Here is a 56299-nt window from a genome sequence, read left to right as displayed (position 1 = left end):
CGCTGGTTGATCTGGATCTTGTTTTCATCGATTCCAACGGGTCCGTCGTCAAGATCATCGCCTTTGCCCAATCGGAGTCGCTGCGTTCGTTGGGATCTGACGCGACGGTTGCCGGTGTGCTCGAGCTGGGCGCCGGTCAGGCCATCGCATTGGGACTGCGTCCCGGCGATACGGTCCGGCACGCGATTTTCGGTAATGAAACAACGCCGGCTACGGTTGCTGACGATGAAGCTGCTGCAGAGGAAGCGCCGGCGGACGCTCAGTAGGCTTGCCTTAAGGCAAGACCACTTACATAAGGACACACAGTCGGGGCGTGGCGCAGTCTGGTAGCGCATTCGCTTTGGGAGCGAAGGGTCGCAAGTTCGAATCTTGCCGCCCCGACCAGTTGTCCGCGTGCTCGAGCGGATAGCGAGATCAGGCCGGTGACGGCCTGCCGGGATCGGACAGGTCCGGGAATTTGACTGGGAGAGGCGAATGTTCGCAAAGATTTACCGTCCCGCTCGCAATGCGATGCAATCCGGCCGTGGCAAGACCAAGCGCTGGGTGCTCGAATTCTCGCCGGAAATGGCCAAGCGGGCCGATCCCCTGATGGGGTGGACCTCCTCCTCGGACATGCGCGGTCAGATCAAGCTTGATTTCGACAGCCAGGACGATGCCGTGGCTTATGCCAAGCGTCAGGGCATCCCCTTCCAGGTCGTCGAACCGCAAGAGCCCAAGCGATACTCCAAATCCTATTCCGCCAATTTTTCGGCCGACAGAAAACAGCCCTGGTCGCACTAGCGCCATCGTCCGGATTTCCGCTTCCGTAGCTCAACCGGATAGAGCGCCCGCCTTCTAAGCGGATGGTTGCAGGTTCGAGTCCTGCCGGAAGCGCCACTCTTTCCCATGTTCCCACTGCGCTCGCCCCGCGCTTGCGGCCCTTTGGGGCGCGTACTGCTTGCTCAGGATCGATCCGCCACAGCCATGAACCCCCGCTCCAGGTCGGCGATCAGGTCTTCTGGTGCTTCCAGGCCAATCGACAGGCGGATCAGGGCGCCGTCATGCTTGTGGGCGGTCTTGGTGCGTTTCAGTTGCGGGTCGCAATGGATGGCGAGGCTTTCATAGCCGCCCCAGGAAAAGCCCATGCCAAAGACCTCCAGCGCGTCGAGGAAATGCTCCGAGGTCGCGATATCCCAGCCGGGCACCTCAAAGGCGAACAGGCCGCAGGCACCGCTGAAGTCACGTTTGAACAGGGCGTGGTCGGGATGATCGGACCGGGCCGGATGGCGGATGGCGCCGACTTCGGCGCGGGCCGCTAGCCATTCGGCGATGGTGAGGCTGCTCTCGGCGCTGCGTTGCATGCGCACGCCCATCGAACGCAGGCCGCGCAGGGCGAGATAGGCGTCATCCGGGCCGGTGTGGAAACCAAACGCCCGCTCGGTGGTCTGAAGACGCTGGAACAGGGCGTCGTCCCGGGCAACAACCGCGCCCATCAGCAGGTCGGAATGACCACCGACATATTTGGTCAGCGCCTGGACAGCGTAATCGACGCCCAGTTGCAGCGGTTTCATCGTCAGCCCGGCACTCCAGGTATCGTCGATGATAGTGATGACGCCTTTGTCCCGCGCCACTTTGGCGATGGCCGGCACGTCCTGCATTTCCATGGTCAGTGAGCCCGGGCTTTCCAGCAGGATGGCCTGGGTCTCATCGGTGATGAGATCGCCGATCTCCGCGCCCATTTGCGGAGCGAAGAAGCGGGTCCTGACGCCATAGCGCGACATCTGTGTGGTCAGGAAATTGCGCACCGGACCATAGATGCAATCGGCTGCGAGGACTTCCCCGCCCGCCTCGGTGGCGGCGAGGATGGACAGGGTGTTGGCCATCAGGCCGGACGAGGTGAGGGCACAGCCCGCCCCGCCCTGCAGCTCTGTCAGCGCGCCACGCAGCGCATCATGGGTTTCCAGTCCTACCCGGCCATAATGCTTTCGGCCCGGCGGGAAATCATAGAGCGCGGAGGCTGACGGGGCGAGCATGGTCGAACCTCGCGCCACGGACGGATTGACCTGACCGCGATCATCATGCGGCCGCCCGAGGCGTGTGAGTTTGGTGTCGTCCTTCATGATGGCGCACGTCCTGTTTCAATTTCGGTGTCGGGACGGCTGCCCCATTCGCTCCACGAGCCATCATAGACGGCTGATTGCCGGCCAAGGCAATCCAGCGCCAGTGACAGGATGCAGGCCGTGACCCCGGAGCCGCAGGTGGTGATCACCGGTCGATGGGGATCGAGGCCCGCGCTTTCAAACAGTGCCGGGTCCGGAGCAAGCCGCCCGCCGGCGCCGATCAGGCGGGTGAAAGGCAGATTGCGCGCGCCGGGCATATGGCCGCTGCGCATGCCTTGGCGCGGTTCCGGCACCCGAGCGGTGAAACGGGCCTTGCCGCGCGAATCGAGAATCTGGGCCGACCCATCGCGGATCGCCGCCTCCACGCCGACGCGATCAATGACGCGTTCGGGTTTGAAGCAGGCGACAAAATCTCCGACCTGTTGAGAGGTATCATGGCTGTCGGCGATGGTGCCGCCGGCCGCGACCCAGGCCGGCAGCCCGCCGTCCAGAACCTGTGTCTGGTCATGCCCCATGGCCTTGAACATCCACCAAACCCGGGCGGCGCTGAACAGGCCGAAACGGTCATAGATGACCAGGCGACTGTCGGCATTGATCCCCATCGCCCGAACATGGCGTGTGAATGTCTCGGCGTCGGGCAGCATGTGCGGCAACGGATTGGCGGTGTCGCGGACCTGGTCGATGTCGAAGGGCCGACTGCCGGGAATGCATCCCTCGGCACCGTCCTGGGGCCCGCCGGGAAAGGTCCAGCTGCCGTCGAGAAAGACCGTGTCGGCATCGCCCAGCCGGGACATGGCGTCAGCAGCGGAGATCAGGGTCTGCGCCATCAGTTCAACCAGGCCGGAACGGGCAGGCCCTTTTCCCGGAGGAAGTCCGGATTGTAGAGCTTGGACTGGTAGCGCGCGCCGTGGTCGCAAAGAATGGTGACTATGGTGTGGCCCGGCCCGAGATCCCGCGCCAGACGCATGGCGCCCGCGATATTGACGCCGGACGAGCCGCCGAGACAAAGCCCTTCCTGCTGCACCAGATCGAAAATGAGGGGCAGGGCCTCGTCATCACTGATCCGGTAAGCGCGATCAACCGCAATGCCGTCGAGATTGGCGGTGATCCGGCTCTGCCCGATACCTTCGGTGATCGAATTGCCTTCGGCTTTCAGGACGCCGTCATTGTAAAACCCGTACAGGGCTGCACCCCCCGGATCGGCCAGGCCGATCTGGACCGATGCGCGCTTCGCTTTCAGACCGTTCGACACACCGCCCAGTGTTCCGCCCGAACCGACTGAACAGATGAAGCCGGCCAGCCTGCCATCGGTCTGCTCCCAGATTTCCTGCGCTGTCGTGGCCGCGTGGAAATCGCGATTGGCGACATTGTCGAACTGGTTGGCCCAGATCGCACCATAGGGTTCGCTTTGGTTGAGCTCGGCCGCCAGCGTGCCCGAATAGCGCGCATAGTGATTGGGATTGGCGTAGGGCACCGCATCGACCTCGATCAATTCGGCCCCCAGCAGGCGGATCGCGTCCTTTTTCTCGCGCGACTGGGTGCGCGGAAAGACGATCACGACCCGATAGCCCAGGGCCGCACCGACCAAGGCGAGGCCGATGCCGGTATTGCCGGCAGTGCCCTCCACGATCGTGCCGCCTGGCCGCAGCGCGCCGCTGGCTTCCGCCGCCCGTATGATACCCAGCGCCGCGCGATCCTTGATTGATCCGCCCGGGTTGAGGAATTCGGCCTTGCCCAGGATTTCGCACCCGGTCGCCTTGGAGGCTGCCTGGAGGCGGAGGAGGGGCGTATTGCCGATCAGATCAATGACGCTGGCAGCGTGGGACACGAGGCAGATCTCCCGAATTGCAAAGGACGGCGGTTAGTTGGGTGTCGCGGATGGCGAAGAAAATGGCAAGACCTGCAATCCGGACGACTGGTCGCAGCGTAGACCCATCATGATCATGACCCGAACCTGTTTGCGCCTGTTGGCCACAGCCTGCCTGACCGTGCTGAGCCTCGTCCAGCCTGCCCGGGCTGAGACGCCCCGCGACCTCGCCTTCGATGTCTATCGCAATGGCTCAGCCTTTGGTGAGCATGTGGTGCGATTTGATGATCGGGCCGACGGGGCGCTCCAGGTCATGGTCGACATTGCGTTGCGGGTCGGCTTCGGTCCGTTGACCGTTTTCCGGTATGAGCATGAGGCCGAGGAGATCTGGGTCGATGAAGACCTGGTCAGCCTGTCGGCCTCGACCTTGAAGGATGGCGAACGGGTTCGCGTCAGTCTCACGCGCGGCGATACGCGCAATGAAGCGCTGGCCGACCTGATCCCGTCCAGCCACTGGTCTGGCTACCCGCCCGGCCTGCCGGCGGTCCTCAATACCGAGACCGGCGAGCCGATGCCGGTCGAGATCGAGGAATTGGGCATTGAGACGATCCGCACGCAAGCTGGGCAGATCGAGGCCCGCCGGATCCGGATGACCGGATCGGTTGTCGTCGACCTCTGGTATGACCTGGACGGCCGCTGGGTGGGCTGTGCCTTTTCCGTCCGTGGTCAGGTTATCGAATACCGTCTGCGCGACAGCTAGTTGCCCAACGCCGTTTCCAAACTTGCCGCTTCCGGTGTCTCCGCGGCCCGTGCCTTCATCGTCTGATAGGCGTCCAGGGCCTGTTCACGGCCTGTTTTCAGGTCGGTCACGGGGGCGGGGTAGGTCTGGCCCAAGGAGATGCCGGCCGCGATCAATTCATTGGCCGGACGGGTCCAGGGCGCGTGCACCGCTTTGCCGGACAGGCCGGTCAATTCCGGGACCCATCGGTGGACATAGAGGCCTTGCGGGTCGAAGCGCTCACCTTGTGTCACCGGATTGAATATCCGGAAATAGGGCGCGGCATCGGCGCCGGAGCCGGCAACCCACTGCCAGCTGGCGGCGTTTACATTCAGGTCGGCATCGACAAGCGTGTCCTCGAACCAGGCCATGCCGTCGCGCCAGTGCACGCCGAGATGCTTGATCAGGAATGAGGCGGTGATCATCCGGACCCGGTTGTGCATCCACCCGGTCGTCCACAATTGGCGCATGCCGGCATCGACAATGGGAATGCCGGTCTGGCCGCGCTTCCAGGCATCCAGCCCGGCCGGATTGCTGCGCCAGGGGAAGTGATCGAACTGGCGGTTGAAATTTTCGTCCCGCAGGCTGCCGAAATGATGGGCGAGATAAATGGCAAAGTCGCGCCAACCCAGCTCGGACAGGAATTTCTCGCCCCCCTGGAAACTGCCGCCGCGTTCGGCGTGGTCCCGGACCGTATGCCAGATCGTGCGCGGCGAGATTTCGCCCCAGGCCAGATGCGGTGACAGACGGGATGTCCCGTCCTCATCCGGTCGGTCACGCGATTGCGGGTAGTCGGCAAGCTCATTGGCCAGGAAAGCCTCGAGCCTGTTGAGGGCGCCATCTTCCCCCGGTTCCCAGTCCTGGCTGAAGCCGCTGGCCCAGTCGGGTGCCTGGGGTCGCAGGCTCCAGTCTTCGAGATTGTCGCTGGCAGTGACGGCGGCGCCCGGCAGTCTGTCCGGGGCTGGCAGCGCGGCTGACGGCTCAGGCGCCCGCAGGCAGGCTTTCCAGAACGGGGTGAAGACACGATAGGGCTTGCCGCTGCCATTGAGATGGGTGGCCGGGTTGAACAGTGTGCCGGACGCAAAGCCCCGCGCTTTCACGCCGCGGTCGGCGAGCCGGGCGGCCAGTGCCGTGTCGCCGCTGTCGCGGGTCGGATTGTCGCCCCGGTTCCAAAAGACTTCACTGCTGCCCGTTTCCCCGCACAGCCGGACCAGCTCGCTGGTCGTGTCACCCCGCCGCAGGACAAGCTGGCCGCCGCGCTGGCGGATCGACCGCGACAGGGCCGCGAGTGAATGGTGCAGCCACCATCGCGATGCGCGTCCGGGTGCCAGCTGTGCGACCGCATCCGGGTCATCGATGAAAGCACAGACCAGCGGTCGGCCACTGCGGACTGCCGCCCACAATGCCGGGTTATCGTGCAAACGCAGGTCCCGCCGAAACCAGACCAGCGCTGCTGCGGTGGCGCTTGAACTTGCCATTCCTGTCCTGTCGCTCAATAAGGGCCTTGTCGGTTTACGTTGCGGACCCGATATCGGATCAGTCCAGAAGTCGCGGCCGGTCGCAGCGCGCTGCCCATTGCCGACAAGATTGTGCGTATCCACGAAGGAGACACCGCGTGAGCCAGGTCAATTCCGTCATTTCCATTCCGCGCCCCGGCCAGAGCCCGATCGAGATCGGCAATGACCGCAAGCTCTCCATCATCGCGGGCCCTTGCCAGCTTGAGAGCCGTCAGCATGGTCTGGACGTGTCCGCCCGGCTGCGCGAGATCGCCGATCGGCTGGATGTCGGCCTGATCTACAAGACCTCTTTCGACAAGGCCAACCGCACCAGTGCCAGCGCCCAGCGCGGACTGGGTCTCGAGGCCTCGCTGCCGGTGTTCGAGGAAATCCGGGAGACCAGCGGACTGCCGGTATTGACCGATGTGCACAGCGAAGAACAGGCGCGGATTGCCGCGACAGCTGTTGATGTTTTGCAGATCCCGGCCTTCCTGTGCCGTCAGACCGACCTCCTCATCGCCGCCGCCAAGACTGGCAAGCCGATCAATGTGAAGAAGGGGCAATTCCTGGCCCCCTGGGACATGAAGAATGTGATCGAGAAGATCGCGGCAGCGGGCAATCCCGACATCATGGCCTGCGAGCGCGGTGCCAGCTTTGGCTACAACACGCTGGTCTCGGACATGCGCTCACTGCCGATCATGGCGCAGTTCGGCGCGCCGGTGGTGTTCGACGCCACCCACTCGGTCCAGCAACCGGGCGGGCAGGGTACATCTTCGGGCGGTCAGCGTGAATTTGTGCCGACCCTGGCCCGGGCCGCCGTCGCGGTCGGCGTGGCGGCGGTCTTCATCGAGACCCATCCGGACCCGGACAACGCGCCGTCGGACGGCCCCAACATGGTGCCGCTGGGCGAGTTTGAAGCCTTGGTAAAGCGTCTGCTGGAGTTTGACGCCCTCGCCAAGGGCTACTGAGCGGTCAAAAGTCCCGCCGGTCCGGTATCGGCACGACCGGGGCTTCCTCGATCTCTTCGACGGGGCCGAGCGGCGGCGCCCAGCGACGCTCCTCCTGCAATATGCTGGTCAGCGCGAAAGTGCGCTGGGCCACATCCAGGCGCAGGTCCTCGTAAAACAGGTTGAAAGGCGGCTCGCGGAAATCCTCGGCGAGACGGTGCGGGCGTTGCAGGTCGCGATGGCGTGGCTCTTCAATAAACAACACCCCGTCAGCGCATTGGGCGCCGGTCTGGCCGGGAATGGGGGCCGGGGTGGTGTCCAGGGGCAGGCCTTCCGCCGCCACGCCGCCGCGATGCTGGCGGGCCGAGGCGTATTCGCTGGTTCGCGCGCCCAGCACCGGATTGACGCAAAGCAGCCCCCGACCTTCGACAAAGGACAGATCGCCATTCGGGCGCCAACTCATTGTGCGTTCAGTGAGAATGCGGATCCGGTCGGCCTCGTCGGGTCGGGCATGGGAATAGGCATGCACACAGCGGACATCTTCCGCGGTCTCACAAGGAGGAATCGGGGCCAGAGGGCCGGCGAACAGATCGAGCGGGACCGGCGAGTCGATGACATAGGCGGCAACCAGCCGGTTATGAAGATCCGGGGCCTCGGCGATCTGGTTGAGCAACAGGCCGAGCGCGTGAAAGCCGCCCTGGCCCACGCCGGCGAGGATGATGGGGCGGGCATCGCCGGTCTCGATCAGGAATTGGGCAAAGGCCCGTTCGATATCCTGATAGGCGAAGAGGCGGGCCTGAACACTGTCTTCGCGATTATTCATGAAGGCATAGAGCGCGGCCTGGCGATAGCGCGGCGCAAACAGCGCGCCGGAACGGGCGAAAGGCGCGGCGTAATTGGGCAGCGCGACTTCGGTCACGGCCCGGTTGGCGCTTTCCTTGCCCAGGTCCGCATTCCAGTTCGACCCACCCGAATAGGTTGTTGGGTGGATAAAAAAGACGGCCGGTTCATCCGGGTCAGCGAATTCGTGGGCGGCGTACCAAGCATCCGCCTGCGCGTAATCAACGCCGTCGGGTGGCGCATAAGTCTGGAAAGGTTCGCCCGGATCCTGGAAGGTCTGGTAAATCTGGTCTCGCAGGAACCAGCTGGCCAGAGCGGCGATGACCAGCAATCCGGCAATCCCGGTGACGATCATCCAGCGCGCGATCGTGATCGGATTTGCGAGCATCTGACTTTTCAACCCTTGTTTGCTCATACGCCTGCAAGTTGTCCGGCGAGGCGATTGGCGACCCATTTGCCTTACCCTATGCTGACATCGCTGCCGGGGGGTAGTGCTTACGCCTGTCCGGCGTCAATTGAATGGGAACATCATGTTTCGTTGGCTTCGCAACAGTTTCCTGACCGGCATCGTCATCGCCACACCTCTCGGCGTGACGCTGTATCTGATCGTCACATTCGTCGGCTTCGTCGACAATGTGGTCAAGCCCCTGATCCCGGCCCGTTACAACCCCGAGACCTATTTGCCCGCCGATTTCACCATTCCCGGCCTGGGTGTGTTGATCGCTGTTCTTCTGCTCACGGCGCTGGGTGCCCTGGCCGCCAATATTTTCGGCCGGACCCTGATCGGGCTGGGTGACCGCATCCTCCAGGGCGTTCCCCTGGTCCGCAATGTCTATGGTGCCCTGAAGCAGATCATGGAAACGGTGTTTTCCGGAAAGGCCAATTCGTTCAAGGAAGTGGTCCTGATCGAATACCCGATGAAGGGGCTTTATGTGGTCGCTTTTGTCTCTGCGGAGGGGCAGGGCGATCTCAAACACAAGATCAGCGAGGACGTCATCGCGCTCTTCGTGCCGACGACCCCCAACCCGACATCCGGCTTCCTCCTGTACACGCCACGCTCGAACACCATCCATGTGGACATGTCGGTCGAGGAAGCGGCCAAGCTGATCATTTCCTTCGGCATGGTGACGCCGGACAAGCTGCCGGACGAGGTCAAGGCGAGCTTGCCACGCGCGATTGTCGACCCGCCGAAGACGGACTAGCCCGAACGCAGGAAACGCACGCCCTGATCGTGATCGAACAGGTAGAGCAAGGTCCGCAGCGCGTCTCCGCTGTCACCTTTCAGATCCGGATCCTGATGGACAATCAGTCGGGCATGGTCATTGGCCAGCTCAATCAGCTCTGAATGCTGCTCCAGATCGGCCAGTCGAAATTGCGGCAGACCGCTCTGGCGCAGGCCAAGCGGATCGCCTGCACCGCGCAATCGCCAGTCTTCCTCGGCGATCAGGAAGCCGTCATCGGTTTCGCGCATCATTTCCAGACGCGCGCGGGCCGTCTCGCCCAATGGCGCCTTGTAGAGCAACAGGCAGGAAGATGGCTTGTCGCCGCGTCCGACCCGGCCGCGCAACTGGTGCAATTGCGCCAGGCCGAACCGTTCGGCGTGTTCGATGATCATCACCGTGGCGTCGGGTGCATCGACGCCGACCTCGATCACCGTGGTGGCGACGAGAACATCCATCTCGCCGGCCCGGAAGCGGGTGGCGATGTCCTCCTTCTCGGCCGGTTTCATGCGCCCGTGCAGCAGGCCGACCCGGTCATCGCCCAGGACAGCGCGCAGATGACGCCAGCGGTCCTCGGCGGCGGACAGTTCGGACATCTCGCTCTCTTCGACCAGCGGGCAGACCCAATAGACCCGGTCTCCGCGTCCGATCGCCCGGCGAACGCCCTCGACCACCTCGTCCAGCCGCTCCATCGACACCAGTCGCGTGTCCGGCGGGATCCGTCCGGCGGGTTTCTCGTCGAGGCGCGATACATCCAGATCGCCATAGACGGCCAGGGAGAGCGTGCGCGGGATCGGTGTCGCCGTCATCACCAGCGTGTCCGGGCGCTGCCCTTTCGATGTCAGCCGCATGCGGTCGGAGACGCCGAAGCGGTGCTGTTCGTCGATCACGACAAGCCCGAGATCGGCAAACTCGATCCCGTCCTGGAACAGGGCGTGGGTGCCGCAGACAATATCGACCTTGCCGTTGGCCATGCGCTCGAGGAGGGCCGCGCGTGCCTTGCCCTTGTCGCGACCGGTCAGGGCGATCACTGAAAGGCCGGCCGGTTCAAGCATTTGGGAGAGGGTCTTTTCGTGCTGCCTGGCCAGGATTTCGGTCGGAGCCATGATCGCGGTCTGGACGCCGGCACCGGCCGCATGGGCCGCGGCGAGGGCGGCCACAAAGGTCTTGCCGGCACCGACATCACCGTGCAGCAGGCGGGTCATCCGGGCATCCGACTGCATGTCGGTGCGGATCTCTTCGAAGGCCCGGATCTGGGCACCCGTGGGTTTGAAGGGCGCCGCATCGAGAACAACCCTGACCGCCTCATCCGACCCGGCGAGGGGGCGTCCCGACTGGGCCCGTCTGTGTGCCCGGACGATTTGCAAGGCCAGCTGACGGGCAAATATCTCGTCAAAGGCCAGCCGCTGGCGTTCCGGGGCTCCTGCGTCCAGTCCGCTGGCGTTCTGGGGGGCATGGATGGCTTTCAGGGCCGGTTTGAAGGACGGCCAGCCATGACTGCCGCGCAGGTCGCCCGGGATCCATTCGGGCAATTCCGGCACGAAGGTCAGCGAGCCGGCGACGGCCTTGCGCATGACCTTGGCTGTCAGGCCCGCAGTAAGCGGGTAGACCGGCTCGACCAATGCCATTTCGGACGCTTCGTCCTCGGTGATCACCAGGTCGGGGTGCACGATCTGGATTTCGGAGCCAAAGCGTTCTGCCTTGCCCGAGATCACGCGGGTCTCGCCTTCGGGCAGCAATTTGGTCAGATAGTCCCGCCGGGCATGAAAGAAGATCAGGTGCAGGAAACCGGTCTCGTCACGCAGGCGGACCTTGTAGGGCTGGCCCTGGCGCTGGGCGGGAATATGGGTCTCGACCGTCGCGGTGAGGGTGACGATCTCGCCCGTTGGCGCGTCTGTGATGGTGACCCGGCGCGTCCGGTCGACCAGCCCGACCGGCGGTGTGAACAGCACATCCCGTATCCGGCCGCCACACACTTTCTCGACCAGCGTTGCCAATCGTGGGCCGATGCCGGGCAGTTTGGTGACGTCCTGGAACAGGGGAAAGAGAATCTCGGGGCGCATGGCAGCCACCTTATCGGCAAGTTGCGCCGCTGCCACCGGTCGACGTCGGCGATCCGGCGGACTATATGCGCGGGCATGACCGATGACACTGAAATCCAGCGCAAGAAGCTGCGAATCCGGGCCTGGCGGCGCGGATTCAAGGAAGCCGACCTGATTCTGGGCCGTTTCGCCGATGCCCGGCTGGATGGGCTGTCGCCTGCCGAAGTCGACGACTTTGAACGTCTGCTCGATGAAAATGACGCTGACATCTACGCCTGGATCATTGGCAAGGAGCCGACCCCGGACCAGTTTGACGGGCCGGTTATGGATGCCCTCAAAGGGTTTCGCGTCGATGCGGACGCCGCCTTTGGCGACGGGCCCAAGGAATAGACCCGGTGGCGACTGAGACAACAAGCGGAGTTTCTGAGCTCGAAATGATCGCCGCCGTTCACGGGACGGCGACCGTCTGCGGTGCGCCGGAAGGTCTGGACGCTCTGGTCTTTGCCGATACGGCGCGCCTGCGTGGCGGCGTCAATGTGTTCATTGCACGCGATGATTCGCGGGCAGCGGCCTTTGTCGCGGCGCTGCAGTTTTTCGCCCCCGATATTGAATTGCTGCGCCTGCCGGCCTGGGACTGCCAGCCCTATGACCGGATCTCGCCAAGCCCGCGCGTTGCCGCACGTCGGGCTGCGACACTTGCCAAGCTTGCCTCCGGTGAGTTGGGCCCGGCCACGCTGGTCGTCACTACCGTCAATGCCATGGCGCAACGCTGCCCGCCGAGATCGGTGCTGCAGGACTCCGGCCTGTCGATCCGGCCGGGCGCCAGCGTCGATGTGGACGTGCTGGTCCGCCACTTCACCGCCAACGGGTATTCGCGCGCCGCAACCGTCATGGAACCGGGTGATTTCGCGGTCAGGGGCGGGGTTGTCGATGTCTATCCGCCCGGGGCGACCGAGCCGGTACGCCTTGATTTCTTCGGTGATACGCTTGAATCGATCCGGGCCTTCGATCCGGAGACACAACGATCCCTGCGCCAGATCAAGTCGATCGAGTTCACGCCGGTCAGCGAAGTCCTGCTCGACGAGGACAGCGTGTCCCGCTTCCGGTCCGGCTTCGTGAAGACTTTTGGAGCGTCGCGCGGCACTGACCCGGTTTATGAATCGGTCAGTGCGGGTGCGCGGCCGGCGGGTGTCGAGCACTGGATGCCGCTCTTTTATGAGCGTCTCGACACGCCGTTCGACTATCTGCCGGACCAGAGCCTGATCGCCGTTGATCACCTTGCCCATGAAGCCCTCGACGAGCGTCTGAGCCAGATTGCCGACTATTACGATTCGCGGATTGCAGCGGGCGAGACCCGTCATGAATCGGCCCTGTCGGCGCCGACCTATCGTGCCTTGCCGGCGGACGCTCTTTATTTTGCCGACGGCGAATGGGACACGGCTTTGGCGGACCGGCCAGTACGACGCTATACCGCTTTCCGCGAACCGGGCCCGCAAACCATTGATGTCGCCGGCAAGCAGGGACGCGGTTTTGCCGCCGAGCGTGCCGCCGAGAACACCAATGTCTTTGACGCAGTGGCGGCTCATATCAAGTCGCTTTCGGCATCGGGCAAGACCGTCATGCTGGCTTCCTGGACCGGCGGCGCGTCGGAACGCCTGGCCAGCGTGCTGGGCGATCACGGCATCTCTCGTATCCCCTTGCTCGACAAATGGTCGGATGTGCCCGCCGGCGGCAAGGGCGGCGTGTGCCGCGCCGTGCTGCCGCTCGAGCGGGGCTTCGAAACCGATACCCTGGCCGTGCTGTCGGAACAGGACATTCTCGGTGACCGCCTGGCCCGTCCGCGCAAGAAGCGCAAATCGGCCGATATCATCGTCGAGGCCGGCTCCCTGTCGCCCGGCGATCTGGTCATCCATGCCGATCACGGGCTCGGCCGCTTCATCGGTCTGAAGACCCTGCCGGTGCAGGACGCGCCGCATGATTGTATCGAGCTGGAATATTCCGGCCAGGCCAAGCTCTACCTGCCGGTCGAGAATATCGAGCTTTTGTCGCGCTATGGCGCCGAATCCGAAACCGCCCAACTCGACAAGCTTGGCGGCGTGGCCTGGCAGGCGCGCAAGGCGAAAGCCAAGAAGCGCCTGCGCGACATGGCCGACCAGCTGATCAAGATCGCGGCGGAACGCCTGGCCCGCAAGGCCGAACCGATCGAGACGTCCAGCGGTGCCTTTGACGAATTCTGTTCGACCTTTCCCTATCCGGAGACGGATGACCAGCTGAACGCCATCGACGACGTGCTGACCGACCTGGGTCGCGGTCGCCCGATGGATCGTCTCATCTGCGGGGATGTCGGCTTCGGCAAGACCGAGGTTGCACTTCGGGCCGCCTTTGTGGTTGCGCTCAGTGGCCAGCAGGTCGCGATCGTGGCGCCGACAACCCTTTTGGCGCGCCAGCATTTCAAGACGTTCAGCGACCGTTTCCGCGGCTGGCCGGTGAAAGTCCGGCTGCTGTCGCGTCTGGTGACAGCCAAGGAAGCCAAGGCGACACGCGACGAGTTGGCGGCCGGCCAGGTCGAGATCGTGATCGGCACCCACGCGCTGCTGGCCAAGACCGTGAAATTCCGCGACCTCGGCTTGCTGGTGGTCGATGAGGAGCAGCATTTCGGCGTCAAGCACAAGGAACGTCTCAAGGAGCTGCGGTCCGACGTGCATGTGCTCACCCTGACCGCGACGCCCATTCCGCGGACGCTGCAACTGGCCCTGACCGGCATTCGCGACCTGTCGATCATCGCCACACCGCCGGTCGACCGCCTGGCCGTGCGCACCTATGTCGCGCCGTTCGATCCGGTCAGTGTTCGCGAAGCACTCCTGCGGGAGAAATACCGGGGCGGGCAGGCCTTCTTTGTCGTGCCACGGATCACCGATCTGGAAGAAACCACCCGTTTCCTGCGCGAGAGCGTGCCGGAAGTGAGTTTCGTTGCCGCGCATGGCCAGATGGCGGCGTCCCAGCTCGAGGACATCATGACCGCCTTCTATGAGGGCCGCTATGACGTCCTCCTGTCGACGACGATCGTGGAGTCCGGCATCGACATCCCGACTGCCAACACGCTGATTATCCATCGGGCTGACCGGTTCGGCCTGTCCCAGCTTTATCAGCTGCGCGGCCGGGTCGGACGCTCCAAGACGCGGGCCTATGCCTATCTGACAACGCCGATGCGCCAGAAGATCACCGAGAGCGCTGAAAAGCGCCTGAAGGTGATGCAGTCGCTGGACTCGCTGGGTGCCGGTTTCACGCTGGCCTCCCACGATCTCGATCTGCGTGGCGGCGGCAATCTGCTGGGCGAAGAACAGTCCGGTCATATCCGTGATGTCGGCGTCGAGCTCTATCAATCCATGCTGGAAGAGGCGGTCGCCTCCCTGCGCTCTGGTGGCGATGAGCTTGAGGAGGGCGATTGGTCGCCGCAGATCAATGCCGGCGGGGCGGTGTTGATCCCGGATCATTATGTTCCGGACCTTGATGTCCGCCTGCAGCTGTACCGGCGCCTGTCATCCCTGGACAACAAGACCGAACGTGAAGGCTATGCCGCCGAACTCATCGACCGTTTCGGCCCCCTGCCCAAGGAAGTCGAGACACTGCTGCGAGTCGTGGCGGTCAAGGCGCTGTGCAAGAAGGCCGGGATCGAGAAAGTCGATGCCGGTCCCAAGGGCGCGGTCATCCACTTGCGCAATGACCGTTTCGCCGATCCGGCCGGTCTGGTGGCGCACATCTCCGCCAATCCGGCCCTGTTCAAGGTCCGACCGGATCTCAAACTGGTGCTGCGGGCCGAATGGGATGAGCCGGAGGATCGCCTGCGCGCCATCGAGCGAGCCATTGCGCCACTGGCCGAGATGGCCGTGAAAGCCAAACAGTTGGAAGCCTGAGGCCGGTCAGTCAGTTCAGGCGCTGGCGATGATTGGCGTCGGCCGGAGCAGGTTGCGGCGAGCGCGGTCGATCAACACGTCTGCGGTTTCGCCCGGCCGGGTCGGCACGGGCGCGGCGCGGACACTGAGCCGGAAGGGGCGCAGCGGGTCATCGCTTTCAAAAGCCGTGCATTCAGCGATCGCTGCGACGCGTGCCGCCACGCAATCAATCCCGACAGTGTCGGTGAACGGCAATACGGCGAGGAAAATGTCCTCGTCGAAGCGTGCGGCGGCGTCCTCGGTTCGGAGCAGGTGCCGTAACATGGCAGCGAACTGGCGCCGCGCCTTCTCGGCCGAGGTTTCATCCGGCCGTTCCGCGCCATCCGGCAGCATGATCTGCAGGGCGATCATCGAGAAATGCAGCTCGTCACGGGCGCTGGCCTGCAAGAGGTCCTCGACGTGAGAAGTGAGGAAGGAGGCGTGGAACAAGCCGGTTTCGATATCGAGGGAACGGGTATCGCGGCAAGCTTCCAGTGTCGCCTTGGCCTCCCGCCGCCGGCGCCGTTCGGAGGTGAGGGTCAGGACCCGATCGCGCAATTCGGTGTCATCCGTGCCCGGGGGCAGAAGATCAGAGACCCCGCGCGCAAAGGCCTCTTCCGAGGTTTCGGTATCGACATCATCGGTCAGGAGCAGGACCGGCGTATGATAGAGCCGGGCATTGCGGCGCATGGCCGAAGAAATCGTGAAGGCGATATCGCGCTTGCCTTCCGCATTGAGGACAACAGCGTCAAAGGCGCGCTCATGCAGATAGTCAAAGGCCGAATAGGAGGAGAACGCGGCGATCACGTCGGCATCGACCGACGCCAATGTGTGCTGGAGCGCCATGAAACGCGGTGAGGCATCGCCGACATAGAGAATGCAGGGCGGCTGGTCCTGGCGCTCCACAAGGCCCGCCTTCTGTCCGTACAGCGCACTGACTTCGGTACGGCGGCGGGCGATGATCTCCATGGTGTGCAGACGGAACAGGGCGCGCACGCGGGCCGCGATCTGGACCGGTGTCGCCGGCTCACGGATCCAGGCATCTGCTTGTTCTTCACTGCCGTAACTGTCCGGTCCGACCACCAGGATTGGCCGTTCGCCCGGTGCAAAGCGTTCGAAAGCCTTGAGACCATCTTCGACATCACGGTCACACTCAGCGAGGATGACACCGACCGCCCAGAAGTGATGACGGCGGGCGGGCGGGCTGTCCGCGCGGACGAGGCGACAGTTCAGCGCGAGCCGTCCGAGCTTTTCGGACAAGGCTTCAACGCCGTCGGACATGCCAAATACAAGGACGTCCAATGTGCGCCCCATTCGTCCCCCTGCCATCGTCCCCGGTCCTCCGGTGTTTCGCGAGTTTGTCACAAGTGCCACGCTTTCAAAACGAATGATTCGCGAGGTGAACCCCCATGAAAGCGCAAGGTCCTCTAAAAGGCGTTAAAGTGCTGGAATTTGTCGGTCTGGGACCGGCCCCATTTTGCGCCATGATGTTGTCGGACATGGGGGCGGACGTCGTGCGCATCGACCGTCCCGGCGCACACGGGCTTGGCCCGGCGGATGTTCTGGCCCGCGGGCGTCGCTCGGTCGGGCTCGATCTCAAGGACCCGCAAGAGCTTGAAACGGCACGGCGTCTGATTGCCTCGGCCGATATCCTGCTGGAAGGCTATCGGCCCGGTGTCATGGAGCGACTGGGACTGGGCCCGGACATCGCTCTCGAGCGCAATCCTTCGCTGGTCTACGGCCGCATGACGGGGTGGGGGCAGTATGGCCCGCTGGCCCATGCGGCCGGACATGACATCAATTATATCAGCCTGACCGGGGCACTCGGGGCAATGGGTGATCGGGACAAGCCGGCCATCCCCCTCAATCTGGTTGGCGATTTCGGCGGTGGTGCCATGTATCTCGGCTTTGGTGTGTTGGCGGCCTTGCACCATGCCAGGGCAACCGGTGAGGGGCAGGTGGTTGATGCGGCGATCGTCGACGGTGCAAGCTCGCTGATGGCCTCGCAATACCAACTTGCAGCGCTGGGCCTGTGGTCTCCGGAACGGGGTGCGAACCTGCTCGATGGGGCCGCCCATTTCTACACCGTCTATGAGTGCGCTGACGGTCACTTCATTTCGATTGGCCCGCTGGAGCCGGAATTCTATGCCTTGCTGTGCGAGAAAACCGGGTTCGACGGTCAAGCCTGGCCCGCCGACTGGAGCGGCAAGGGGTGGGCGCAGGCCAAGGCAGCCCTCGCTGACCTGTTCAAGACCCGGTCGAGGCAGGACTGGTGTGACCTGCTGGAAGGCAGTGATGCCTGTTTTGCTCCGGTGCTGACCTATGAGGAATCGGCCCGACATCCCCACATGGTAGAGCGTGGGGTTCACGTCGAAATCGACGGCGTCCGGCAGGCCGCGCCGGCGCCGCGTTTTTCGCGCACGCCCGGTGCGATCCAGGGCAGTGCCCCGCAACCTGGCGCAGATCGTGAGGCTGTGTTGGCCGACTGGCTGTTAGACTGACCACGGGATATCCCGCCCTTGGCGGGGCGTGTTCAGGCGGACGTCGAGGTGCGGGCATGCCCGAAATCGGTGTCGTCGGTCATGGCGCCCGACAGATGGCAATCGCGCAGGTCCGCGAAGCGCAGGCGCGCACCGGACAGGTTGGTTGGGACAGCGCGTCCCGGTCCCAAGGTCAGCGGGTCGAGGCGAGCGCCACGCAGATCGGCATGCGTCAGGTTCGCGCCCGAGAGGTCCGCGCCACGCAAGTCGCAATCACGCAAATTGCACCGGCGCAGATCGGCCCCGCTCAAGCGTGCGCCTTGTAGTTCCGCGCCCTTGAGGTCGAGACCGGACAGGTTGGCCCGGACCGCCTGCAATGCTGTCAGGGGCGCACCGGCCAAGCCGACAACTGCGCGCAGGTCCAACCCGTCAAGTCGAGCCGGGTCACCTTCCTGGCCCCCGGTTTTGACCCGGCGAACATGGTCGTCAATGCGCTGCTGCGGCGTGCGATTGTCTGTATCGGGCGCAAGATCCGGAAGGTCAGGCCCATCGGGGAGGGCGCCGGTGAGCAAGCCCTTGGTGATCGCCATGCCCTGATCGGCCTGATCATCCGCAGTATTGCGAAAATCCGCATCGGTGAGGTCGGCGCTGGAGAAATTCGTGTTCCGGAACAAGGCGTTGACGAAAAGCGCTCCGGTCAGGTTGGCGCGATTGAAGCGAGCGCCCACAAGGCTGCACTCGGCGAATTGGGTCGCAACTGCACTGGCACCTGCCAGTCGGGCCTGATCCAGTACTGCGCCGGACAGGTCGGCCCCGTCCAATCGCGTGGCGATCGAACCGGCGGCGGTGGATTGGCCATTCGTCGACTTGGAAGCCAGTTCGCGAAAATCGGCGCCCGCACATTGCGCGGCGGTCAGGTCGGCGCCTGACAGGTCGCAGCCACGCAGGTCGGCGCGGTCCAGCTGACAGGCGAGCATTCTGGCCGTGGCCAGGCGGGCGCCAGCCAATCGGGCCCCGCGCAGGTCGGTCCGTTCCAGATCACAGCCCGTCAGGGTGCAATCGCGCAAATCGGCGTCGCGCAAGTCCCGCCCGGCCAGGGACAGTCCGCTGAGGTCAGCGCCCTGCAGGGCCGCCAGGCATCCGTTTGACGCACCCGCAAGCAGCCGCTCGTGGGCGTCGCAAATCCGGTCAAGTGCGTTTTGATCAATCGGAGTGGGGGCAGGTAGGGGCAAGCGATTGAGATCCGGTCAGGCAGGCAAGTCTGCGGCAAGAAGTGGTCATGATAGTGCACCGCATTTTGTTCAAGAAAGTGTTCATGTCGGGTTCAGGGCGTATGCGTCATCTTCAGCATCGAGATCAGCGGACACCCTTTTCAGTCCCTCGCTCGTTCGTTGAGCTCTTATCGTAAAGATAGCCCCGAAACGCCGGTCACCCCCAATGACCGGCGTTTCTTCTTTGTGAGCACGTTGCAGCACAAGGAATTTGCGGGTGACAGCTTTTGTCCTGACCGCCTGACATAGTGATCCTCAACGAAGCGAAAGCGCGATGGAGAGATCACAATGGCAATCGCAATCAATGCATATGTCGATGGCGTCAGCGGACTGCGCAACATGGTCCCGCACCGGTTCCGCGACGGATTTTATCGCATGCAGCGCCCGGGCGACGATATTGATTGCCTGCATGTCGAGGACCTGCGGTCCGTTTGTCGCTATCTCAACAAGGGTTATCAGCTGGCGATGAGCACGTCGGACGGGCATTCCATGCCGTCCTGGCTGCCAGCCGAAACCGTTCGGATCGCAATCCGCTAAACGAAAATGTCAGGCTCTTCGTACCAGCTTGGGTAAATACTGTTTACATGAATATTTCTTGTAAATCAGTACGTCCCGGCAATATGCCGTGATAATTGCGATATATCAGCATTGGGTATATTATTGCATGTATTTCAAGGTGGTCGGCATGATAAATAGTTTGGCTATGTTTGCTTTGACGGTTGCGTGCGCCTCTGACGGAGCTGCTGTCGGGATTGGAGCGGCGACGTCAAGGTCGCCGGCACCGGACAGCCTTGAGGTCCCCATGGCTGTAGACCTGACAGTCACAGGGACTGTTCGGGCGCGCGGTATTTTTGGTTTTGCCAGCGTGCGTGGTGTTCTCTCTTTGGGGGACGGCATGTTGAGCTGGGTCGTGAACGACTCAAGGGAGTGTGGCGCGTATGTCCTGACCTCGGAGGAAGGACAGGTTCGCTTCAGCGCGCGCTACCTCATCGACAATCAGGAGCAGGTCGACTGGACTGGCGTGATCGATGGTGAAAGCGTGTCGGATGTCCGCATTGTATGGACCCGCGTCGAGGGCGATTTCATTCATGACCTGTTCTTGCCCGAACAGGTGACGCTCGAATTCACGCCGGATCGGGGCTGATTACGGCAAGCCCGGGAAATCACTTCTTTGGTATTCGCGGACCATGTCGGCGAGTTCTGTCGGGGCGACGACCTCGACCTGGTCGCCCCAGGCATAGAGGTGCCAGCACATCTCAAGCCAGCCGCACGCTTCGAACCGGATTGTGAGTGAGCCGTCTTCGGCGGTTTCGCTGGTCTGTCCGGGATGAAAGCGATAGCGCGCCGCGTGCGGTGCGGCCCTGGCGGTGAAGCGCCAGACGACCTCGCCGAACTCCCGTTCATCCTGGAACACGCCGAAGGCCCGGTTGGCGTAGGCGTCAAAGTCAAACCCGTCCGAACGGGCGAACCAGTCATCGGTTGCCTCTGCCGCCTCCATGTCCTCGACACGGAAGTGGCGCATATGACCATCCTCGCGATCACGATCACGCCCGACCAGATAGCGCCGTGCGCCCAGGAGCAGGCCATAGGGCTCGATCCAGCGCTCCCTTGCCGCCTCGTCCCGCCGCCCGCGATATCGGATCTTGAGAACGAAGGGGCCCTTGAGTGCCTGGGCGATGGCAGCGTCGACTTCGGGGTCGGACGCCGGTTGCGGACCCGGGCGGGCCGCGTGCCCCATGGCTTCCAGCAGCGCCTCCTCGTCAGCTTCCACACGGGCCCGTCCGCGATCCGGCATCAGCAGGTCAATCTTGGAGCGAAGGCTGCGCAGCTGGTCGGCCTCGCGTGACAGCCCGTCCCGTTCCAGCGTCGACAGGGCCACTTCCAGCGCGGCAACCTCATCGGCCTCAGGCGCGAAAAACTCGCCAACGCGGCGCCGCGGCACCCGCCAGCGCTTGATGCCGTCGCCATCGACATGATCCTCGGTGTCAGCGAATACCTGTTCCAGCGCCTGGGTCATGCGCTGGGCGGTTCGCCGGACACAGCCGAATTCACGCTCGATCTCGGTCAGGGACACGCCGCTGTAATTGCTGGCCATGCGGGCCAGCCGCAACAGATCAACCGCTTTGCCAAAGGACATGATGTCTTCCTGAATTGCGCTGCTGTATTGCCGGTTGATCTGATAGACTCACCGGCGTGTGAATTGCATTCGACAGGACATGGACGAACCACTCAACCCGACCCCGCGCCAGCCTCACCTGCTGGTCCGCATTTTCAGCGTCATCATCGCCGCGATCAGTCGGGCGATGGCGCGCGACGTCATGCTGTTTGCCGGTGGGGCCTCTTTCTTCGGCATGCTGGCGCTGTTTCCGGCCATTGCGCTCGCCATGTCGGCCTATGGCCTGATCTTCTCGGCTTCCGATGCCGAACAGCAGATCGCCCGTTTCGCTGAAATCATGCCTCCGGGGGCCCAGGACTTCGTGCTGGGGCAGATGGGCCGGTTGGCTGACGCACCGATTGCGGCGCTGTCCGTGAATGGTTTCATTGCCCTGATGATCGCCCTGTTCGCCGCCTCGCGCGGGGTGAAGGCCATCATCGCCGGTCTCAACCATCTGGCCGAAGACCGGGACATCCGCAATATCCTCCAGTTCAACATTCTAGCCATGATGAGCGTGCTGGTTGGCGGCGCCTTGCTGACGGTTGCCAATCTGGCGGTGCTGTTGATCCCGGTCCTGCTGGCGCGCCTGGCCGCGGCACTGGGGATCGAGGCGCTGGACCTTGGTTCGGTTGTCAATGAATGGACCGTGGCGGCCGGCTTCATGTTCATCGCCCTCGAACTGCTTTACCGGGTCACCATGCGCAAGCGCAAACAGGCCGTCAGCTGGCGCGCCTCGACCGTCGCGGCCATTGTCGCAACCCTTCTGTGGCTTGGCCTGTCGAAAGGTTTTTCGACCTATGTTGCCGAGGTGATTGATTTTAGCGTCTATGGCTCACTTGGCGCACTTGTCGTCTTTCTGCTGTGGATTTATTGGTCTGCCTATGCCGTGTTCTTTGGCGGGGCCCTGGCCATTGAAGTCGACAATCGGGTGCGCGCTTCGCGTGAAGTTGACGACACGATGTCAGACCCGGGCTAGCTATTTGCTGCGGTCGCGATATAAACATGAACCGAATATCAACTTCGAGACGGGGTTCGCATGAAAAAGGTATTTGCCGACGCCCAGGCCGCGCTTGACGGACTGGTCTTCGACGGGATGACGATCATGGCCGGCGGGTTCGGCCTGTGCGGCATTCCCGAAAACTCGATCGCCGCCCTGCACAAGTCCGGGGTCAGGGACCTGACTGTGATTTCCAACAATTGCGGCGTCGACGGATTTGGTCTGGGGGTGTTGCTTGACGCCAAGCAGATCAAGAAAATGGTCTCCTCCTATGTCGGTGAGAACAAGGAGTTCGAGCGCCAATTCCTGTCCGGCGAGCTGGAGCTGGAATTCAATCCGCAAGGCACGCTGGCCGAGCGTATCCGCGCCGGCGGCGCCGGTATTCCCGGCTTTTTCACCAAAACCGGCGTCGGAACCCTGATCGCCGAAGGCAAGGAACACCGCGAATTCGACGGTGAAACCTTCATCATGGAGACCGGTCTGAAGGCTGATGTCTCGATCGTGAAAGCCTGGAAGGCTGACCCGCAAGGAAATCTGGTCTTCCGCAAGACCGCCCGCAATTTCAACCCGATGATGGCGACGGCCGGAAAGGTCACCGTGGCCGAGGTCGAGGAAATCGTCGAACTCGGCTCGCTCGATCCCGACGAAATTCACACGCCGGGCATCTTCGTCCAGCGCCTGTTCGTCGGCAGTTTTGAAAAGCGGATCGAACAACGCACCATTCGTGAAAGGGAGGTCGCATAATGGCCTGGACACGTGATGACATGGCGGCTCGTGCCGCGCAGGAGCTGGAAGACGGGTTCTACGTCAATCTCGGCATCGGCATCCCGACACTGGTCGCCAACCACATCGCTGACGATATCGATGTGACCCTGCAGTCGGAGAACGGCATGCTGGGGATGGGGCCTTTCCCCTATGATGACGAGGTCGACCCGGACCTGATCAATGCCGGCAAGCAGACCATTACCGAGCTGCGCCGAACCTCCTATTTCTCCTCGGCCGACAGTTTCGGCATGATCCGTGGCGGCCATATCGACCTGTCGATCCTGGGTGCGATGGAGATTTCCGAGAAGGGCGATATTGCCAACTGGATGATCCCGGGCAAGCTGGTCAAGGGCATGGGCGGAGCGATGGACCTGGTCGCCGGCGTCAAGCGCGTCGTCGTGATCATGGATCACGCCAACAAGAAGGGTGAGCCGAAACTGCTCAAGGAATGCACCCTGCCGCTGACCGGCAAGGCGTGTGTCCATCGCATCATCACCACGCTGGGCGTGTTCGATGTCGTTGAGGACGGGCTGGAGCTGATCGAATTGGCCCCGGGCGTGTCCCTCGACCTGGTCGCCGAGCAGACCGAGGCAAAATACTCCGTCTCCGCCAAGCTGGTTGAGCACGAACCGGCCTGACACGGCCGTTTGACCCTGCACAAATACCGGGCAAGGCAAGGGCGGTTCACCAAAGCGTGAGCCGCCTTAGCATTGTTTAATCCGGGTTTCACCTTCGCACACAAGCGCGTCCGGTTAAGACAGGCATGCGAGGGAGAATCACATGCCATTGACACGCCTGTCATTGAACAATCCGGCTGCCGTTTTTGTCGGCATTGCGCTGATCGTGCTGATGGGCGTGGTCGCCTTCACACGCCTGCCGATCCAGCTCTTCCCGGATACCGAGCGGCCGCAGGTCAATATCGCGACCTTCTGGCGCTCGGCCTCACCCCTGGAGATGGAAAGCGAAATCATCGAGCCACAGGAGCAATTGCTCACCGGCCTTCCTGGGCTCGAGGAAATGCGCGTGTTTGTGGGTGAGGGCTCGGCCTTCATCAATCTGACCTTCGCACTCGAAACCGACATGACCCAGACGGCGATCGATATCTCGAATCGCCTGTCGCAATTGCCGCCGCTGCCCCGCGACGCAGTCGGCCCGAATATCGGCGGTTTCGGCGGTGACGCGCAGCAAAGCCTGATCTGGTTCTTCCTTCAGGCCCTGCCGGACAATCCGAACGAAATCCATGACTACTCCGCCTTCGTCGAGGACACGGTCATTCCGCGACTCGAGGCCATCCCGGGCGTTGCCAGCGTGCAGATCGGCTGGGGTCAGAGGCCGGAAGAGTTGCAGGTCACCATCGATCCTTACCGCGCCGCAGCCCTGGGGGTAACCCTGCCGCAGATTTCCGGCGCCATCGTCAATAATTCCGACGTCTCCGGCGGCAATGCCGAGATCGGCCGGCGTTCCTACCAGATGCGCTTTGAGGGCGAGTTCGAACCGGAGGAGCTGGACGAGCTTGTCATCGTCTGGCGGGACGGTACGCCGGTGCGGCTGGGCGATGTGGCCACGGTCGCGGTCAATTATGGCGAGCGCAATAACTTCACCTACCAGAACGGCAATCCGGCCATGGGCATTGAGGTGCGACGCCAGCCGGGCGCCAATGTCCTGTCGGCCCTGGACGCCGTGAAGGCGGAGGTCGCGGAGATCAATGCCACCCTGCTGGAAGAGCGACAGCTCGTCATGGCGCCATCCTTCGACGCGTCGGTCTTCATCATGCGGGCGATCGACCTGTTGCGGACCAATCTCCTGCTGGGTGTGGCCCTGGCGATCTTCGGCCTGTGGCTCTTTTTGCGGCGTGCGCGGGCGACGCTGATCATTTCGCTCGCCATTCCGGTGTCGCTCCTGTCGACCCTGATCGTGCTCTTTTTGCTGGGTCGCTCACTGAATGTGATCTCGCTGGCGGGCCTGGCCTTCGCCACCGGCATGGTGATGGATGCGGCGATCATCGTGCTGGAGAACATCATCCGGCGACGGGAGGCCGGCGAAGATGCCGACACCGCCTCCGACAAGGGCGCGCAACAGGTCTGGGGCGCGCTTCTCGCCTCAACGACGACCACGGTCGCGATTTTCCTGCCGATCATCTTTACGCGTAATGCCGAGGGGCAGATCTTCGCCGATCTCGCCGTGACCATTGCGGTCGGCGTGGCGATCTCGATGATCGTGGCAGTGACCATCCTGCCCGTCGCCGCGAAATACTGGATCCGCGACCGCACCACCGTCACCCGTCAGCCTGTTCTCAACCGGATCGCCGGTTTGGTGATGACGGTCAGCGACAGCCCGCGGCGCAGGATCGGGGTCGCGGCGGTGCTCATCGCCGTGCCGCTGGTCTTCACCTGGTTCTCCCGTCCGGCGATGGACTATCTGCCCCCGGTCAAGCGCGACGCGGTCGATGCCTTCTTCATGTTCCCGCCGGGCTCCAATCTCGACTGGATCGAGGAAGAGGTCGCCGCGACCATTGTCGAACGGCTCGAACCTTATATGAGCGGCGAACGCGAGCCGGCCCTGCGCAATTATTATTTCGGGACCTTCCCGGGCGGTGGCGGCGCGACGGCTGGTATCCGGGTGCAGGACCAGTCACGCGTGGGCGAGCTGGAACGGATTGTGCGCGAGGAAATCATCACCGGGATTCCCGATGTGATCGGCTTTGCCCAACAGGGCAATCTGTTCGGCGGCTTCGCCCAGGGGGGCAATATCCAGGTCAATATCCAGTCCTCCGACGAGCGCGCACGTGCCCGGGCCACACAGGTTGGGCTGCAGATGTTGCGTGAACGCTTCCCGGGCGTGAACATCAATGCCAATCCGCCACCGGAATCGACCCAGCCGCGCCTGACCCTGGTGCCCAATGACCGCCGCATCCAGGAAGCCGGCTGGGCCCGCCGCAATGTCGCCGGGATGATCGCCATGCTCGGTGATGGCCAGTTCATCGGCGAGTATTTCGATGGCGAAAGCCGGATGAATATCATCCTGCGCTCTGAAGGCTGGGACACGCCGGACCAGCTGGCCGGTCTTCCCATCGCCACGCCCAGCGGCGCGGTTGTGCCCTTGGGTGACCTCGTCCAGGTCCGTGAAGAGGTCGGTGTCGGAGGCATCCAGCGCCTCAACCGCCGCCGCACGGTGACGATCAATATCAACCAGCCCGAAGGCGTGTCTCTGGAAGAGATCCTGACCGTCGTCCAGGACGAGGTCGAGCCCGCCATCCGGGCCGAGTTACCGCCCGATGGATCGGTGGTCTATGGCGGCAGCGCCGACAGTCTCGACCGGGCGGTCAACACCATGCTGATGAATATGGGCATGGCGATGGTCATCCTCTTCCTGATCCTGGCCGGCATGTTCCGCTCTCTGCGTGATGCGGTTCTGGTCCTGGTCTCGATCCCGCTGGCCGGGGTCGGCGGGGTCGCCATGTTGCAGATTCTCAACCTGTTCGTGACCCAGCCGCTCGACCTGCTGACCATGATGGGCTTTGTCATCCTGCTCGGTCTGGTCATCAACAATGCCATCCTGCTGGTCGACCAGACCCGCCAGGGCGAGCGCGAAGGCCTGGGGCGCCGCGAAGCGGTGGAACAGGCGCTGCACATGCGCCTGCGGCCGATTTTCATGTCGACCATGACCAGCCTTCTGGGCATGTTGCCGCTCCTGCTCGTTCCGGGCGTGGGCAGTGCAATCTATCGCGGGCTTGCCGCGGCGATCGTCGGCGGCATGAGCATCAGCCTTGTCTTCACCCTTATCCTCATCCCGTGCCTGTTGCGGCTGGGCGAGGGTGCGCGTCAGCGCATCGCGCTCACATCCTCACCGGTTTCGGCCGAATAGACCTGTCTGCGGAGATTCTCATGCTGGCCCGACTAACCAAACTGGCACTTGCCGCCCTCCTGCCCGGTCTGACGGGAGCAGCGCTTGCCGTCCAACCCGGACCGCCGCCGCCTGCCGTCGTGCGTACGGCCGAGATCACCTCGCTGGACATGGCCCGCACGCTGACCACCCCGGCCAGTGTCATGTCTCGCAATGATGCGCAGATCGCCGCCGAGGCATCCGGGCGCATCACTTTCATCGCCGAGCCGGGCGACGAGATCCCCGAGGGCGGGCTGATCGCGCAAATGGATGACCGCCAGGCCCGTATCCAGCTGGAAGAGGCCCGCGCGCGGCATGCGCGCGCAACCGCCAATGCCAATTACCAAAACGCCGAGGCGACGCGTTATCAACAGCTGGCAGAAAACGGGACTGTTCCGGCCACTCGACGCCGCGAAGTGGAACTCGCCCGTGATCTGGCCGTGCAGGACGCGCGAGAGGCCCGCTCGGCGCTCGACCGCGCAGAACTGGCGCTCGAGCGGACCCAGATCCGTGCCCCCTTTGCCGGACGGGTCGCCGTGCGCTTGATTCAGGTTGGTGAATTGTCATCGCCCGGACGCGATATCGCCCGCCTCGTTGACATTGAACACAAGGAAGCGGTGGCCCAGGTCCCTGTTGCCGTCGCGCCTTTCCTGCAGGTGGGCATGGACGTGTCGCTCTCGCTCTCGGACGGGCAAACCGTGCGGGCCCCGATCCGTGCCATCATTCCGGTCGGCGATGCCGTCTCCCGCACCTTCGAGGTCCGCATAGATCTGGAAGGGTCGGACTGGATTGTTGGTTCGGCGGCCCGCGTGGCCCTGCCCACTGAAACTCCCCGGACCCAGCTCGCCGCGCCCTATGACGCGGTCATCCTGCGCGCCAATGGCAATTTCGTCTTTATCGTCGATGATGAGGATGTCGCGCATCAGGTCGCCGTCATTCCCGGTGTTCGAAGCGACGGCTTGGTCGCGATTGCCGGAGATATAGAGCGCGGACAGCGCGTGGTCGTGTCAGGTGCCGAAACCCTGTCGGACGGCCGGCTGGTCACCGAGCTGGGCGAGGACGCCTGATCAACAGGCCACCACATTCACCGCAAGCCCGCCCTGGCTGGTTTCCTTGTATTTTTCCTGCATGTCGACACCGGTCTGACGCATGGTTTCGATGACCTGATCCAGTGAAACCTTCATGTCCGCCGATGTCGCCCGCAATGCCAGGCGCGCGGCGTCGATCGCCTTGATCGCGCCGATGGCGTTGCGTTCGATGCAGGGGATCTGAACGAGGCCGCCGACCGGGTCACACGTGAGTCCCAGATTGTGCTCCATGCCGATCTCGGCGGCGTCCTCGATCTGGGCGTTGTTGGCGCCCATGGCGGCAGCCAGGGCCGCTGCGGCCATGGAGCAGGCGACGCCCACCTCACCCTGGCACCCGGCTTCGGCGCCGGAAATCGACGCGTTCTTCTTGTAAAGCGACCCGATCGCGGCGGCCGTGAGGAAAAAGCGCTGCAGAGCCTCCTCATCGTCCTGGTCACGATGGTATCTGTCGAAATAGCGGGCCACGGCCGGAATGATACCGGCGGCACCATTGGTGGGCGCGGTCACGACACGGCCACCGGCCGCGTTTTCCTCATTGACGGCCATCGCCCACAGATTGATCCAGTCCATGGCGGCGAGCGGGTCTTTCTTTGGGTCGACCGGTTCGGCGATCAGGTCGCGATTCATCTTGGGCGCGCGGCGCTTCACATTGAGGCCGCCAGGCAGGACGCCATCCTGCTTGAGGCCGCGATCTATGCAGTCCTCCATGGCCCGCCACAGGCCCTCAATACCCGCCCGGATCGTGTCGTCGGGAAGGAAGGTGCGTTCATTGGCCAGCATGATGCGATAAATGGACAGGCCGGTGCGTTCGCCAATCTCAAGCAGTTCGGCGGCCGAGTTGAAGGGATAGGGTTCCCCCTCCTTCACATCGGCGGCGGAATTGCGGCCTGCCTCGTGCTCATCGATCACGAAACCGCCTCCGATCGAGTACCAGATTTCCTCGCGAATGAGGTCGCCGCTTTCGTCCAGCGCCCGGAATTTCATTGCGTTGGAATGGAAGGGCAGGCGGATATCACCCCGGAAGTCCAGGTCCCGACGTTCGTCGAAAGGAATTTCACGGCCGTTGGCCAGCTTCAGCGTCTGCGCCTCGCGTATCCGGGCGAGGCGGGCCGGTATCGTGTCCGGATTGATGCGGGCCGGATCGCTGCCTTCCAGGCCGAGGAGTACCGCCGTATCAGTACCGTGACCCAGGCCGGTCAGGGCGAGCGATCCATACAACTCGGTCTGCAACTGCGCGATATTTGTGCCGGCCTTGTCCTCGAGCACGCGCTCGACGAACACCTTGGCCGCCTTCATCGGCCCCACTGTGTGGGAGCTCGACGGGCCGACGCCGATCTTGAAAAGGTCGAAAACACCGAAATGCATATCTCAGGCTCGCTGGTCGGGAGTGGCGGGGTGAAGGTGGAGGGCTCAGTCGTCGCCGAGACCCTGGTCGCGGGTGAAGGCGTTGAAGCAGATAATGGTCTGGGTGTCCTTGATGCCCGCGATTGTCTGGACCTTCTGGTTCACAAAACGGCCGATATCGGTGTCGTCCTGCAGGGTGAACCGCGCCAACAGGTCAAAGGCGCCGGAGATCGAATGCACCATCGGGGCCTCGTCGAGATTGTCGACCAGCTTGGCAGCCACGTCGTAGGTGTGACCCAGCTCGCATTTGATGAAGACGTAGAATTGACGCATGGCTAACTCCTTGGGACTGCCGGGTACCCGGCGGGGGGACTGCCGGACACCCGGCGGGGCAACTGCCGGCGAACCGGCGGGCAATATGGGTATCAGGTCACGGCCGACCGGATGTTGAAACGAGCGTCCTGCCAGACGCCGCTTTGCATGACATCGGCCAGAATGTCGACGGCTGTCCAGACATCCGCATAGCCGGCATAGAGCGGGGTGAAGCCGAAACGCAGGATGTCCGGCGCGCGGAAATCACCGATCACACCGCGCTCGATCAGGGCCTGCATGATGGCGTAGCCGTGTTCGTGGGCGAAGGAGACCTGGGAGCCGCGCTCGCCGGCAGCACGAGGGCTGCGCAGTTCGAACCCGTCGAGTCGGTCCTCGACCTGCTCGATGAAAAGATCCCCCAGAGCCTGCGACTTGATCCGGATCTCCTGCATGTCGGCATCGAGCAGGATGTCGACGCCGCATTCCAGCGCCGCCATGCCGAGAATGGCCGGGGTCCCGCATTGGAAGCGGTCAATGCCCGCTGCCGGCTCGTAGCGGTCATCAAAGTCAAAGGGTCGGGCATGACCCAACCAGCCGGACAGGACCGGAAACACCCTGTCCTGATGGCGTTTGGCGACGAACAGGAAGGCCGGGGCGCCGGGCCCGCCATTGAGATATTTATAGCCACAACCCACCGCGAAATCGGCCTCGCAGTCATTCAGCGCCACCGGCATGGCTCCCGCGCTGTGGCTGAGATCCCAGATCACCGGGATGCCAAGTGCCTGGGCCCGGGCCGTCACAGCTTTCATGTCGTGTAATTGGCCGGACTTGTAATGGGTATGCGTGAGCAGAAGCGCCGCCACGTCGTCGGTCAGCGCCGCATCGATCGCGTCCCGCTCGACCAGGACCTGTCGGATACGCCCACCGGAGAGCGCCGCCAGGCCTTCCATCATATAGGCATCGGTCGGGAAATTGCCGGTCTCGGACAGGATCACGGACCGCTCAGGTGTCAATTGCAGACAGGCGCACAGGGCTTTGAAAATATTGACTGATGTCGATTCGCCAGCAATCACTTCGCCGGGTGCTGCGCCGATCAGTCTGGCGATTTTGTCGCCCAACCGTTTGGGAGCACTGATCCAGTCCCGCGTATTCCAGGCCCGGATGAGATCTTCACCCCATTCGCTTTGAACCACAGCCTCGACACGGCCAGACGTGGCCTTGGGCAGGGCACCCAGCGAGTTGCCGTCGAGGTAGATCACACTGTCGGGAAGGGCAAAGCGCTCGCGAAATCCCGCCAGCGGATCGGCGGTGTCGAGTCGGCGTGCATCATCCAGTGTCGTCATGGCAATTCTCTCAGTACGGCACGAAGCGGCGCAGCGTCTGCCCCGGCGATCTTGAGGGGCAGGGCGATGAGTTCGTAGTGGCCATCCGGGACACCGTCGAACACCAGCCCTTCGAGGATCCGCATGTCGTGCCGCTGCACGGCGTGATGGGCGTCCATGGTCTTGGATGTTTGCGGGTCGAGGGAGGCGGCATCGACACCGATCAGGCGGCAACCGGTCGCTGCAAGACGCTCGATCGTGTCGGCATGCAGGGCGCGGAAGTCCGGATCCCAGTCATCCGCTGGAAATTTCGCATAAGTGCGGACCAGAACGCGCGTGGCCCCATCAATTGCCGCCCAGTCCAGATCGGCGGGCTGCACGTGAGGGCCATTGCCGGACGCTGTTACCAGCCGGCAGGGTCCGACATAGAGCTCCAGCGGTGTTGACGCGATGTCATCGCCGGCCTGATCGTAATGGCTGGGCGCATCGGCATGGGCGCCGCTATGGGTGGACAGGGTCAGGCGGGAGACCTGGACCGGGCAATCAGGTCCGATGCTCCAGACCTCGTCACAGGCAAAGGCGGTGTCACCAGGCCAGACGGGCAGGTCCGGGCGGAGGGTTTGCGATATGTCCCACATTTTCGCCATGGCTCAGAGCGAGGTCCGGACGGTCCAGATCTCCGGGAAGAAGCGCAGATCCAGCGCTTTGACCAGATAGGACACGCCGCCCGTGCCACCCGTGCCTCGCCGGAAGCCGATGATCCGCTCGACCGTTTTCATGTGGTTGAAGCGCCATTGTTGGAATTTGTGCTCGAGATCGACCAGTTTTTCGCCCAGCTCATAGGCTTCCCAATGGGTCTCGCTGTCGCGGTAGATGGTCCGCCAGACATCTTCCACGGCGGCGCTGGCTTCATAGGACTGCGACCAGTCGCGCTCAAGGCGATCAGCGGGAATGTCATAGCCCTTGCGGGACAGCCAGCGCAGGGTCTCATCCCACAGGCTGGGGCGTTGCAGGGCGTCATTGACCATCTTGAATGCCGGCGGGTTGCTGGCATGAACACGGGCGAGGGCGGCATTCTTGTTACCGAGCCTGTATTCCAGGGTTCGGTATTGGAAGGACTGGAAGCCCGATGAGGCGCCGAGCTTGTCACGGAAGGCCAGATAGTCCGTCGGGGTCATCGTGGCGAGCACTTCCCAAGCCTGGGTCAATTGTTCCTGGATGCGGCTGACCCGGGCGAATTTCTTCAGCGCCGGGCCGGCATTGTCCTGTCGGAGATCCTCCAGCGCGGCGCCGGTCTCATGCAGGAGGAGCTTCATCCACAATTCGGCGACGTGGTGGATGACCACAAACAGCATTTCGTCATGCTCGTCGGTCAGCGGTGTTTGTGCGGCCAGGAGAACGTCCAGCGACAGGTATCCGCCATAGGACATCTCGTCCTTGAAGTCCCAGTGGATGTCCTCGCCGGACACGTCCACGCGGGACGAGAATGTCTCGCTCATCCTGTCACTCCCCGTTCTCCGGTCGTGAGCCGAGCGACTCACAATCACCGTCGTCGTTGGGTCGAGGTGTAGGGGTTAAGCGGGGCCACTGGCAACCGCGCCGGACGCTTGATGGCAAGCGCCGCCTTGCCTAGTTTTCGCCGCCAGCCTGCGGAGTGGATCATGGAAGCAGCCGTCGAACAGAGTGTCTGGGACGTCATCGGGCTTTACCTGCAACAGGGCTTTATCCACATCCTGCCGCGCGGCTTGGATCACATCCTGTTTGTGCTCGCCCTGTTTTTCGCCTCGACGCGCCTGAAATCACTGATCTGGCAGGTTTCCGCCTTCACCCTGGCCCATACACTGACGCTTGCGCTAGCCGTTCTGGGCTATGTCCATCTGGACCCGGCCATTGTCGAACCGATCATTGCGCTCTCCATCGCCTTTGTGGCCATCGAGAACCTGATCTTCAAGGACATGCCCCGCTGGCGTCCGGCGATCGTGTTTGCCTTCGGCCTGTTCCACGGGCTGGGCTTTGCCGGGGTGCTCAGCGATTACGGCCTGCCCCAGGACGCATTGATTGCGTCACTGCTCAGCTTCAATGTCGGGGTCGAGGCCGGGCAGCTGACTATCATTGCTGCCTGCTGGCTGGTCCTGCACCGCTTTGCCGAGGCCAGCTGGTATCCATGGCTGGTCCGGATCGCCTCGGGCATCATCGCACTGATGGCACTGTGGTGGGCGTTCGAGCGCGTCTTTTTCGGCGGCTAGACATGAAAAAGGCGGCCCCGGAACGGAGCCGCCTTCTCATTTGGTCAGTCAGTCGTCCTACCAGCCGCAATCGCGGGTGGCGTTCTGTTCTTCCAGATGCGTCATCAGCGGCTGGAAATAGGCGATGATGGCCGATCCATCCATTTCGCGGGTGCCGGTAAAGGCTTCCAGCGCGTCCGGCCAGGGCTGTGAGGCCCCCATTTCCATCATCGCGCTGAAGCGGGCGCCAACTTCCTCATTGCCGTAGATCGAGCAACGGTGCAGCGGACCTTCCCAGCCAGCCATCTCGCAAGCGGCCTCGTGGAACTGGAACTGCATGATGAAGCTCAGGAAGTAGCGCAGATAGGGCACATTGTTGGCGATGTGGTATTTCGAGCCCGGATCGAAGGCCGTCTCGCCACGTTCGACCGGCGGCACGATGCCCTGATAGCTTTCGCGCAACTCCCACCAGGCGTCATTGTAACTGTCCGGCTGGATTTCGCCACGCAGCACCCGCCAGCGCCACTGATCCATCATCACGGCGAAGGGCAGGAAGGCGATCTTGTCGAGCGCCGTATCCATCAGCAGGCCAAGGTCGGCCGAAGCATCCGGCACGTCCGCCTGGTCGAGCAAGCCGATCTGGACCAGATAATCTGGCGTCACCGACAGGGCGATAAAGTCGCCGATGGCTTCGTGGAAACCGTCATGCGCTCCGCCCTGGAACAGGAAGTCCTGCTGGTTGTAAGCGCGCTGGTAGAAGTTGTGGCCCAGCTCGTGGTGCACGGTGACGAAGTCATCGGCATTGACGCGGGTACACATCTTGATGCGCAGGTCATCGACGCTGTCGAGATTCCAGGCCGAGGCGTGGCAGGCGACCTGGCGGTCACGCGGCTGGGTGATGAGGGAACGCTCCCAGAAGGTGTCTGGCAGCTCTTCCATGCCCAGGGAGGTGAAGAAGGTCTCGGCGGTTTCGACCATGCGGATCTGGTCGTAATCGGCATCAACCAGCAGCTGGGTCAGGTCATAGGCAGGGCCGGCATCGCTGACCGAGGCCACATCGGCCAGGGCCGCCCAGGACTGGGCCCACATATTACCCAGCAGATCGGCCCGGATCGGACCCTCGGCAGCCTGGACCTCGTCGCCATAGAGGCCATTCAGCTCCGAGCGGACGGCACAATGGAGCTGCTCATAAAGCGGCTCGACCTGGCCCCAGAGGCGCTCGACTTCGGCCTCCATCTCGTCGGCCGGCATGTCGTAATTGGACAGCCACATCTCGGCGAGATCGGAGAAACCCAGATCGCGGGCGCCGGCATTGGCGATCTCGACCATTTCGGCATAGTCGGTCGACATCTGCTCGGGATTGTAGCTGTCACGCCAGCCAGCCCAGACATGGGACAGGAATTCCGGGTCGCGGCTGGTCCGCATGATGTTTTCCAGCTCGTTATGGTCGACCATCTCGCCGTCGATTTCCATCAGACCGGTCGAATAGGCCGAGCCCATCCGGGTCGTCAGCTCGGACAGGCGTGCCGCCGCGGCACTGTCTGACGGCGCCGGCAGTGTGATCCCGGCGCGCAGCACATTCATCTGCCGCGACATTTCGGTGGTCATCTCCAGCTCATTGAAGCGCGCGGTCTCGGTCGCCAGACGGACAGCCATCTCGGTGCCTTGAGTCGACATGCGCTCGAGCAGCCAGTTGGTGTCATAAGTGATGAAATTGTTCTGGACCCAGGCGGTGCGGGCGCCGAACTCGCTGAACTCACGCAATTCCGTCGTCGCATCGGCGAGGAATTGTTCGGCATCGGCCACCGTGACGGGTGAGGCGGTTGCAGGTGCAGCAGCTTGCGTGTCGGCAGCAGGCTCATTGGGGGCGCTACAGCCCGCAAGTACTGCCAGAAGGGCGCCGGAGGCGACCCCGGTCATCAAACGTTTCATGGTCATTCTCCCCGTCTGCCCACAGGGCAGGATTGGCTAACTGTCTCCATCCTGATGCGCTCGTCGTGCGCGTCAAGACGACATTGCGTGATTTCGTGCTGGTACCGCTCGCAATCAGGCCTTTTTCGCGGCCGCGGCGCGCATCACGCGTTCCATGCCATCAAGAAAGGACGAGCGGTCTTTCGGCCCGAAGGGTTTGGCGCCACTTGTGACCGCCCCGGTTTCCCGCAAGTCGGTCATCAGGTTACGGGTCGCCAGCGAGGCACCGATATTGTCCTGGGTCCAGAGCTTGCCGCGCGGATCAATGCCGATCGCGCCAGCCTTGATGCAGCGATCGGCGAGCGGAATGTCGGCGGTCACGAAGACGTCGCCAGCGCCGATATGGTCGGCGATCCAGTCATCGGCCGCATCCAGCTTTCCCTCGACGATGACCAGCCGCGCCCATTGTGAATTGGGGCGCCTCAGCCCGCCATCGCAGACGAAAAGCATCTCCGTCTGATGGCGCTCACCGACGCGGATGATTTCGTCTTTCACCGGGCAGGCATCGGCATCGACATAGATGGTCATCGGATCAAAGCTCGCTGACCAGGGCCAGCATGGCATCCAGATTGGCGGCACCCAGCTTGCGGCAGCGCTCCGGCGACCAGCCAAATTCGGGATCCGGCAGGTCGGCATTGTCCTTGAAGGGCATTTCCAGCGTCATCGCCAGGCATTTGAATTCATTGGCGAGATAATTGGTGCAAACTGACAGGTTAGCGGTGCCCGGCGCGTCGACATCATAGCCATGCTCGGTCTGGAAGTCCGGGCTGGCGAGGCAGAGCGCGTCCTTGTAACCGTCCAGCAAGGCCTGGCCGCGCTCATCGAAATTGGGAGCGCCTTCGCCGCCGGCAATGAAGTTGTAGGGCAGGGCCTCATCGCCATGAACATCGAGGGCGAGATCGATCCCGGTCTCGCGCATGCGGTTCAGGACATGGAAGACCTCGGGCGAGTTCTCGGGCGTCGCCTTGTCCCATTCACGGTTGAGATTGACGCCCTTTGCGTTGGTCCGCAGATGGCCGCGTTTTGAACCATCCGGATTCATGTTGGGCACGATGTGGAAGACCGCTTGTTCGCGCAGCTTGCGGGCCACCGGATCATCATCATCGAGCAGCCGGCCGAGAAAGCCTTCCATCCACCATTCGGCCATGGTCTCACCAGGGTGCTGGCGGGCGGTGACCCAGATCGTTCGCGTGGCACTGTCCTGCTCGCCGACCGTGAGGAGGTCCATGGTCTGCCCGTCCAGGGTTTCGCCGATAACCTCCAGCTCGACGGCATGGTGAAGCTGGGCCCAGGCGATCAGGTCCTGGTGTCGCTCCATCGAGAAGGGCGCGAAATAGGCAAACCAGACCGTGTCTGCTTCCGGCATGTGGTGGATGGTCAGCGTGCCATCGGCATACTCCGTATCAACACGGAACCAGGTCTCGCGGTCATAGGACGCGCAGGCCTGATAGTCCGGCCAGCCCTCCAGATAGGCCGCGCCACCGGCGTTCTCGATGGCCATGGAGAGTTGTTCGCCCATCGCGCCGGTGACCCGGAAATGGAACCATTGATAGAAGTCGGAGCCATTATCCTTGCGGATTTCAAGGCGAATACGGCCCGGATCGGCAGCGTCGAGGATCTCGATATTACCGCTGTCGAAGGCGTCGGTGATGTGCAAGGCCATGGGTCGCTCCGCATTGCTCGCTAAAGGGTGACTCGCTTGTGAAGCTGATAGACCATATCGCACGGCCAATCGATGGCGCGCCTGCGTGCGGTCTTGTTGACCGCGTTACCGGCAGGGGCCGGCTCAGGAGATTTTCACCATGATGATTTGGCTTTCACGCTTGGTCCGTTTCGGATTGCCGCTCTTCGTCTCGGCCATCTTTCTCGACTCGTTGCGCTACAAGTTCACCGACGCGCCGGAGACGCAGGAAATCTTCGGGCGGCTAGACGCTTGGGCAGCCAGCCTGGGTGCGCCGGGCCTGTTTGATTATACCGGCTTGTTCAGCCAATACGTTATTGGTTCGGCGGAACTCCTTGCGTCTGCTTTGCTTTTGATCGGTTTCATACCGGCATTCCAGCGGTTTCAGATTGCCGGTAGCGCGCTGGGACTGGCGATCATGAGCGGGGCAATCAGCTTCCATCTTTTCACCCCGCTGGGAATCGACCCGAATGCAGATGGCGGCGGCCTCTTCGTGGCGGCCTGCCTGGTGTGGCTGTCATGCCTGGCCCTGCTGGTGATCAAGCGTCAGGCGGCGTTGGTGCTGGGATGCGGCCTTTTGCGCGCTTTCATCCCCACCAGCCGATAGGCCAGCAGGGCGGAAAGAATGCCGCCATGGATCCAGGGGGCAAGCTGGAAGCCCTTCACCATGAAGCCATGGTGCAGGACGGCCAGGATGGCGAGCGGGTAGACCAGCCGGTGCAGACCCTGCCAGCGGCGAGCGCCCAGCCAGCGCTGGCAGCATTTGAAGGATGTTATCGCCAGCGGAAGCAGCAGGATGAAGGCACTCATGCCGAGCGTGATATAGATCCGGTCGGTCACATCCCGCCAAAGCGCAGCGAGGGCGCCGCTCGCGGTCCCGGCCTCGATGAATAGATCCAGCCCGAGATAGGCGAGGACGTGCAGCAGCGCATACCAGAAGGCGGCCAGGCCGATCCGCCGCCGCACCATCATGATCGGACCCCATCGGGTCAGATCGCGGATCGGCGTGATCGCCAGTGAAACCAGCAGGATGCGGATCGCTGTATCGCCGAGAAAGCGATGAGTGGTCTCGATCGGATTGAAGCCGAGCCCGTGCGCCTGCCCGTTGAGCAACATGCCCCATTGCCAGCCCAGCCACAGGACGGGCAGGGCGAGCAGCCAGAAGGCCAGGGGCTTCAGGAGATGGCGGCTGAAGGTGCGCAGAAGGGCATTGCGGGCCATGTTTGAGAACTCGCTTTGGCCTAATGGTTCTCGATGAGGTCCATGCCGGCATACATGTGCGCGACCTGCTCGGCATAGCCATTGAACATCTCAGTGTCGCGGCGGGCGAAAACATTGCCGCCAATCACCCGTTCCGAGCTCTGGCTCCAGCGCGGATGGGCCCGGTTTGGATTGACGTTGGAATAAAAGCCGTACTCGCGCGGCGCCGAGCGGTTCCAGCTGGTTTCCGGCTGCTCGCTGACGAAGCGGATTTTCGAGATCGACTTGATTGATTTGTAGCCATACTTCCATGGCACGACGAGGCGCACCGGCGCGCCGTTCTGGTTGGGCAGAACCTCGCCATAAAGACCGACCGCCAGGAAGGCGAGCTCGTTCATTGCCTCATCCATTCTCAACCCCTCAACATAGGGCCAGTCCAGCACCGGGAAGCGCGTGCCGCGCATCTCGTCACGGTCAAGATGGGTCTCGAACTGGACATAGCGGGCATCGGACGTCGGCTGGAAGGCCGCCAGGACACGCGAAAGCGGGACGCCGACCCAGGGAATGACCATCGACCAGGCCTCGACACAGCGCAGCCGGTAAATGCGCTCTTCCAGGGTTGAAAAGTCGACCACATCCTCCAGGGCAAAACGCCCGGTGCGGGCGGCATGCCCCTCAATCTCGATCGACCAGGGATTGGTGGTCAGGGCGGAGGCATAGCGGGCCGGGTCGTCCTTGCCGATGCCGAACTCGTAGAAATTATTGTAGCCGGTGACCGCCGGATAGGGGGTTTGCGGATCCGCGATCGTGTAGTCGGTGGCGCTGAAGTCCAGTGCTCCGCTGGCCGGGCGCTGTCCGGCGCCGGTCTGTCCGGCCGCCACTTGAGCTGACTGGGCCTCGCAGCCGGACAGCCCGGCAAGGGCCAGCGCACCGCCGCCTGCCATGATGGCGCGCCGGTCCAGATAGAGGCCTTTCGGCGTGACGTCGTCTTCCCGGCTCTGCCAGGGGCGGTTCTTGCGAATGAACATGGTGTCGTATCCGTGCCGTTTACCCGCCTGAACCTAGGGCATTTCGCGCCTGCGTCTTCCCCCTCAACGGTTTCGTGATGATTGCGGGAGAGCATGTTACCATCCGAGAGACTGCCAGGGAGGCCCCCATGTCACGTATGCTCCTGTCCTGCTTGTGTGTTTCCATCCTGTCGGCCAGCCCGGCCGGTGCCGATGGACCGATCCGCTGGCACAGTGAAAATGTTCAGATTCTAAAGGGCTTGAACTATGAACTTGGCCCTGAGGAACGCACCATCATCACTGTGGAACATGCTCATACATCCGACATCGGGGACCTGTTCCTGTTCACCGATTTTACGTTTGAGCCGGATGGCGACATCCAGGCCTATGGCGAGATCACGCCGCGCCTTTCGCTGTCACGCCTGACGGGGCGGGATTGGCGCGCGGGCGTTTTCAGCGATGTCTTGCTCGCTGCCAATTACGAGCGCGGTGAGGGCGGGGTCGAGCGCTACCTCGCAGGTGCCGCTATCGACCTCGACATTGAAGGGTTTCGGTTTGTGCGTGTGCACGCTTTCCTGCGGGATGATCCAAGTCGATCCGGGACCACAGGGCAGCTGTCGATTGCCTGGAACCGACCCTTTGAAATCGGCGGGGAAGCCTTTCTCGCTGAAGGATTTGCGGACCTGGCCGGGGCCGAGGGCAATGGCGTCGCAAATCAGTTATTGGTTCCCCGATTATTGTGGGATATAGGCGCGCACCACGGTGCCGCAGGCCGCGTTTATCTGGGTCTGGAATGGCAGTACTGGCACAACAAGTTCGGCGTGGACGGCGTCACTGAATCCGTACCCCAGATCCAATTGAAATGGGTGCTCCACTAGGGGCGCCAGGCAACCAGCTCTCAGAGGTTTTCCTTGCCCAGCCAACCCGGTCGCTCTTCCCTCAATGTCCGCAACGCCACGCTTGAGGACATTCCGCGCATCATCGCGCTGGTCGGCAAGGTCTATCCCTCGATGGACACTTACTCGGTGGCCATGCTGCAGGGCCAGATTTCCATCTTCACCGATGGCCAGGTCGTGGTCGAATATGATGGTGAGATTGTAGGCTATGCGGCCAGTTTCATCATCGACGGTGAGACGGCGCTGAAGCCGCACACCTGGGACTCGATCACCGGTGGGGGTTATGCCTCGCGCCACAATCCCAAGGGCACGTGGCTCTACGGGATGGAGGTCTGTGTCGATCCCGAGCGGCGTCGCCTGCGGATCGGTCAACGTCTTTACGATGCCCGCAAGGAATTGGCCGAGCGCTATGAACTGGAAGGCATTGTCTTTGGGGGACGGATGCCGAACTGGCAACGCAAGCGCAAGCAATTCCCGACGGCCAAAGCCTATCTCGATGCGGTGATGGCGCAGGAAGTTGCCGACCCGGTCATCCGTTTCCAGGCCCGCATGGGCTTTGAGCCGATCGGTGTGCTCAAGGGATATCTGCCGTCGGATACCGCATCGCGTGGCTGGGCCAGCCACATGGTCTGGCGCAATCCTTACGCGGTGGAACAGAAGCTCAGCGCCAATGCCCCGCCGGGGCACAAGGAAATGGTGCGTGTCGCCACGGTCCAGTTCCAGCAGCGCCGGGTCGAGAGCTTTGATGAGTTCATCAGCAATATCGAATATTTCGTTGATGTGACGTCGGACTATCGATGCGATTTCGTGGTCTTTCCCGAGCTGTTCACCCTGCAGCTCCTCGCGCTCGAGGAAACCCGCCTGACGCCGGCCCAGTCGATCGAGCGCCTGACCGAATACACGCCGCATTTCGTCGAAAAAATGCGTGAACTGGCGATCAGCTACAATATCAACATCATCGGTGGATCCCATCCGACGCGCACCGATGATGGTGACATTCAGAACGTCGCCTACGTCTTCCTGCGGGACGGCTCGGTTCATGCCCAGGAGAAGATCCACCCGACCCCGTCCGAGCGGCATTGGTGGAATATCCTGGGCGGCGACGAGATCATAACCATTCCCACCGATTGCGGTCCGATCGGGGTGCTGATCTGTTATGACAGCGAGTTCCCGGAACTGGCGCGCAAACTGGTGGATGCCGGTGCCAAGCTCCTGTTCGTGCCGTTTTGCACCGATAATCGCCAGGGCTATCTGCGGGTCCGGTATTGCGCCCAGGCTCGCGCCATCGAGAACCAGTGCTATGTCGTCATGTCCGGCAATGTCGGAAATCTGCCAGGCGTGGAAAACATGGACATCCAATACGCCCAGTCCTGCATCCTGACCCCGTGCGACTTCCGCTTTGCCCGCGATGGTGTTGCCGCGGAATGTACCGAGAATGTCGAGACTGTGGCCATCGCCGATCTTGACCTGACAGACCTGGACTGGGCCCGTCAGGAAGGCACGGTACGAAATCTGCGCGATCGCCGCTTCGACCTCTACAAGGTCGACTGGAAAGGGTGATGCCGGTCACCATAGGCGAGGCGGGGCTGAAGGACCTTGACCGGATCGACCGGATCGAGGCCGCCAGTTTTGACGCGGACCGTTTTGCCCGTCGAAACCTCTCCCGGATGCTGGCAGGGGGGCGGACCCGTTTCCTGCTGGCCGGGGATGTTGTCGGGGAGGGCGGTTATCTGGCCCTGAGTTTCAGGGCGGGCAGTCGGGTCGCGCGAATCTATTCGCTCGCGGTCGATCCGGCATCACGGCGCCAGGGAATAGCCGAGGCTTTGCTCGACGCGGCGAAGTCCCGGGCTGCAGCGCAGGGATGCCGCGTGCTCAGACTGGAAGTTCGCGCCACAAACAGCGCCGCCCGCAAACTTTATGACCGTCACGGATTTCGCTTGCATGACGAGCGAATTGCCTATTACGAGGACGGTGAAACAGCCTTGGTTCTGGAGGCCCCTCTGGAGGTGCCGGCCAGCCCTGTCATAGCGGAGCATGACCCATTGTGAGCGACTGGCTCATCCTCGTTGAATTTCCCAACGACCTCGCCCAACACGAGACCCCGCACAAGGTCTTGCGCATCCGTGACTACCTTGCCAATCCGGGGCTTTTTACCCAGCGGCGGCCAAATATTCTCAATCTGGCCCGCTCTTACGGCTATCAGACCCAAGGTTATTATGCGTCCTTGCTGGCCGAAGCCCGGGGGCACCGGATCGCGCCGGCGGCGCAGACCATGGTCGAGCTGTCGCGCAAATCCCTCTATGCTCAGGCCCTGCCCGAATTGAACGCGGCGCTGGCTCGCGCCCATGCAGACGGGGTATCAACGCCCGGCAGAATGACTGTCTCTTTCGGTCGTGTCGACCAGTCCGGGCTGGGCCGGTTCGGCAAGCTGCTGTTTGACTGGTTCCGCGTCCCGGTTCTGGAGGTCACCCTCTCGAAATCCGGACTGACCATTGATCGGATCCGCGCCTTGGCGCCCAACGCGCTCAAGGGCGAGGCGCGCGCCTTTTTTCTCGACGCAATGGCGCGCCACACCCAGCGTGGGTGGGCAGATCGCAAGGAAAGGGCGCCGGCCCGCTGGTCGCTGGCGGTCCTGACCGACCCCACCGAAGAGATGCCCCCGTCAAAACCGTCGTCACTCAAACGCCTCGCCTCGGTCGCGGCGCGGATGGGGGTCGAGGTCACCCCGATTGGCCCGAATGATCTCGCCAGCCTCGCCGAATACGACGCGCTGTTCATCCGGATGACTACGGCGATCGACAATGTCAGCTATCGTTTCGCCCGCCGCGCCGAGCAGGAGGGCATGCCGGTGATCGACGACACGGCGTCGATGATCCGCTGTACCAACAAGGTTTTCCTCAAGGAATTGCTGGAATTGGGCGGCGTTCCGGCGCCTAGGACTGAAATTATCGACGAAACCCAGTCGCTCGACGGCTTGATGGACCGGTTGGGGACGCCTGTGGTCCTCAAGGCGCCCGATGGCTCGTTTTCCCGCTCCGTACACAAGGTTGCCACCGAGACTGAATTGCGCGAGCGGGCGCGGCAATTATTCGATGATACGGCCCTGATCATCGCCCAGGAATATCTGCCCACCAGTTTCGACTGGCGTGTCGGCGTCCTCGATGGTGAGGCGCTGTTCGCCTGTCAGTACAAGATGGCAAAGGGGCACTGGCAGATCATCAAACATGTCGAGGGCGGCAAATCACGGGAAGGCGGATTTGCGAGCTTCGCTGTCGAAGATGCACCGAAGGCGGTGATCGAGACCGCGCTGGCCGCCGCCCGTCTCATCGGCCGCGGGCTCTACGGCATCGACCTGAAGGAAACCCCGGACGGTGTCTTCGTCATAGAGATCAACGACAATCCGAATCTGGAGAGTGATGTCGAGGGCCTGGTCCTGAAGGACGGTCTTTGGGAGGCGATCATCGGATGGTTTGCGCGCCGACTGGAGGCCCGGATGACAGACGGTCGATCCCGCCAGCCGCTCACCACCCCGGATGCGATGGATATCCGATAGCAGGGTCTGGAAAGGTCATCGCCGAACCTCGGGCCTGACTCAAGCCCAAGCCCGGGCCCGATCCGTCACCAATCCTTCAACGGGTAGTCGTCTCCGCCCGGTGGTGGCCATGGAAAGTCGGCTTCCTGGATTATCCGCGCGAAGTTTGGCGTCGATTCCAGGTCCCACATCGCGCCACACCGGCAGGTGGCGGTCATCCGGATCAGATCAGTAAGTGACCGGGGCAGGGCATCCAATTGAGCCGCCATCCGGTTTGCCGCGTCGCGCTCACCCAGGACCGCATGGAGTCGTAATTCATACGGGTTGATCCCGCCTTCGCTCGGCTCGCCCATCAGGGTGCGCGCTTCGATGGCCGCCTCACGGTCACCACCGCGGGCTTCGAAAAGGGCCGCATAGAAGCCGCGCACATAATCGGGCACCTGGAGGAAATTCATGTAAGCCTCAACGTCCTCACGGCGACCGGCCTGAAACAAGGCGTTGGCGGAACTCCACATCAGGTCAGTGTCGGTGGAGTCCAGTTGCAGGCCGGCAATGGCGGCCTCGTGCGCGAGGTCGTATTGCCCGGCATCATAGGCAATACTGGTGAGGACCAGCCAGTTGATCCGATTGAGCGGGTCGCATTGCGTCATGCGTTGCGCATAGGGAACAAAGTCTTCCGACCGCCCGGACAACATTGTGAGCTCCTGAAGCCAGGCGGAGTAGGGGCAACCCGTTGTCCGGCTAGCCTGGTCAATGATCGTCCGGGCACCGACCCAGCTCTCATTCATGAACAGACGGTCGACATCGATCATGGCGCGACGATTGGGATCCCTTGTCGAGTTTTTCGCCAGGTCCAGCAATCGGTTGTAATTGTCACGCGCCGTTGCAAGCGTGATCAGGGAGTCTTCCGTATTCTCCCTCTGGGCCCGTCCCATTTGATGGGCGTAATAATCAGCGTGTAGCTGGTGGGCGGCCGAGAAGCCGGGGGCCAGGCGCGTGACCTCCTCGAAAAGCGACAGCGCCGGCTCCAGGGCTTCAAGCGTGTCGGCCCGGTGATGGTGTGCGCTGATACTGATCTCGACGGCACGCTGGTACAGAATATAGGCCTCAACATCCTGTACCCCGAACTCGAGCATGCGGGCGCGCTGATCCTCGTCGAGCACGATGTCCAGCACGTCGGTGATGTTTTGCGCGATATCATCCTGGATCGCGAAAACATCCTCCATGGTCCGGTCATAGGTCTGGGACCACAGGTGGATATCGTCGGCCGCGCGGATGATCTGGGCGGTCACGCGGACCCGGTCACCGGATCGACGCACCGACCCTTCGACGATGTGGGCGACCCCCAGCTGAGCCGCGATCTCCGGTGCGGACGGGATATCGTCTCCGCGATACTGGAAGGCGGAGGTTCGAGAGGTCACCAACAGCTCGGGAACGGCGGCCAGATAATTGAGAATTTCCTCGGACAGCCCATCGGCGAAATACCGGTCCTCCGGGTCAGACGACATGGCGATGAAAGGCAGGACGGCAACCGAGAGGGGCGGAGGTTCCTCCGCTCCAGCATCGCCCGCATTTGCGCCGGCGACCTGGTTGTCTTCGTCGGCTGAGATTGTGGCCGGCACACTTTCCGGCTCCGCAAGTCCCGCAATCTGGTCCGGTCTCGGCTCCTGCGGCGTGTCCCGCGGCCACAACCAGCTGGTCAACACCAGAACGGCCACCAGTCCCAACCCGGCCAGAATGGCGATGTCGAGCGTCGTGCCGGTCGCCCGGCTCAGGGACTTGTCCGGATCGACCTGCTCGGTCGGCTTCAGGCCGGCCGGGGTGAGTTCGAACGCCCAGGCGATGAAGACGGCGACCGGCAAGCCGGCCAGCAACAGGACCAGCGCCAGACTGTCCGCCCAGCCCGGCAATCCGGCGGCATCGGAGATGACCGAAATGACCTGCATGACCAGCCAGCCAACGACCAGATAGGCCGCGGCAACGCGGAACACGTTGCGGCGGCGAAGCTCGCTCAGGAGTTGATTCATTGTGGATGCATTCCCCCTGGGTGGAGGCCTAGCACAGGTGTGCACGGTCTACGAGCAGTTTGGGAAAGGCGTGTCGGGTTGGAAAAAGGCCTGTCGGGAAAGGCCTGTCGGGAAAGGCCATGGCGGAGGGGGAGGGATTCGAACCCCCGGAACCTCGCGGTTCAACGGTTTTCAAGACCGCCGCAATCGACCACTCTGCCACCCCTCCGGTCGCTTCAATTAGACGCCTTGGCGCATGGTGCGCAACTGTCCAGATGCAGCTTACGCTCCTTTCACCATTCTGCGCTAAACAGGAAGCGGACTGAATTTCGGTATTGGAGTGCTTCAGGCATGCACATCTGGCGGTTTCTCTTTCTTGCGATGGCGGTGAGCCTGGTCGCGGCCTGTTCTTCGGGCCCCAGCAATCTGCGTCAGTATTCCGAGGGCCGCACAGTCAGCAATGGCGGATCGGGCTGGGCGCCGGCATCGACGCGATCGACCCGCGCATCCGGCGCGGTGAACGCCTCCGGCCTGATTGCGTCTTCCAGTGACCACCAAAAGGTTGGTCGCGCCTACACGGTCGCTGGCCGTACCTACCGACCACAGCGCAATGACGGTTATGACGAGACCGGTATTGCCTCGTGGTACGGGCCGAATTTTCACGGACGTCCCACGGCCAATGGTGAAACTTTTGACCAGCACGCCATGACGGCCGCCCACACAACCCTGCCCATTCCTTCGATTGTCGAGGTCACAAATCTGGAGAATGGCCGGTCCGTGATTGTGCGACTGAATGATCGTGGCCCGTTCGTCGACAATCGTCTGATCGACCTGAGTCGGGCGGCGGCGACCGAGCTCGACTATATCGGCTCAGGACTTGCCCATGTCCGTGTCCGATATCTCGGGCCAGCGCACGAGGACGGGTCACCGCCGAACCGGGTCTACCAGGCGAATGCCGATCCGACGCCGGCCCGGATTCCGGCTCCGGTACAGGTGGCCGAGACCCTTCCACCTGTCGCAGAGCCGATGCCCCAACCTATTGAGGTGGCCACCCCATCGCTCACCCGGTCTTCCGGCGGGGCACTGTCGGGGGAGTATTCACTCCAGCTGGGCGCTTTTTCGGATCAGGACAATGCCCGTCAATTCGCGCGACGTCTTGATGGGGCCGGAGATGTCTGGATCGAAGCCGGAAATTCCCAACGTGGGCAGGTCTGGCGCGTGTTCTTCGGTCGCTGGGCTGACCGGACGGCCGCCCAGTCAGCACGCACCTCGCTGGCTGATTGGGGCATCTATGAATCCCGGATCGTCGCCACCCGCTGAGCCGGATGGCTGCCGACATCGTGATTGTGGTGCTGGACGCCATCGTCTCGCCGCGCTTCAATGCTGATCTCGCCTCGAAGCAGTACCGATTCCGGCCAGGGAGCGTATCGACGTGCGCGTTTATCCAGCAATTGCCCTTCTATTATCGTTCGTGATCTGTACGCCAGGACTGGCGCAGACCACTTATCAGACCGATGCCAGCCATGCGGTCATCCTTGACGCCGAGACAGGTGAAGTCCTGTTTTCGCGCAATGCCGACGAGGCCATGCCGCCGGCGTCGATGAGCAAGATGATGACCGTGCTCATGCTGATCGAGGCGATTGAGGCCGGGTCCCTGTCGCTCGATGATGAATTGCCGGTGTCGGAATACGCCTGGCGGACCGGCGGGGCGGCGTCAGGTTCTTCGACCATGTTTCTTGAGGTCAATTCCCGGGCGCGGGTGGATGACCTGTTGCGCGGCATCATCATCCAGTCGGGCAATGATGCGTGCATCGTGGTGGCGGAAGCCATTGGCGGCAGTGAGGCGGCCTTTGCCGACATGATGACGGACCGGGCGCATGAACTCGGGCTCACCAGCGCCAGTTTCGCCAATTCTACCGGCTGGCCGCACCCGGACCACCGCATCAGCGCGCTCGATCTGGCACGGCTGGCGCGGATCCTGATCGAGGATCATCCCGATTATTACGACATCTGGTCGGAACGTGAATTCACCTATAACGGCATCCGCCAATACAATCGCAACCCGCTTCTGGGCGTTTTCAGCGGTGCCGACGGGTTGAAGACCGGCCACACGGAAGAAAGTGGCTATGGCCTCGTCGGCTCGGCCGAGCGTGACGGCGAACGTCGCATCATCGTTTTCAACGGCATGAGCTCGAACAATGATCGCGCCACCGAGGCAGAACGCATGATGCGCTCGGCCCTGAGCGATTACAGCCTGTACCGACTGTTTGAGGCCGGCGATCCGGTCGACCATCAAGCCGAAGTCTTCATGGGCGAAGCCCCGACAGTCGCCCTGCGCGTATCGTCGGATGTGACAGCCGGTCTCCACCGCCGGGCACGGCGCGATCTCAGCGTCTCCGTCAGTTATGACGGCCCGCTTGTGGCACCGGTCCAGGAAGGCGATGTGGTCGGAACCCTGACCGTTGAAGCGCCTGACTACGAGGCCCGGACCTATGATCTCGTCGCGGCTGAATCTGTCGCCGAGAAAGGGCTGATGGGCCGGATCGGGGCAGCGATCGCCCACATGCTGCGGGGCTGACGGCATGAAGCACGGCAAATTCATTACGCTGGAAGGCGGCGAGGGGGCCGGCAAGACGACCCTCATCCAGGGGCTGACCCATGCGCTGGCGGATCGTGACATCGACGTGGTCGTCACGCGAGAGCCGGGTGGAACGCCTGGCGCCGAGCTGTTGCGGGACCTGTTGCTGAACGGTGAAGTCGAGCGCTGGTCGTCCCGTACCGAGGCCCTGTTGATGTATGCCGCCCGCGTCGATCATGTCGAACGACGCATCAAACCGGCATTGTCGCGCGGCGCCTGGGTGCTGTGTGACCGGTTTGCCGATTCGACACGGGCCTATCAAGGCGTGGCCGGTGGGCTGGAGCCTGCTGAACTGGCTGACCTGCAGCGCTTTGCGCTGGGCGATTTCAGTGCCGACATGACCCTGATTGTCGACCTCGATCCGGAGATCGGCCTCAAGCGCACGCTGCAGCGTGGTGAGAAGATCACCCGTTTCGAGAAATTCGACACCAGCTATCACCGACGCCTGCGGCAGGCCTTCCTGGACATTGCTTCCGAGGATCCGGAGCGTTGCGTCGTTCTTGACGGGACGCAGTCACAAGCCGATGTGCTGGCTGCTGCTATTGCGGCGGTCGATGCCCGGTTGACCGTGGGGACATGAGTACTGACCCCGATACGGGTTCTGATGTCCAACCCGGATGCCTGCCTCCTCGCGAACGCTACGACCTGTTCGGGCACGAAGCCGCCGAGCGCGCCTTTGCCACGGCCTGGGACAGTGGCCGACTGCATCACGCCTGGATGATCACCGGCCCGCGCGGTGTCGGCAAGGCGTCCTTGGCCTGGCGGGCGGCACGGCGCGTGCTGGGTGCCCGCCCGATGCCGGAAGCCGGACCGCTCGGCACTTCAGCCGAGGACCCGGTGTGCAAGGTGATCGAGGCCCAGGCGACACCTGACCTGCTGGTGCTGCGTCGGCCCTGGGACGACAAGCGCAAGCGCTGGCGCGGTGAAATCACGGTCGAGGAAGCACGCCGAGCGCCTCATTTCTTCGAGATGAGCTCAGGCGGTGGCGGTTGGCGGGTCTGCATTGTCGATTGCGCCGATGACATGAACAACAATGCCGCCAACGCTTTGCTGAAAACCCTTGAGGAACCGCCCAAGCAAGGCGTGCTGTTTCTGGTGACGCATACACCCGGTCGTTTGCCGGCCACAATCCGTTCGCGATGTCGGCGGCTGGCCTTGCGCGCACCCGACATCGATGCAACGGCGGAATGGCTCGAGCAAACCGGTGGGGCTGCGGATACGGGAGCGGCGATGGCAGCGTCGCGCCTGGCCGGCGGAGCTCCCGGTCGCGCCCTGGCATTGATCGCCGGTGGCGGGGTCGAGCTCGCGGCTGACGTCAACTTGCTGGTCGATCGCGGCGCGGCGGCGAGCGATGCAGATATACGAAAGCTGGCAGAGCGCCTCAGCCTGAAAGGACAGGAGGAGATGCGCGACCTGTTCTATGAAGTGCTGGCCAATGCCATCCGGCTGCAGGCGAGAGATCGCGGCGAGGCCGGGCGCGACACCACGGCCTGGCTTGACTGCTGGCGCAACATCAACACGCTTGTCCGCGACGCCAATGGCCTCTACCTCGACCCCAAGCAGACGATTTTGAGCGCGCTCGGCCAGGTCCGGGACGTGGCACGCAGGGAAAAGGCCGGGGTCTGAGCATGTGGGTCGACAGTCACGTCAATCTTCACGGCGAGCAATTCGCCGAGGATCTCGATCAGGTCATCGACCGGGCTCGCGCGGCCGGCGTCGGCCGCATGATCACCATTTGTTGTCGACTGTCTGATTTCGATGATGTTTCCAGTATCGCAGAGCGGCATGACGACATCTGGTGCACAATCGGCGCGCACCCCCATCATGCCAAGGATCGGCCGGACATCACCGCCGACGAACTCATTGAAATCGCGCAGCATCCCAAAGTCGTCGGGATTGGTGAGACGGGTCTGGACTTCCATTACGGGTATTCGCCGCGTGACGAACAATTCCGCTCCTTGCTGGCCCATGTGGACGCTGCCCGGCGCACGGACCTGCCGCTGATCCTGCATACACGCGACGCCGATGACGCCATGGCAGATCTGCTTGAGGATGAGATGGGGAAGGGGGCCTTCCGGCCGCTCCTCCATTGCTATACAGGCGGTTCGGTGCTGGCCAGGCGGGCCTCGAAACTCGGCGCCTATTTCGCAGCGTCCGGCATTATTACCTTCAAGAAGGCTGAGGATGTCAGGGCTGTTTTCCGCGATGACGTGGCCGATGACCGGGTGATCGTCGAGACAGATTGCCCGTATCTGGCACCGGTTCCGCATCGGGGGCGTCGTTGCGAGCCGTCATTCCTGCCGGATGTTGCGCGTGGCCTTGCCGCAGTAAAAGGCTGGACCGACCAAGAGTGCGCCGACATCACGACGCAGAATTTTTTCCGCCTGTTTGACCGGGTCTCGCGCTCGTGACCGGTATCACACGCCTGACACTGTTGGGGACCGGATCCTCGGGCGGCGTGCCGCGGGCCAATGGCGATTGGGGTGATTGCGATCCGGCCAATCCGAAAAACCTGCGACGCCGGTGCTCGGCCTTGGTCGAACAGGCGCGGTCGCGCGATGACCTCGACGCCGGAGAGGCTGTCACGCGTGTTGTGATCGACACGTCACCCGATTTTCGCGAACAAATGCTCTCGGCGCGGGTAACCCGTATCGATACCGTTCTTCTGACCCATGATCATGCTGATCAAACCCACGGGATCGACGATTTGCGGGCCTTTGCCTATCAGCAACGTCAACGCATCCCGGTATGGATGGATACAGCGACGCGGGCCACGTTGACAGAGCGCTTCGGCTACACTTTCGCGGCACCGCCGGGATCCGGTTATCCACCCATTCTCGATCAATGTGCGATGCCGGCCTTCGGCTCGGACATCAAGATTGACGGGCCGGGCGGCAGTGTTGTCATCACACCGTTCGATCAAGAGCATGGGCGCATCCGCTCGGTCGGATTCAAGATCGGTGAAATCGCGTATTCCGCCGACATCAATGGTCTGCCGGATGACAGCGCGAGGATCCTGGACGGTGTGAAGTGCTGGGCCATAGACGCCTTGCGTCATGAGCCGCATCCAACCCATTTCCATGTCGAGGCCGCGCTCGAAGCGCTGGAACGTGTCGGTGCCGAATTCGGTGTCCTGACCAATCTCCACATCACGCTCGACCACGACCAGTTGTCGGCGAAACTCCCCGAAGGCGTGCGGGCCGGTTTCGATGGGCTGCAGATTGTGTCGTCCGGTGATGGCAGCGTGACACTGGTCGGCTGAATTCCGCGCTTATGGGGGTTGGTCGTGGGTGCGCCCACCTCAACCTTTTCCCACATTTTATTTCTCATAATATTTATTATGCGCGAATTTGATGCGGCCCCAGCCCAAAGCTCGACTCGCTCCCCTCCAAACGGTTTCAAGGAATGCTGTTTATTTTCAATAGGTTTTCCGCGCCTTCTGTATTGAAGCTTCATCTGGGTTTTAGTTCACGTGGTATGAGACGCCTGAATTTTCTTGCCGCTTTAAGTATCCGGACGTCGGGTCCCGAGCGGAAAATCGGACTATGGTCGCAGCGATTCTGTTTCACCGGATTTTCTGGAGCCGCCATGTCCGTCCCGTCCGAAAACGCCTCCCCGATCGATCGTCTTCGCGCGATCATGGCGAAGCTCCGCGATCCGGATGGCGGGTGTCCCTGGGATCTCGAACAGGACTTCCGCAGCATCGCGCCTTACACGATCGAGGAAGCCTATGAGGTCGCCGACGCGATCGAGCGCCAGCGCTTCGATGAGCTGAAGGATGAGCTCGGCGATCTTCTGCTCCAGGTGATCTTTCACAGCCGCATGGCGGAGGAAGACGGGCTGTTCGACTTCGATGACGTCGTCGAGGCGATCAATGACAAGATGATCCGACGGCATCCGCACGTGTTCGGCGACGCCTCAACGCGCGATGCAGAGACGCAGACAGTCGAATGGGAAGCCATCAAGGCGGCTGAGCGCAAGGCGTCAGACAAGGGTGAAAGCCTGCTGGACGACGTGCCGGTCGCCCTTCCGGCGCTCAAGCGCGCCCAGAAGCTTCAAAAACGCGCGGCGACCGTGGGGTTTGACTGGCCGACGGCGGACCGTGTGCTGGAAAAGGTCGATGAAGAACTGGCAGAAGTGCGCGAAGCCATGGCTCAGAATGATCCGGAAGCCATCGCAGAGGAAATCGGGGACCTGATTTTCGTGTGCACCAATCTCGGCCGCAAGATGAAAGTTGATGTCGAGGCCGCCACACGCAGTGCCAACACCAAGTTCGAGCGACGTTTCCGCCATATCGAGGTCAGTCTGGCCGCCAGGGGTGCCAGGCTGGACCAGACATCACTCGACGATATGGAAGCCTTGTGGAACGACGCCAAACAGATCGAAAAAGCTGGCCGTCAACGCGACTGATCAAAAATCGTCTTCATCCTCGACCTCACCGATCCCTTGCGGGATTGCGAGATCGGGAAATTGTGAGCGGAACCGGCCGGCCTCGACGGGATGCAGTCGGACCTGGATCGTTGTTGCACCGGTCGCCGGATCGATCTCGCTGTCCAGGACATCGCCGTGTGCATGCAGCCAGGCCAAAGCGCGGGCATCCTGCGGCGGGACGATGATTTGCAGGCGCTCATTCTCGCTCGACAGGGTCCGTTCAATGGCATCGATGAGGCTATCAACGCCCTGCCCGGTTACCGCTGAGACTGCCAGTTTGACCGGCTTGCCGGCCTTGAGGTTTGCCATCTGGATGGTGATGGCGAGATCTTCCGTGCTTTCATCGTCCAGGCGATCAGACTTGTTCCAGGCCTCAAGCATGGCCTGGTCATGGGCAGGCCCCGCTTCGATCGCATCGAGCACGCTTTCAACATCCTGGATGCGTCCTTCCCGGTCCGGATCCGAAGCATCGATGATGTGGACCAGCAGATCGGCCTCGCGGACCTCTTCCAGGGTGGCCCGGAAGGCGGCAATCAGCTCGGTTGGCAGGTCGGTGATGAAACCGACGGTGTCCGACAGCAAAATCCGTGTGCCGCCGGGCAGGTCGACCGCCCTCACCGTTGGATCAAGGGTCGCGAACGGCATGTCCTGCGCGAACACGCCTGCACCGGTCAACTTATTGAAAAGCGTAGATTTTCCAGCATTTGTATAGCCAACAAGCGCGACGGTCGGGAATGGCACATCCTGGCGCTGGGAGCGATGCAGGGCGCGCGTGCGGCGCACTTCATCAAGCTGACGGCGCAGCTTGGCCATTTTCTCGTTGAGCAGGCGGCGATCGGTCTCGATCTGGGTTTCGCCCGGACCGGCCAGAAAGCCGCGACCACCGCGCTGACGCTCCAGGTGGGTCCAGGTACGCACCAGACGCGATCGCTCATAGGCGAGCCGGGCGAGTTCGACCTGAAGAACGCCTTCCTTGGTACGCGCCCGCTGGCCGAAGATTTCCAGGATCAGGCCGGTGCGATCGATGACCTTCACATTCCAGGCATTTTCCAGATTGCGTTGCTGGATCGGCGACAGGTTGGTGTCGATGACAGCGACATTCGCCTCCAGCTCGCCGATCATCGCGCCGAGCTCGTCCAGTTTGCCACGCCCGAAATAGCGGCCACTGTCTATCTTGCGGGTTTGCAATATGAAGGCGGCCCCGACTTCTAGGTCGAGGGCTTCGGCCAATCCGTACGCTTCTTCGAGACGCGCTTCGGCGCGGCCCAGCTCGGCGCGGCTGGCAGGATGAATGACAAGGGCGCGCGATACCGGCGCCTCGCGCTCAATCAATCGGTGGCGCTCTCTTCAGCTGCGTCGTCATCCGCCTTGTCATCTTCGAACAGCGACACTGGCGCGGCCGGCATGATGGTCGAGATGGCGTGCTTGTAGACAAGCTGGGACAGCCCGTCACGGCGCAGCAGGACACAGAAATTGTCGAACCAGGTGACAACGCCCTGCAGCTTGACCCCGTTGACGAGAAAAATGGTCAGGGGCGTCTTCGTTTTACGCACAGAGTTCAGGAAGACATCCTGGAGATTTTGTTTTTTATCGTGCGACATGTTGGCTCCGCATGCGTCGCTTTGATCAGCGATTCGTTGCTAGGGTATACAGGCCCGACCGCACCCTGCAACCTCTTCATTTTGCGTGGGAAGCTGGCCGGGTCCTCAGGATTGGTCGAGGTAGGCCTGGCGCAATGCCGTCGCCAGTGAACCGGGGCGGCCATTGGCAATCGTGTGATGGTCGATGGAAACGACCGGTGTCACGAATGACGTGGCCGAAGTGAGAAAGGCCTCGCGGGCGTCACACGCTTCTGCAGGGGTGAAGGGACGCTCCTCGATTTCCAGGTCAAGCAATTGGGAACACTGAAATATTCTGGCCCGGGTGATGCCGTGGAGAATGTGGTTATCGGCCGGTCTAGTAACCAGTTTTCCAGCCTTGGTGACGATCCAGGCATTGGTTGAACTGCCCTCGGTGACATGACCATCGGCATCGACGAGCCAGGCTTCCGTGGCGCCCGCTTCCTGGGCGGCCTGCTTGGCGAGGACATTGGGCAACAGGTTGACAGTTTTGATGTCACAGCGTGCCCATCGCTGATCGGGCACGGTGATTACGGCAATACCGGCCTCGGCCCGGGCATCGGCCGCGGCAAAATCGAGCCGTTTGCAGGTCAGCACGATGGTCGGAGTCGTGGCGGTCCTGGGGAAGGCATGGTCCCGCCTCGCCTGCCCGCGAGAAACCTGGAGATAGACGAGGCCGTTGCGGACACGATTGCGGCGCAGGAGTTCGGCAATGATCTGTTCCAGGGCGGCCCGGGTTCGGGGTGATGGTATCCGCAACTCGCCCAGCGACCGTTGCAAGCGCTGGAAATGCCCGTCCGCATCCAGCAGCTGGCCATTGCGCACACTCCAGACCTCATAGACGGCATCGGCAAATTGGAAACCGCGATCCTCGATATGGATGGCCGCTTCCGAATGCCGATGAAACCTCCCATTTACATAGGCATAGCGCATGAAGTTCCGTCACTTCCTGATGAAGATTGCCCAGACCGCAGCCACCGCCGCGAGGACTTCTAAACGCCCCAAGATCATGGCTGAAATAAGGATCGGCTTGGATTGATCCGGGATTTGCGTCCAGCTGGCCAGCGGTTGCGATTGATCGAGCATGGGGCCGATATTGGCCAGCGATGCCGCCATCGCAATGAAGGCGGTTTCGAAGTCGAGGCCGGTCGCGGTCAGGGCCATTGTGCCAAATCCGATCGCGGCGACAAAGGCGAGCACATAGGACCAGACGCCGACCAGCGCGGTCTCGCGGACACGGCGTCCGCGGAAACTGACCGGGACCACGCTGCGCGGGTCGGACAGGATGGCGAGCTCGGCCCCCATGCGCTTCCACAACAGCAAAATCCGCGACACCTTGATACCGCCCGTCGTCGAGGCTGCGGAGCCTCCGATGAGGACCACGAAGATCGAAGCGGCCAGTGCGGGGATGACACCTCCGCCGGCGGAAAAGCCGCTGGTCGAGACTATGAAGGCGGCGTCGATCACGTCGGAAAAGGGTGCGCCGGGACGCGCCAGGATGAAGAAGGCCGCCAGGCCGATGATCAAGGCTGCGATGCCGGCGATGTCAGGGTCACGCAGCACCGAGCGGTCGCGCAGCACATCCCAGAACAGGGCGATATTGAGCGAACCGACCAGGCAACCGATGACGACCCAGAAGGTCGAGATCGGGCCGATCGTGGCCAGCAGCCCGCCATCCTCGACCGTATAGCCGCTGGTCGAGATGGCGCTCATCGACAGGACCGTGGAATCGAACAGGCCATTGCCGCCGAAGAGGAGACCGAGCCACACCAGCGAGGTCAGGGTCGCATAGACGATGCCGACCCTTTTGGCGGCCAGCGGCAAGTGCGAAAAGACGTCGTCCGAGCGCAAGGTCAGCAGCGCCGATTTGCGGATCGCCGGGACATCGCGGTCAAGCGCAGCAAAAATCCCGATCGCCAGCAGCAAGGTCGCATAGCCGCCCAGCCAGGCCAGGATTGCCCGCCAGAAGATGAGCGAGCGCGGCAACTCATCGGCCGGCAACAAGGTTGCGCCGGTCGTGGTGACGGCTGAGTAGGCCTCAAACACGGCATCGATCGGGTCGAAATAGCCGGTCAGCCAGAACGGCAGCGCGGCCATGGCAGGTGCCGTGATCCAGGACAATAGTGCGAGACCCAGCGCATCAAGTGCGCTGGCTTTCGATCGCAAGCCGCGCGTGGCGCTGAGAATGAAAATACCGGGAATGAAGGCAATCAGTGCCGTGGTGCCGAACAGGGGCGCCAGATGTGTCTCACCGATCGCTGCGGCCACAAAGGCAGCGATCAGCGCGACGCCGGCCAGCAAGACCCACAAGGCGCC

General features: G+C 62.6%; 53 protein-coding genes and 3 tRNA genes (2 of these 56 only partly in view). 31 read left to right on the top strand and 25 right to left on the bottom strand.

Going from position 1 to position 56299, the window contains the following annotated elements:
• The 4 genes from MMAR10_RS16160 to MMAR10_RS07755 all read left to right on the top strand — a co-directional run.
• Window positions 1-266: the final stretch of a DUF192 domain-containing protein gene (locus tag MMAR10_RS16160; protein ID WP_011643436.1), read on the top strand. Its footprint begins 304 nt before the window's first position; only the last 266 of its 570 coding nucleotides appear in the window; the start codon falls outside the window, past its left edge; the stop codon is at window positions 264-266.
• Window positions 267-307: 41 nt separating this feature from the next.
• Window positions 308-384 (top strand) — tRNA-Pro (locus MMAR10_RS07765).
• 90 nt (window positions 385-474) lie between these two features.
• Complete coding sequence (locus MMAR10_RS07760) at window positions 475-780, top strand: ETC complex I subunit (protein ID WP_011643435.1); 306 nt, start codon at window positions 475-477, stop codon at window positions 778-780.
• A 19-nt stretch (window positions 781-799) separates the two neighbouring features.
• Window positions 800-876 (top strand) — tRNA-Arg (locus tag MMAR10_RS07755).
• Between the two features lie 65 nt (window positions 877-941).
• Here MMAR10_RS07755 and metC read toward each other — a convergent pair.
• From metC to MMAR10_RS07740, 3 genes are read right to left on the bottom strand one after another with little or no spacing between them, the layout of a single operon-like run.
• Window positions 942-2099, bottom strand: a complete 1158-nt coding sequence (gene metC / locus MMAR10_RS07750) for a cystathionine beta-lyase (protein ID WP_011643434.1) — start codon at window positions 2097-2099, stop codon at window positions 942-944.
• Window positions 2096-2926, bottom strand: coding sequence for a sulfurtransferase (locus MMAR10_RS07745; RefSeq protein WP_011643433.1), 831 nt, complete (start codon window positions 2924-2926; stop codon window positions 2096-2098). Before MMAR10_RS07745 ends, metC begins: the two co-directional genes overlap by 4 nt.
• Entirely contained in the window at window positions 2926-3927 is a 1002-nt protein-coding gene (locus tag MMAR10_RS07740) for a cysteine synthase A (protein WP_011643432.1), read from the bottom strand. The genes MMAR10_RS07745 and MMAR10_RS07740 overlap by 1 nt, the downstream gene beginning before the upstream one ends.
• A 109-nt stretch (window positions 3928-4036) precedes the next feature.
• Here MMAR10_RS07740 and MMAR10_RS16155 point away from each other — a divergent pair, with 109 nt between their 5' ends.
• On the top strand, window positions 4037-4666 hold the full coding sequence (locus MMAR10_RS16155; RefSeq protein WP_150099740.1) for a DUF6134 family protein: 630 nt from the start codon (window positions 4037-4039) through the stop codon (window positions 4664-4666).
• Here the strand turns inward: MMAR10_RS16155 and MMAR10_RS07730 are convergent.
• Complete coding sequence (locus MMAR10_RS07730; RefSeq protein ID WP_011643430.1) at window positions 4663-6162, bottom strand: cryptochrome/photolyase family protein; 1500 nt, start codon at window positions 6160-6162, stop codon at window positions 4663-4665. The genes MMAR10_RS16155 and MMAR10_RS07730 overlap by 4 nt on opposite strands.
• A 137-nt stretch (window positions 6163-6299) precedes the next feature.
• Between MMAR10_RS07730 and kdsA the strand changes: the two genes are divergently transcribed.
• The gene (kdsA, locus tag MMAR10_RS07725; RefSeq protein WP_011643429.1) at window positions 6300-7148 is read left to right on the top strand and encodes a 3-deoxy-8-phosphooctulonate synthase; all 849 of its coding nucleotides are present in this window, start codon (window positions 6300-6302) and stop codon (window positions 7146-7148) included.
• A gap of 4 nt (window positions 7149-7152) precedes the next feature.
• On the opposite strand, the gene MMAR10_RS07720 is transcribed toward kdsA, so the two are convergent.
• Entirely contained in the window at window positions 7153-8355 is a 1203-nt protein-coding gene (locus tag MMAR10_RS07720; RefSeq protein ID WP_041636869.1) for a DUF3089 domain-containing protein, read from the bottom strand.
• Between the two features lie 142 nt (window positions 8356-8497).
• On the opposite strand from MMAR10_RS07720, the gene MMAR10_RS07715 reads away from it, so the two are divergent.
• A complete protein-coding gene (locus tag MMAR10_RS07715) occupies window positions 8498-9169 on the top strand; it encodes a DUF502 domain-containing protein (RefSeq protein ID WP_011643427.1) in 672 nt (223 codons plus the stop codon).
• On the opposite strand, the gene recG is transcribed toward MMAR10_RS07715, so the two are convergent.
• Window positions 9166-11250, bottom strand: coding sequence for an ATP-dependent DNA helicase RecG (gene recG, locus MMAR10_RS07710; RefSeq protein ID WP_011643426.1), 2085 nt, complete (start codon window positions 11248-11250; stop codon window positions 9166-9168). The genes MMAR10_RS07715 and recG overlap by 4 nt on opposite strands.
• Before the next feature lie 75 nt (window positions 11251-11325).
• On the opposite strand from recG, the gene MMAR10_RS07705 reads away from it, so the two are divergent.
• Together MMAR10_RS07705 and mfd are read left to right on the top strand one after the other, a co-directional pair.
• On the top strand, window positions 11326-11619 hold the full coding sequence (locus tag MMAR10_RS07705; RefSeq protein WP_011643425.1) for a succinate dehydrogenase assembly factor 2: 294 nt from the start codon (window positions 11326-11328) through the stop codon (window positions 11617-11619).
• Between the two features lie 44 nt (window positions 11620-11663).
• On the top strand, window positions 11664-15143 hold the full coding sequence (gene mfd, locus MMAR10_RS07700) for a transcription-repair coupling factor (protein ID WP_041636868.1): 3480 nt from the start codon (window positions 11664-11666) through the stop codon (window positions 15141-15143).
• 15 nt (window positions 15144-15158) lie between these two features.
• On the opposite strand, the gene MMAR10_RS07695 is transcribed toward mfd, so the two are convergent.
• The gene (locus MMAR10_RS07695; protein WP_011643423.1) at window positions 15159-16475 is read right to left on the bottom strand and encodes a diguanylate cyclase; all 1317 of its coding nucleotides are present in this window, start codon (window positions 16473-16475) and stop codon (window positions 15159-15161) included.
• Window positions 16476-16570: 95 nt separating this feature from the next.
• Here MMAR10_RS07695 and MMAR10_RS07690 point away from each other — a divergent pair, with 95 nt between their 5' ends.
• Window positions 16571-17662, top strand: a complete 1092-nt coding sequence (locus MMAR10_RS07690) for a CaiB/BaiF CoA transferase family protein (protein WP_011643422.1) — start codon at window positions 16571-16573, stop codon at window positions 17660-17662.
• A 32-nt stretch (window positions 17663-17694) separates the two neighbouring features.
• Here the strand turns inward: MMAR10_RS07690 and MMAR10_RS07685 are convergent, their stop codons facing one another.
• The gene (locus MMAR10_RS07685) at window positions 17695-18873 is read right to left on the bottom strand and encodes a pentapeptide repeat-containing protein (protein WP_011643421.1); all 1179 of its coding nucleotides are present in this window, start codon (window positions 18871-18873) and stop codon (window positions 17695-17697) included.
• 327 nt (window positions 18874-19200) lie between these two features.
• On the opposite strand from MMAR10_RS07685, the gene MMAR10_RS07680 reads away from it, so the two are divergent.
• Together MMAR10_RS07680 and MMAR10_RS07675 are read left to right on the top strand one after the other, a co-directional pair.
• Window positions 19201-19449 carry a hypothetical protein gene (locus MMAR10_RS07680; RefSeq protein WP_011643420.1) on the top strand — a complete coding sequence of 83 codons (249 nt, stop codon included), beginning with the start codon at window positions 19201-19203 and terminating at the stop codon, window positions 19447-19449.
• Window positions 19450-19714: 265 nt separating this feature from the next.
• Window positions 19715-20056, top strand: a complete 342-nt coding sequence (locus MMAR10_RS07675; RefSeq protein WP_150099738.1) for a hypothetical protein — start codon at window positions 19715-19717, stop codon at window positions 20054-20056.
• On the opposite strand, the gene MMAR10_RS07670 is transcribed toward MMAR10_RS07675, so the two are convergent.
• Window positions 20057-21049: a helix-turn-helix transcriptional regulator gene (locus MMAR10_RS07670; RefSeq protein WP_011643418.1), complete on the bottom strand. Its 993-nt coding sequence runs from the start codon at window positions 21047-21049 to the stop codon at window positions 20057-20059.
• A 79-nt stretch (window positions 21050-21128) separates the two neighbouring features.
• Here MMAR10_RS07670 and MMAR10_RS07665 point away from each other — a divergent pair, with 79 nt between their 5' ends.
• From MMAR10_RS07665 to MMAR10_RS07645, 5 genes are all read left to right on the top strand, one after another.
• The gene (locus MMAR10_RS07665; protein ID WP_011643417.1) at window positions 21129-22043 is read left to right on the top strand and encodes a YihY/virulence factor BrkB family protein; all 915 of its coding nucleotides are present in this window, start codon (window positions 21129-21131) and stop codon (window positions 22041-22043) included.
• 60 nt (window positions 22044-22103) lie between these two features.
• Complete coding sequence (locus MMAR10_RS07660; protein ID WP_011643416.1) at window positions 22104-22808, top strand: CoA transferase subunit A; 705 nt, start codon at window positions 22104-22106, stop codon at window positions 22806-22808.
• Window positions 22808-23467, top strand: a complete 660-nt coding sequence (locus tag MMAR10_RS07655) for a CoA transferase subunit B (RefSeq protein WP_011643415.1) — start codon at window positions 22808-22810, stop codon at window positions 23465-23467. Before MMAR10_RS07660 ends, MMAR10_RS07655 begins: the two co-directional genes overlap by 1 nt.
• A 142-nt stretch (window positions 23468-23609) precedes the next feature.
• Window positions 23610-26693: an efflux RND transporter permease subunit gene (locus MMAR10_RS07650; protein WP_011643414.1), complete on the top strand. Its 3084-nt coding sequence runs from the start codon at window positions 23610-23612 to the stop codon at window positions 26691-26693.
• A 20-nt stretch (window positions 26694-26713) separates the two neighbouring features.
• Window positions 26714-27778 (top strand): efflux RND transporter periplasmic adaptor subunit, encoded by a 1065-nt coding sequence (locus tag MMAR10_RS07645; RefSeq protein WP_011643413.1) that lies wholly within the window; start codon window positions 26714-26716, stop codon window positions 27776-27778.
• On the opposite strand, the gene MMAR10_RS07640 is transcribed toward MMAR10_RS07645, so the two are convergent.
• From MMAR10_RS07640 to kynA, 5 genes are all read right to left on the bottom strand, one after another.
• Window positions 27779-29164: an L-serine ammonia-lyase gene (locus MMAR10_RS07640; protein ID WP_011643412.1), complete on the bottom strand. Its 1386-nt coding sequence runs from the start codon at window positions 29162-29164 to the stop codon at window positions 27779-27781. It abuts the gene before it with no gap.
• A 45-nt stretch (window positions 29165-29209) separates the two neighbouring features.
• Complete coding sequence (locus tag MMAR10_RS07635; protein WP_011643411.1) at window positions 29210-29476, bottom strand: Lrp/AsnC ligand binding domain-containing protein; 267 nt, start codon at window positions 29474-29476, stop codon at window positions 29210-29212.
• A gap of 92 nt (window positions 29477-29568) precedes the next feature.
• Entirely contained in the window at window positions 29569-30798 is a 1230-nt protein-coding gene (gene kynU, locus MMAR10_RS07630; protein ID WP_011643410.1) for a kynureninase, read from the bottom strand.
• Window positions 30795-31424, bottom strand: a complete 630-nt coding sequence (kynB, locus tag MMAR10_RS07625; RefSeq protein WP_011643409.1) for an arylformamidase — start codon at window positions 31422-31424, stop codon at window positions 30795-30797. Before kynB ends, kynU begins: the two co-directional genes overlap by 4 nt.
• A 3-nt stretch (window positions 31425-31427) precedes the next feature.
• Window positions 31428-32276: a tryptophan 2,3-dioxygenase gene (kynA, locus tag MMAR10_RS07620; RefSeq protein ID WP_011643408.1), complete on the bottom strand. Its 849-nt coding sequence runs from the start codon at window positions 32274-32276 to the stop codon at window positions 31428-31430.
• A gap of 162 nt (window positions 32277-32438) precedes the next feature.
• Here kynA and MMAR10_RS07615 point away from each other — a divergent pair, with 162 nt between their 5' ends.
• Window positions 32439-33023 carry a HupE/UreJ family protein gene (locus MMAR10_RS07615; RefSeq protein ID WP_233353881.1) on the top strand — a complete coding sequence of 195 codons (585 nt, stop codon included), beginning with the start codon at window positions 32439-32441 and terminating at the stop codon, window positions 33021-33023.
• 57 nt (window positions 33024-33080) lie between these two features.
• Here the strand turns inward: MMAR10_RS07615 and MMAR10_RS07610 are convergent, their stop codons facing one another.
• The 3 genes from MMAR10_RS07610 to MMAR10_RS07600 form a co-directional block, all read right to left on the bottom strand.
• Window positions 33081-34934, bottom strand: coding sequence for a M2 family metallopeptidase (locus tag MMAR10_RS07610; protein WP_011643406.1), 1854 nt, complete (start codon window positions 34932-34934; stop codon window positions 33081-33083).
• Between the two features lie 114 nt (window positions 34935-35048).
• Entirely contained in the window at window positions 35049-35501 is a 453-nt protein-coding gene (locus MMAR10_RS07605; protein WP_011643405.1) for a YaiI/YqxD family protein, read from the bottom strand.
• 4 nt (window positions 35502-35505) lie between these two features.
• Window positions 35506-36630, bottom strand: a complete 1125-nt coding sequence (locus MMAR10_RS07600) for a M14 family metallopeptidase (RefSeq protein WP_041637424.1) — start codon at window positions 36628-36630, stop codon at window positions 35506-35508.
• A 145-nt stretch (window positions 36631-36775) separates the two neighbouring features.
• On the opposite strand from MMAR10_RS07600, the gene MMAR10_RS07595 reads away from it, so the two are divergent.
• Window positions 36776-37261, top strand: a complete 486-nt coding sequence (locus MMAR10_RS07595) for a hypothetical protein (protein ID WP_011643403.1) — start codon at window positions 36776-36778, stop codon at window positions 37259-37261.
• On the opposite strand, the gene MMAR10_RS07590 is transcribed toward MMAR10_RS07595, so the two are convergent.
• Window positions 37201-37875, bottom strand: coding sequence for a sulfite oxidase heme-binding subunit YedZ (locus tag MMAR10_RS07590; RefSeq protein ID WP_011643402.1), 675 nt, complete (start codon window positions 37873-37875; stop codon window positions 37201-37203). The genes MMAR10_RS07595 and MMAR10_RS07590 overlap by 61 nt on opposite strands.
• Window positions 37876-37895: 20 nt before the next feature.
• On the bottom strand, window positions 37896-38882 hold the full coding sequence (msrP, locus tag MMAR10_RS07585; protein WP_011643401.1) for a protein-methionine-sulfoxide reductase catalytic subunit MsrP: 987 nt from the start codon (window positions 38880-38882) through the stop codon (window positions 37896-37898).
• A 128-nt stretch (window positions 38883-39010) separates the two neighbouring features.
• On the opposite strand from msrP, the gene MMAR10_RS07580 reads away from it, so the two are divergent.
• Genes MMAR10_RS07580 through MMAR10_RS07565 form a run of 4 tightly spaced genes read left to right on the top strand, consistent with a single transcriptional unit; the run spans window position 39011 to window position 43310 of the window.
• Window positions 39011-39739, top strand: a complete 729-nt coding sequence (locus tag MMAR10_RS07580; RefSeq protein ID WP_011643400.1) for a hypothetical protein — start codon at window positions 39011-39013, stop codon at window positions 39737-39739.
• Window positions 39740-39772: 33 nt separating this feature from the next.
• Complete coding sequence (locus MMAR10_RS07575) at window positions 39773-41317, top strand: bifunctional GNAT family N-acetyltransferase/carbon-nitrogen hydrolase family protein (protein ID WP_011643399.1); 1545 nt, start codon at window positions 39773-39775, stop codon at window positions 41315-41317.
• A complete protein-coding gene (locus MMAR10_RS07570; protein WP_011643398.1) occupies window positions 41317-41805 on the top strand; it encodes a GNAT family N-acetyltransferase in 489 nt (162 codons plus the stop codon). The genes MMAR10_RS07575 and MMAR10_RS07570 overlap by 1 nt, the downstream gene beginning before the upstream one ends.
• A complete protein-coding gene (locus tag MMAR10_RS07565; RefSeq protein WP_011643397.1) occupies window positions 41802-43310 on the top strand; it encodes a RimK family protein in 1509 nt (502 codons plus the stop codon). The genes MMAR10_RS07570 and MMAR10_RS07565 overlap by 4 nt, the downstream gene beginning before the upstream one ends.
• 65 nt (window positions 43311-43375) lie before the next feature.
• Here MMAR10_RS07565 and MMAR10_RS16150 read toward each other — a convergent pair whose 3' ends face one another.
• Both MMAR10_RS16150 and MMAR10_RS07555 read right to left on the bottom strand, forming a co-directional pair.
• Window positions 43376-45316, bottom strand: a complete 1941-nt coding sequence (locus tag MMAR10_RS16150) for a hypothetical protein (protein WP_011643396.1) — start codon at window positions 45314-45316, stop codon at window positions 43376-43378.
• A 120-nt stretch (window positions 45317-45436) separates the two neighbouring features.
• Window positions 45437-45524: transfer RNA gene (locus MMAR10_RS07555), tRNA-Ser, on the bottom strand.
• A 122-nt stretch (window positions 45525-45646) separates the two neighbouring features.
• On the opposite strand from MMAR10_RS07555, the gene MMAR10_RS07550 reads away from it, so the two are divergent.
• From MMAR10_RS07550 to mazG, 8 genes are all read left to right on the top strand, one after another.
• Window positions 45647-46615 carry a septal ring lytic transglycosylase RlpA family protein gene (locus tag MMAR10_RS07550; RefSeq protein WP_011643395.1) on the top strand — a complete coding sequence of 323 codons (969 nt, stop codon included), beginning with the start codon at window positions 45647-45649 and terminating at the stop codon, window positions 46613-46615.
• Window positions 46616-46620: 5 nt separating this feature from the next.
• Complete coding sequence (locus tag MMAR10_RS17045) at window positions 46621-46770, top strand: hypothetical protein (protein ID WP_190273964.1); 150 nt, start codon at window positions 46621-46623, stop codon at window positions 46768-46770.
• On the top strand, window positions 46767-47873 hold the full coding sequence (locus tag MMAR10_RS07545; RefSeq protein ID WP_233353880.1) for a D-alanyl-D-alanine carboxypeptidase family protein: 1107 nt from the start codon (window positions 46767-46769) through the stop codon (window positions 47871-47873). The genes MMAR10_RS17045 and MMAR10_RS07545 overlap by 4 nt, the downstream gene beginning before the upstream one ends.
• A gap of 4 nt (window positions 47874-47877) precedes the next feature.
• Complete coding sequence (tmk, locus tag MMAR10_RS07540; RefSeq protein WP_011643393.1) at window positions 47878-48513, top strand: dTMP kinase; 636 nt, start codon at window positions 47878-47880, stop codon at window positions 48511-48513.
• Window positions 48510-49559, top strand: a complete 1050-nt coding sequence (locus tag MMAR10_RS07535) for a DNA polymerase III subunit delta' (protein ID WP_011643392.1) — start codon at window positions 48510-48512, stop codon at window positions 49557-49559. Before tmk ends, MMAR10_RS07535 begins: the two co-directional genes overlap by 4 nt.
• 2 nt (window positions 49560-49561) lie before the next feature.
• Complete coding sequence (locus MMAR10_RS07530) at window positions 49562-50344, top strand: TatD family hydrolase (RefSeq protein ID WP_011643391.1); 783 nt, start codon at window positions 49562-49564, stop codon at window positions 50342-50344.
• Entirely contained in the window at window positions 50341-51195 is an 855-nt protein-coding gene (locus MMAR10_RS07525) for an MBL fold metallo-hydrolase (protein ID WP_011643390.1), read from the top strand. Before MMAR10_RS07530 ends, MMAR10_RS07525 begins: the two co-directional genes overlap by 4 nt.
• A 326-nt stretch (window positions 51196-51521) precedes the next feature.
• Complete coding sequence (gene mazG, locus MMAR10_RS07520) at window positions 51522-52343, top strand: nucleoside triphosphate pyrophosphohydrolase (RefSeq protein WP_011643389.1); 822 nt, start codon at window positions 51522-51524, stop codon at window positions 52341-52343.
• On the opposite strand, the gene hflX is transcribed toward mazG, so the two are convergent.
• The 4 genes from hflX to MMAR10_RS07500 form a co-directional block, all read right to left on the bottom strand.
• Complete coding sequence (gene hflX / locus MMAR10_RS07515; RefSeq protein ID WP_011643388.1) at window positions 52344-53696, bottom strand: GTPase HflX; 1353 nt, start codon at window positions 53694-53696, stop codon at window positions 52344-52346.
• Window positions 53693-53965 (bottom strand): RNA chaperone Hfq, encoded by a 273-nt coding sequence (gene hfq / locus MMAR10_RS07510; protein WP_011643387.1) that lies wholly within the window; start codon window positions 53963-53965, stop codon window positions 53693-53695. Before hfq ends, hflX begins: the two co-directional genes overlap by 4 nt.
• A 105-nt stretch (window positions 53966-54070) precedes the next feature.
• Window positions 54071-54916: a D-amino-acid transaminase gene (locus MMAR10_RS07505; protein ID WP_011643386.1), complete on the bottom strand. Its 846-nt coding sequence runs from the start codon at window positions 54914-54916 to the stop codon at window positions 54071-54073.
• A 9-nt stretch (window positions 54917-54925) separates the two neighbouring features.
• On the bottom strand, window positions 54926-56299 hold the 3' portion of the coding sequence (locus MMAR10_RS07500) for a potassium transporter TrkG (protein WP_011643385.1). The gene runs 30 nt beyond the window's last position; only the last 1374 of its 1404 coding nucleotides appear in the window; its start codon lies beyond the right edge, outside the window; it ends in the stop codon at window positions 54926-54928.

Source organism: Maricaulis maris MCS10, assembly GCF_000014745.1.
GTDB classification, from domain to species: domain Bacteria; phylum Pseudomonadota; class Alphaproteobacteria; order Caulobacterales; family Maricaulaceae; genus Maricaulis; species Maricaulis maris_A.
The sequence above is the reverse complement of the archived record's forward strand: the minus strand, read 5'-3'. Positions and strand labels throughout refer to the sequence as shown.

What these genes read in the sequence shown, in the direction of transcription:
- MMAR10_RS07760 (WP_011643435.1), top strand. Translation starts at nt 475, where the DNA reads ATGTTCGCAAAGATTTACCGTCCCGCTCGCAATGCGATGCAATCCGGC.
- metC (WP_011643434.1), bottom strand. Translation starts at nt 2,099, where the DNA reads ATGAAGGACGACACCAAACTCACACGCCTCGGGCGGCCGCATGATGAT.
- MMAR10_RS07745 (WP_011643433.1), bottom strand. Translation starts at nt 2,926, where the DNA reads ATGGCGCAGACCCTGATCTCCGCTGCTGACGCCATGTCCCGGCTGGGC.
- MMAR10_RS16155 (WP_150099740.1), top strand. Translation starts at nt 4,037, where the DNA reads ATGATCATGACCCGAACCTGTTTGCGCCTGTTGGCCACAGCCTGCCTG.
- MMAR10_RS07730 (WP_011643430.1), bottom strand. Translation starts at nt 6,162, where the DNA reads ATGGCAAGTTCAAGCGCCACCGCAGCAGCGCTGGTCTGGTTTCGGCGG.
- MMAR10_RS07720 (WP_041636869.1), bottom strand. Translation starts at nt 8,355, where the DNA reads ATGCTCGCAAATCCGATCACGATCGCGCGCTGGATGATCGTCACCGGG.
- MMAR10_RS07715 (WP_011643427.1), top strand. Translation starts at nt 8,498, where the DNA reads ATGTTTCGTTGGCTTCGCAACAGTTTCCTGACCGGCATCGTCATCGCC.
- recG (WP_011643426.1), bottom strand. Translation starts at nt 11,250, where the DNA reads ATGCGCCCCGAGATTCTCTTTCCCCTGTTCCAGGACGTCACCAAACTG.
- MMAR10_RS07705 (WP_011643425.1), top strand. Translation starts at nt 11,326, where the DNA reads ATGACCGATGACACTGAAATCCAGCGCAAGAAGCTGCGAATCCGGGCC.
- mfd (WP_041636868.1), top strand. Translation starts at nt 11,664, where the DNA reads ATGATCGCCGCCGTTCACGGGACGGCGACCGTCTGCGGTGCGCCGGAA.
- MMAR10_RS07695 (WP_011643423.1), bottom strand. Translation starts at nt 16,475, where the DNA reads ATGGGGCGCACATTGGACGTCCTTGTATTTGGCATGTCCGACGGCGTT.
- MMAR10_RS07690 (WP_011643422.1), top strand. Translation starts at nt 16,571, where the DNA reads ATGAAAGCGCAAGGTCCTCTAAAAGGCGTTAAAGTGCTGGAATTTGTC.
- MMAR10_RS07680 (WP_011643420.1), top strand. Translation starts at nt 19,201, where the DNA reads ATGGCAATCGCAATCAATGCATATGTCGATGGCGTCAGCGGACTGCGC.
- MMAR10_RS07675 (WP_150099738.1), top strand. Translation starts at nt 19,715, where the DNA reads ATGGCTGTAGACCTGACAGTCACAGGGACTGTTCGGGCGCGCGGTATT.
- MMAR10_RS07670 (WP_011643418.1), bottom strand. Translation starts at nt 21,049, where the DNA reads ATGTCCTTTGGCAAAGCGGTTGATCTGTTGCGGCTGGCCCGCATGGCC.
- MMAR10_RS07665 (WP_011643417.1), top strand. Translation starts at nt 21,129, where the DNA reads ATGGACGAACCACTCAACCCGACCCCGCGCCAGCCTCACCTGCTGGTC.
- MMAR10_RS07660 (WP_011643416.1), top strand. Translation starts at nt 22,104, where the DNA reads ATGAAAAAGGTATTTGCCGACGCCCAGGCCGCGCTTGACGGACTGGTC.
- MMAR10_RS07655 (WP_011643415.1), top strand. Translation starts at nt 22,808, where the DNA reads ATGGCCTGGACACGTGATGACATGGCGGCTCGTGCCGCGCAGGAGCTG.
- MMAR10_RS07650 (WP_011643414.1), top strand. Translation starts at nt 23,610, where the DNA reads ATGCCATTGACACGCCTGTCATTGAACAATCCGGCTGCCGTTTTTGTC.
- MMAR10_RS07645 (WP_011643413.1), top strand. Translation starts at nt 26,714, where the DNA reads ATGCTGGCCCGACTAACCAAACTGGCACTTGCCGCCCTCCTGCCCGGT.
- MMAR10_RS07640 (WP_011643412.1), bottom strand. Translation starts at nt 29,164, where the DNA reads ATGCATTTCGGTGTTTTCGACCTTTTCAAGATCGGCGTCGGCCCGTCG.
- MMAR10_RS07635 (WP_011643411.1), bottom strand. Translation starts at nt 29,476, where the DNA reads ATGCGTCAATTCTACGTCTTCATCAAATGCGAGCTGGGTCACACCTAC.
- kynU (WP_011643410.1), bottom strand. Translation starts at nt 30,798, where the DNA reads ATGACGACACTGGATGATGCACGCCGACTCGACACCGCCGATCCGCTG.
- kynB (WP_011643409.1), bottom strand. Translation starts at nt 31,424, where the DNA reads ATGGCGAAAATGTGGGACATATCGCAAACCCTCCGCCCGGACCTGCCC.
- kynA (WP_011643408.1), bottom strand. Translation starts at nt 32,276, where the DNA reads ATGAGCGAGACATTCTCGTCCCGCGTGGACGTGTCCGGCGAGGACATC.
- MMAR10_RS07615 (WP_233353881.1), top strand. Translation starts at nt 32,439, where the DNA reads ATGGAAGCAGCCGTCGAACAGAGTGTCTGGGACGTCATCGGGCTTTAC.
- MMAR10_RS07610 (WP_011643406.1), bottom strand. Translation starts at nt 34,934, where the DNA reads ATGAAACGTTTGATGACCGGGGTCGCCTCCGGCGCCCTTCTGGCAGTA.
- MMAR10_RS07605 (WP_011643405.1), bottom strand. Translation starts at nt 35,501, where the DNA reads ATGACCATCTATGTCGATGCCGATGCCTGCCCGGTGAAAGACGAAATC.
- MMAR10_RS07595 (WP_011643403.1), top strand. Translation starts at nt 36,776, where the DNA reads ATGATGATTTGGCTTTCACGCTTGGTCCGTTTCGGATTGCCGCTCTTC.
- MMAR10_RS07590 (WP_011643402.1), bottom strand. Translation starts at nt 37,875, where the DNA reads ATGGCCCGCAATGCCCTTCTGCGCACCTTCAGCCGCCATCTCCTGAAG.
- msrP (WP_011643401.1), bottom strand. Translation starts at nt 38,882, where the DNA reads ATGTTCATTCGCAAGAACCGCCCCTGGCAGAGCCGGGAAGACGACGTC.
- MMAR10_RS07580 (WP_011643400.1), top strand. Translation starts at nt 39,011, where the DNA reads ATGTCACGTATGCTCCTGTCCTGCTTGTGTGTTTCCATCCTGTCGGCC.
- MMAR10_RS07570 (WP_011643398.1), top strand. Translation starts at nt 41,317, where the DNA reads ATGCCGGTCACCATAGGCGAGGCGGGGCTGAAGGACCTTGACCGGATC.
- MMAR10_RS16150 (WP_011643396.1), bottom strand. Translation starts at nt 45,316, where the DNA reads ATGAATCAACTCCTGAGCGAGCTTCGCCGCCGCAACGTGTTCCGCGTT.
- MMAR10_RS07550 (WP_011643395.1), top strand. Translation starts at nt 45,647, where the DNA reads ATGCACATCTGGCGGTTTCTCTTTCTTGCGATGGCGGTGAGCCTGGTC.
- MMAR10_RS17045 (WP_190273964.1), top strand. Translation starts at nt 46,621, where the DNA reads ATGGCTGCCGACATCGTGATTGTGGTGCTGGACGCCATCGTCTCGCCG.
- tmk (WP_011643393.1), top strand. Translation starts at nt 47,878, where the DNA reads ATGAAGCACGGCAAATTCATTACGCTGGAAGGCGGCGAGGGGGCCGGC.
- MMAR10_RS07535 (WP_011643392.1), top strand. Translation starts at nt 48,510, where the DNA reads ATGAGTACTGACCCCGATACGGGTTCTGATGTCCAACCCGGATGCCTG.
- MMAR10_RS07530 (WP_011643391.1), top strand. Translation starts at nt 49,562, where the DNA reads ATGTGGGTCGACAGTCACGTCAATCTTCACGGCGAGCAATTCGCCGAG.
- mazG (WP_011643389.1), top strand. Translation starts at nt 51,522, where the DNA reads ATGTCCGTCCCGTCCGAAAACGCCTCCCCGATCGATCGTCTTCGCGCG.
- hfq (WP_011643387.1), bottom strand. Translation starts at nt 53,965, where the DNA reads ATGTCGCACGATAAAAAACAAAATCTCCAGGATGTCTTCCTGAACTCT.
- MMAR10_RS07505 (WP_011643386.1), bottom strand. Translation starts at nt 54,916, where the DNA reads ATGCGCTATGCCTATGTAAATGGGAGGTTTCATCGGCATTCGGAAGCG.